Origin of the sequence: Chitinophaga sp. YR627 (assembly GCF_900114995.1) — a bacterium.
Classification (GTDB): Bacteria; Bacteroidota; Bacteroidia; order Chitinophagales; family Chitinophagaceae; genus Chitinophaga.
The window spans coordinates 57,672-115,342 of the sequence record NZ_FOUX01000008.1 but is presented as its reverse complement, the minus strand read 5'-3'; the positions used below and the strand labels follow the sequence as shown (position 1 = coordinate 115,342).

Below are 57,671 nucleotides of genomic sequence, written 5' to 3'. Positions count from 1 at the left end.
GCCGTACATCCGGAGACAGCCGCATTTATTTCCGCTCACCTCCATGATGCTTTACAACCCGCTGAGATCAGTCAGATCTTTGATCAATACTTTTTAAAGACATTGGCAAAAGCAGATTTCGATGAAGATCCCAGACTATATAACGCACTGGCCCTGATCCTGGATAACTACGGTGTTGTAGATATAGAGAAAGACCTGAACACGGGTATCAGCGCAAGACAACTACGCCGCTTATTCGAATTCTATATCGGTGACTCTGCAAAGACTTTCAGCAAGGTGGTCCGTTTCCAGAACATCCTGAAAGCAAAGCCATCTGCACAAAGTCTGCGGCAGAATAAACTATTCTTCGATAGCGGCTATTACGACCAGGCTCATTTCATCAAAGAATTCAGGAACTTCTACGGCGTCACTCCATCCAAAGCCTTCGGCAGATAAGTTGTCCGATTTTTACAATGTTCTGCAGCGCTGATTCCTGAATTTTACAGGACTAAATCAGCACAGATGAAACACTTATTCACAGTATTGGCATGCCTGTTACTGGCAACAGGGACTTATGCACAAAAACTCACTAAAACCAAACATACGATGAAACTGAATGCAGGCATTATCACAAACAAACTCGCAGCCAGCAAAACATTCTATACAGAAGTACTCGGCTTCGGCGTCACTTTTGAAAATGAATTCTACCTGCTGATGCACACACCGGATAAAAGCACAGAGATCAGCTTTCTGCTACCGGAACATCCTTCACAGCAGCCCTTATTTCAAAAGCCCTTCCAGGGACAAGGCATGTACCTGACCATAGAAGTAGAAGACGTGGACAGCCTGTATGCCACCATCAAAAAGAAAGGTATTCCTGTTAAAATAGAGATCAGAAACGAACCCTGGGGCGACCGGCACTTTGCCATCGAAGACCCGAATGGTGTAGGAATAGACATCGTACACTACCAGACACCCGAAAAATAAAAAAGCACACCTGTCCTGGTAACTTTTAGGTTTCCTCAGCCGTTGAATATTTTTTATTATTTTAAGCCCGTTCCTGTCAACGGCAGGGGGAAATCAACCAACATCTATATCCAAGACACCGTGTGGTAATGAAGTATCTAAAACACCTGGTAATAACAGGCATCCTGTTATGTACTGTACTTACATCCTATTCCAGCAGCCGCTCCTATTGCGATTCGCTCATCCAGCGGGGCATTGACTCCATGATGTCAAAGAAATTTGTCTCCGCTATCACCCTGCTGACAGAAGCACAGCATCAGTCCGCTGATAATCACTGGCCCAGACAATTATTCCTGGCTACCAACAACATCGGTCTGACCTACTATTTTATGCTCGACTACGGGGAAGCCCTGCGCAACTACCTCGACGCCTATAAAATAGCCATGGAAGAGAAAGATGCGACCCTGGAAATGACCGTCCTGAATAACATCGCTATTCTCTACTCCAAAGAGAAAAATTATGATCAGGCGCGGGAGTATTTCCTGAAAGCCTATACCATCGCAAAAGAGAAAAATGATAAGATAAGAATAGGCAACTACGCCCTCAACCTTGGTATCGTACACACGGAGATCAGGCAACTGGAAAAGGCAAGGGAATACCTGCGCGAATCAGCCAGCTATCTGCAAAACGAACCCAGACGACTGATCAGCGCCCGCTACGCCTATGCCCAGAATCAGTTCCAGGAAGATAATATCACCGAAGCCGACCGCCTGAGTCTTGAACTACTCAAAATAGCGCGCGACTCCGGTTACAGAGACGAGCGCATCTCCCTGCTGACCCTGATCAGCTCCATCAAACTAAAACAGAACAATAGTACCCAGGCCCTCCAATACGCCAATGAAGCCTTATCCCTCTCCCCTAACCTGGAGGAACGGATAGAGCTTTTCCAGACCTTGTCCGCCATCCACCTGAAAGACCATGCTTATGCACAGGCTATGGCCAGCAAGGACTCCGTGGTATATTACCGCGACTCTATCAATACCGTTAAAAACGGACAGCAGTTCGAAACCGGTAAACTGAAGTTCGAACTCCTTAATTCACAACACACCCTCTCCCTCAATAACGCACAACTCACCAACCAACGCCGCCTCTTATACATCGCCCTGGCGTTTATCGCCATTATCGTCACCTTCTTTATCTGGCTGATGCGGATCAAAGCAGCCGAAAACAAACAAAAAGCCATCCTCGCCGAGCGAAGCCATCAGATCATGGCCCTGGAAATCGAAAATGAAAAAAGCCAGAAACTCCTGCTGGAGGAACAGCTAAAGGAAAAAGAAACAGCCGCCCTCCTCGAACAGGAACGCCTGAAAAATGAGATCGAAATACGGAACCGGAAGCTCTCCGCAAAAGCCCTCTACCTTTCCGGCAGAAATGAACTGATTGACGATATCATTACCGCCATGTCAAAAATTCCGGATCTGAATAAAGACGGCGTCGTCGTGAAACACATCTCACAACTCAAAAGCTATCTCCGGACCGATAGCGAATGGGACGACTTCAGTACCCATTTCCAGGAAGTCAACCAGGGATTCCTGAATGCACTCCGTGACAATCATCCCAACCTGACCTCCAACGATGTCCGGTTCCTCTCCTACATATACATGAACTTAAATACAAAGGAGATCGCCTCCCTGTTAAATATCACACCGGAAGGTTGCCGGAAAAGAAAGGAACGCATCACCAAAAAGATGCAGCTGGCCGAAAACACTTCCCTTTTTGAGTATTTATCAGGACTTTAAGGGAAATGTCACACTTTGTCCGGCCACTGTCCTGTTAATTACATAGGCGCTTTAAGAGAAGGGGGGTACTTTCACACAGCACCCAATCGACCAAAATTCATGAGAAAAATTTTACTCGTTCATCTCCTTCTCCTACTGTTTTTTTCAGCCAGTGCGCAACTCTCTTTTGAGTCAACCGGTGACTTCGGCCGACTCTGGGATGTTACACCCGACCCGTCCGTACCCGACAGGATCTACGCGCGTACGCTGAATAACCATATCCTGGTTTCAGATGACCGTGGTAAAACATGGACCATCTTCTATTCCTTTGAGAATAGCGCAACCGCCATTTCGCAATTCAAATTCCTGCCCGGCCATAAAGCCTTCTCCCTGATAGCGACCGCACCCGAGATCAATAACAATGGCCTGTATGTGATAGACATTGAAAGCAAAGCGGTTGTCAGACATTTTGTCACACCCGACCAGGAAATGAAAGCATTCGTAGTAAGCTATGATATCGCTGATGAGAAAGCAGATAAGGTGGTAATTAACACTGCCTACAGAGATCCGGATACCTGGGCACAGTTCACAGAAGTATACTTTACCAAAGATGGTGGTAAGCACTTCAGCACTATCTACTACAGTACCGAACATGACGGCGTGCATATCCTTAACAGCTTCTTTCATCCGGATGACCAGAAAAAGATCTACCTCGCAAGAGGTCTGGGCGCCCTGGGCGTAAACGGAGGTTTATACATCTCTGCTGATGAAGGACAACACTGGCGCGAAGTACTCGCCGGTAAAGGCGCTCTGAATGCCGTTGTCTTCCATCCTAAAAATCACAATGACTTCTTCCTCTGTAGCTTCATCAACTTCGGCGAAGCAGCAGAAGCCGTATACCATACACAGGACAGTGGCCATACCTTCAGCCAGGTACCGGTTACCTTTACTGACCAGACACTCAACAACATTATTACCATTCAGTACGATCCGGGCAATCCGCAGCATATGTGGATGCTGGAAGAAAACGAGATCCTGAAAAGTAGCGATGGTGGACAACACTGGACATCCACCGTATTTGAATCCAGATCCCAGACATATGCCAGCGGCGTTTCTCTGGTGATCAACCCTAAAAACAGTAATGATATCCTCGTCTTCTCAGATGCCTGGCCGCAACACTCCGGTGATGGTGGAAAGACATTCGAAAAACTAAAGACTCCTTCCTACCTGGTAAAAAGTACAGGACTGGCAGGCAATGGTACAGATCAACGGCTGTACTATTCCACCCAGGGAGGCTATATCTCCAGAAACCTGCACAGCGGAGCGGCCATCATGCATGATACCTTACCCGTATACTCCTTTACGTACGAGAATTACTATGTGATACCCGACACCGCCATACAGGGCCGCGTGTTCTTCTTTAGACCCTGCGACGATTTCCTGAATCCATCAGAGCTATATTTCAGTGATGATTATGGCGCTACCGTAAAGCGACTACCTTCTGATGACTATGCCACAGGCCTGGACGCCATCAAACGCGATCCTAATCATAAAGACCGCTACTGGGTATCCTACTCTTATTATAATGCGTTTTCCGCCCTTTTTAAACTGGACTTTGCTGATCGTACCCAACCCGAACAAACACCGGTCGCAGCATCCGGTAACAGCCTGATCACAGATGTTTACATCCCGGAAGGAGACGGACAAACCCTCTTCATCACCAGTGGTCATCGTGTGTATACATCGACGGATGGGGGGATTACCTGGGGTGAAAAAGGCAAAGGACTGGAAGACCTGACAGAAGGCATCGATATGATATGGGATATGGATACCAATCCTTTTGATAAAAAAGAAATGGTGATTGTCACGACGCAGGGTATCTATCAGACAACGGACAGTGCTGAGAACTGGACCCGTACCCTGGAAACAACCGGTTTGAAAAAAATCTCCTTTTCCAATGCCGTTGACGGACATCTTTTAGGCGCATCAGCTACTGATATTTTCGGTGATACCAGATTAGTATTCAGTACCAACAAAGGGGCTAAATGGTCAGGCGTTCCAGCCTCCGCACTCGATTATATTGCGTGTAACGCTTCTATGGATTTTCGATTCTTTGCAGATCATGCAGATATCTATTTCGCCACTGCTGACCTGGGGGTAGTGAAATATCAGCTGACAAACCTGCTCACACCACAGCTGGTCTTCCTGAATTCCTTTACAGGCCGTCTCCAGGGACGCAACGCCTTCCTGGAATGGAGAACACAAAATGAAGAAGGATTATTACACTACGAACTGGAAAGAAGCACCAATAACAAAGACTTCTCCCTGATCAACACACAACAGGCCACTAATAGTAATGGCCGCTTTTACTATAACCACGAAGACCTGGATTTCTATGATCTCGCAGCAAAATCAGGCAATGTTTACTACCGCCTGAAACTGGTTAGCCAGGATAATTCCTTTGCTTATTCAGATACCGTAAAACTGAACGCACGTGACATGTACATCTATCCGGTACCAGCTGCGGATATGATCAACCTGCGTGTACAGGGTGTAACGGAAGCCGCGAAATTCAGGGTATTAATTGTGGATGTTTCCGGCAGACAATATTCCATCCAGCAATATAACATCCCAAGCGGCCAGACAACGATCAACATGCCTATCAGCCGGTTGGCTGCTGGTGTTTACTTCATGCTGGTAGAAACCAAACCGGGAGGAGAAGTAAAGAAATTTAAGTTTATCAAATTATAGCTGTCCTGTTTTAATCCTGTCCTGCAACACAAAGCGTCTCGCTCCCAGCGGACGCTTTGTTATTTAAAACCATATTCATCATATAGGAACAAAACCGTATTTTCTCATTACCTTTTTCACTTTCACCGGATCTCCGAATACATACCGCATAGTAGGATCACCAGTGATGACCCGCGTAAAACGTTTTTTAGAGCCGGAATATGCAGATATCTTCGCCAGCAAACCATTGATCGCATTGATATTGAAATACCGGCTGCAATCCTTAAAAGTGGCTACAAAACCATATTGCTTATAACAGATACTGATCGTATACTTACAGGTCTTTTCATTGCACTCACTCATCACGGTCATATCTTTTAATACCCCTCCGCTATTCCTGGCAAACGCCTTAAACAGGTTGGTAAACTGTACAGGGAAATCGCCGATCTTACCCTCAAACCAGACTTCAGTAGGTGAATAGCAAAACAATTCATCAATAAACGCTTCCCGGTCGTGTTCTGATGTTCCCTTTGGGAAATAGATCTCATTGTACTTCGGACGTTTATGCAGTATACCTGCTGCCAGGAACTCATTGACGATGGTATCAAAAGGATGTGACGTAATACCGGTACGGGGTTTCTCGCGAAAGCTATATAATCTGACGCCTCTGCCCCACTCTGCTTCAGGACTGTCCCACTTGCCCTTTACAATCTTCGCATTGGCAGCCCTGATCTTATTGCGTAATGCAGCTACCTCCAGACTATCAGTAATCACCCTGATTACCGGCGGCGCATCATCATTATAAGATATAGCAGCGGTATCCATTGATGCAGATACAATTATCTTTTCTTTTGCTGTTGCAGTTCTTTCGTTGGATGGTAAACAGGTGAGTATGCTCACCAGAATGGTGTTTAAAATAAACATAGGTGTATAGGGTACATAGCTTCCATGTACAGGGGATTTTCTCCTGCTAAACTATTAAAAAATTTACCATATCATATATTAAACCTTCTTAGATCGCATCGCCTTCACCTGCTTCAGCGATCTGTCTTTTGCAAACTGCTGATACTCGTCCGATTCGACCGCATAGATCGCCATCCGGCCATCTGCATCAAAGTGAGCTCCCCAGCCATAGCGCTTGGTTAAAGGAGATGAACGGAAACAAGCCTGCCCCTTAGAAAAGAACTGTTCTCTTTCTACGTCAAACTCCTGCGTTCTCAACTGACGCTTGGCAGCGTGTACATGAAAAAGTACATCATCTGAAGTAAACTCATACGGGTTATCAACCAACAGCTCAAATTCTATGTTGGCAATCGTCTTTTCTCCTCTGACAGGGGGCACTTCAGCTGCTTTAACGGGGCAATCATCAGCCACTTCAATAAAAGTGTTGTAGTAGTTGGTGGTCTTCATTTCATAAACTGTTTACAGGTCCCTTTGATATTATATTACCTAAAATATAAAAAATCCTGGTAACTTTTGTTACCAGGATCAGAAACTCTCTACAGAAAGTACATATTAGTTATTTATCGCTCATTTTACTTACACAGCCAGTCAGCTATATACTTTTTCGAGTTCTCCATTAATAAAACCTATCTCATCTGTAGTCAGTTGTACGTTCATAGCAGCCGCATTCTGTATGGCCTGTGCTGCATTTCTTGCACCCGCCAGCACGATGGTGATACCTGGCTGTAAGGTCGTCCAGCGTAATACCAGCTGCGCCAGTGAAGCCTTCTTACTTTCTGCCAGTGGCGTGATGCTATCCAGGAATGCTTTTACCTTATCAGCAGCGAACTGACCGAAATAACCATTGCGATGGTCGTCTGCCTTCAGTGCGGCATCGCGGAAATACTTACCGGTCAGCAGCCCTCTTTCCAGCGGACTATAAGCAATAATACCAATCTGCTGTTCGATCGTATACGGTACCAGCTCCTGTTCGATACCTCTGTTCAGCATGCTGTAAGGCACCTGATTGGAAGCCAGTTGTATTGTCTTCGCAGCTTCCTCCATCTGTGCAAGATTATAGTTACTCACACCCGCAGCGCGGATTTTGCCCTGACGGATCAGGGTATCCAGTGCTTCCATGGTTTCATCGATAGGCGTAGTCGCATCCGGCCAGTGCAATTGTAACAGATCAACATAATCAGTACCCAGTCTTTTCAGACTCTCTTCCAGTTCTTTGATGATATTCGCTTTGGAAGCATACTTATACACAGGAATATTCTTTCCGTCGGCAGACGCATCAAAGAAATATTCACCTTTTCCCTGGTTGCTGCCATCCCATACCAGCCCAAATTTGGTCAGTAACTGTATCTTACTTCTGTCCTTTCCTTTTATCGCTTCTCCAATCAGTTCTTCACTCAGACCAAATCCATAAAAAGGAGCGGTGTCAATGGTGGTCACACCCTGATCCAGTGATGCATGTACCGCCGCGATTGAATCCTGTTTTTCATTTCCGCCCCACATGTTACCACCAATAGCAAATGCGCCATAGGTAATTGTGGATAACTGCAGGTTCGTATTGCCTAATTTTCTGTATTCCATATCAGTCTAACTTAATTCAGGTTTGTAAATACATTTTCCAGATGAGCGGTATACACGCCCAGATCCCTTGGGATATCCGCATTCTTTTCTATGTCATGAAAGTGCATACCCGGTAACGGTTTCATACCGATAAATGCATTCATGCGGTGGAAGCCAAACAGGATCCCGTCGTCCACACTGGTCTGCTGAAAGAACTCATCCGGTAATGTAAACGCTTCTTTTGGCGCATTCCAGGAAGTAGTGACCATATATTGCTTACCATGCAGCATCCCTCCTGTACCATAGTTGATGGTAGGATTGGCAGAAGAACGGCCATCGCTTTTATAAATACCCGTACCATGCCCTTCTGTAAATACCTTGTCTATATATGCTTTAAAGCCATGTGGCAATTGAAACCACCAGATCGGTGTATGATAGATCACGACGTCTGCCCATTTATACTTTTCCACTTCTTCCTTCAGATCGTATGCGTGATTGATATTGGTGGTTTTCACCTCAAAGCCCGGTCTGTTTGTAAAGAATTCCGCGGTAGCTGCCGAAACAGTCTCATTGAAACGGCCGCCGGAATGGCCGAACTGCTGACCTCCATTGATGATAAATACCTTTGTCATATTGTGTGTTTTTCTTTTGACAACACAAAAGTAGATCGACTAACGGTATTATTAAAACAAGTTAATTCATACCTTTGTATCAGAATTATAATAGCTATTGTTATGGTAAATCTGGAATGGTACAGAACATTTAAAGCAATATATAAGACCGGCACCCTTACCGGCGCTGCCGAAAGCCTTTTTATTTCGCAGCCGGGTGTTAGTCTGCACTTAAGTTCGCTGGAGAACTATGTCGGATATAAACTCTTCGAAAGAACAGGCCGGAAAATGATCCCCACGGAGAAAGGAAAGGTCTTCTATAACTTCATCATAGAACCACTGAATAAACTGGAAGATGCTGAAAAGAACTTTCAGAAAAGTACAGAGATACATACACCTACCATCAGTGTAGGTATGTGTTTCGAAACGTTTCAGATCACATTGGAACAGTATATATCCACACTTCCCTTTAATGTCATCATCCGTTTCGGAGAATATCCGGAGATGCTGGATAACCTTGACAAAGGTATTCTGGACCTCATCATTACACCACACAGAGGCACTTCCGGCAACATAGAGCATGAAGCCTTTTCCTCTGAAACCATCGTACTGGTAGCAGGAAATGAAGTAGACAGCAAGGCCTTTAACAAACTGGCGAAAGGAAAAGATATGCAGGTGATCGAAGACTGGCTGAAACAGGAAAAATGGTACGGTACAACAGGAGATATGGAGCACCTGTTCCGCTTCTGGAAACTGAACTTCAATCATCATCCTGACTTCCGCCCTAATTACATCGTACCGAATCTCAATTCCATCGTACGCTGTCTGAAAAGCGGAAAAGGGATCGCTGTGATCCCTGATTTCCTTTGCAGAAAAGAAATTGACGCCGGTGAAATTAAACTGTTGTGGGAAGGGAAAACAAAACTCAAAAACACTTTACACTTCGGTACCCGCAAGAAGACCATGTATGCAGAAGAGATTGGTCTGATCAAAGACTTATTCAGAAAAGTGATGTTGCCGGTATGATACTAAACAACAGCGGGTGTATCCACAATAAGATACACCCGCTGCCTATTTGAGCACCTGTTAGAGACAGGTAGTTATTTAACGCGATCCTGGGATAGCTGTTTATTTCCTCTACACCCTCAGCTGTAGTTTATAAATGACGTTTCCTGTTCAGCGCATAAGAGATTTTAAATTCCGCCGCCGGATAAACCCTTCCTCCTGACGGAGCAATCGAATTTATCGCATTATACCCCCATCCTATACCTGCATGTCCATTGATCGTCCACTTCCTGCCAATCGGCCGCTGCATGCCCCAATGTACATTAACCAGTACCGCATCACTCATAGAACCATCACCGGTAACTTCAGGTGAAGTATACTTTAAACGCACCCCAAAATAGTCCCCTGCATTCAGCAACAAACTCTTTCTTTTTGCCGCCCTTCTGTCACGGTTATAATAGTAACGACCATTTACAGAAAAATATGCACATGGATTGAGCAGCCCCCAGTCATAGCTGAAGCTACTATCAGACACCTCATATCCGCCCCCCAAACCACCGGAAAACTCAATAGTATATTTCCTCCCGACAGGTACTTCAAGAGAAATACCGAGTCCCTGCAAGCCCAGGTCAATTCTGGTCACTGTGCGCAATGGCGGCGCTTCTTTACGTGTACTATCAGCAATAGTTGCAGTTGCTGCCACTGTTGTATCCTTTGGATAAACCACCGTTTTATGAGCAGCGAGACTGATATGTTTATCAGGTGCAGGCATCTCATGCGCAGGCATCTTAAGTAACTCCCCTTTACCCAATACCTCGCTCAGCACAGTTGACAAGGACGTCTCACTCTTCGCGTCACCCTTATTCTTTGAAGCAGCAGTCCGGTCTCTATCAATAGATGCAATAGCTTGTTCCCGATCTCCTTTTCCATTCACTGCTTCGTTCTCACGATCGCGAGCTTGTTTATCACTTTTATTACCGGCAATAATCTGATCATGTTTTGCCGTTTCTTTTTCTGTGGATAATGCGTCAGCAGGTAGATCGCCTGTTCCAGCACCACGTGTGTTGCTCCCATTATCCTTTATACCCTGCGCAGCTGAAGTCTTAGCTGCTATTACATTATTCCCTGCTTTCTTACTATCAACAACTTTGGCCACATCACCCTTTGAAAGATTCCATCTCTTCGCAGCAGCATTACCAGCCATTGTATTATTCTCTGCCTTCTTACCATCAAGAGCTTTTACGGTATTGCTTTTATTCACCGCAAGCGATGCATTATCCGATTCCACACTATTTACAGCAGGTGGCATATCCTGTAGTATAATATGATCCCCCTTCACTCTCACATGAATCCCTGTCGACTTCTCCAGTTCTTTCAACCACGCCGACAAGGTCTGTTCATGATGTGCGACGACTATCATCTTTGATGGACTCAGTTTCTTTGAATTAAAAGAAAACTCCAGATCAGTTTCCCGGGCAAAGATCCCGAGCAGATCAGCAACACGGATAGTATTACTATTAATAACGATACGCTTTTCACTTTTCTCTTTAGTTAGCTGGGCTTTGGAGATAACAGGGAGCTGCGCCATTCCGATCAGGAATGGAAGACAGATTACGCGTTTCAGCATAGTACAGAATTATAGGTTAATTACAGCCGTTTCCGCTGACATGAATGATATTATTGTTGATGGTGTATTCAATGTCTAAAGTCGCAGACAGGATATCCATGATATAGGTAAGCGATCTGTCTTTGAAATGCGCCGACATACGGCATTGAGCCAACTGCTCATTATTCAGTATGATCTTAACACCAAATGTATTTTCAAGATGACGACAGATCTCAGGTAGTGGCATATCCTGGAAAGAAAAATCACCGGTAGCATAACTAAGACTGTTGGCATCTATGTTATTACTCAGCAGCAATTCCTCTGTACCCTTTACGTAGGTGCCTGTTTGTCCGGCAGCTACGATCAGTTCATGTTTTGCCGTGTACAGTTTTACTTTCCCGGTAGTAACGGCTACAACAGTGTTTACACTATCTTCCTTTACATTGAAAGAAGTACCCAGGACCTGTATTTTCAACGTACCACTGTGTACAATAAAGGGCCGGTCCTTATCCGCCACAACATCAAAGTAACCTTCCCCCTGCAGTAATACTTTCCGGTCGTCTTCATTATAGTCTGCTGCATATTGCAGGGTACTGTTTCTGTTGATAACAATGCCGGAGCCATCTGGCAACAGGCCTTTCCGTACACTGCCGGCTGCTTCCGCAACCGCATGCTGCCATACTGGTATACGGTACTGAAGATAGGTATACAGTCCTGCACCGAACAAAACCCCAACTATCAAAGCGGCCACTGCATAGCGTATTACCAGCCGTAGCTTATTACCATGCTTTTTTTCTGCATATAAGGCCACCTCCAGCGCCGCCCATTCCCGGTTTTCATTGGGCGCTTCATAGGCAACGCCACCATAAATGAGTTGCCATGACTGTTGCATATGTTCCAACTCCGTTGCATGGCTATCGTCTTTCAACCAGTCATCTATTGCCATCGCTTCGTCCGGCGTCGCTTCACCGGCCAGGTACCTGGTCAGCAGAGTGGTATCTATTTCTATTTTCTGATGTGAACTCATGATGAAGCGCTATTTGAAATATGCAATGAGAATAATGGATATTGTGATGATATCAGCCAGCTGTTCCCGCATGATCTTCAGGGCCTTGCCCATCTGTACCTCCACTGTTTTGACTGATATATTTAGTGCTGCGGCAATCTCTGCGTATTTCTTCTCCTCAAAACGACTCTTACGGAATATCTCCCTGCATTTCGGCGGTAAAGCGTCCATGGCAGCACTGATCCTGTTACTGAGCTCCCGGTTTTCCAGCTGATGATCAGTATACTCTTCCTGATGCGTAGCCAGGATTGCGTCTTTATAATGCCGCCTGACCTTATTATGCCTGAAAATGTTAATACACTGTCGCTGTACTGTCGTATACAGGTAGGCCCTGCCCGCCAGTTCCAGGTTGATCTCGTCCCGCTTCTGCCAGAGTTTGATAAAAGCCTGCTGCACAACGTCTCTGGCTTCCTCATTATCCTGTAACAGTGTAAAGGCATAACGGTGCAGGCGTTCAAAATTATCTTGAAAGCACTGCCTGTAAATATCCTTTGCACTTTGTGGGTTGATCAGTTTATTCAATGTGTACAGCTTTAAGCATGACCGGTTATATAGAAGACACGCCAGCAGATCAATACCCTTATGCAGACAGAAAATATTTTATTTTTTATAATGGCACAGTTTGTCCCTCCGCTAACCCGCTGATTAGGTTATTTTTGCATCCTGTTCAATCATTCCCTGAACAGTATACGCCATGCCAGTAACTATAAGAAACATCAGCCCGGCTGATAACGCCGCATTAGCAGCGATCATCCGTAACACGTTCGACGAATTTGATACCGTACCAAAAACCGGCACCGTTTATTCTGACCCGGAAACTGATCACCTGTCCGACCTTTTCCAGGCGCCCGGTAGCGCCTATTATATAGCGGAAGAGGACGGCATTATCCTGGGTGGCTGCGGATTATTCCCTACCGCCGGCTTACCTGATGGATGCGTAGAATTAGTCAAATACTACCTGAGCAGTGCTGCCAGGGGAAAAGGATTAGGCAGAACACTCATGGAACAGACCTTCGAAGGCGCCAGAGAATTAGGCTACAAAGAGATCTACCTGGAATCGTTCCCAGACTTTACCAAAGCGATCAGCATTTATGAAAAAGCCGGTTTCCAGTACCTGGACAAGCCACTGGGCAATTCCGGTCACTTCGCCTGCACCGTCTGGATGCTGAAACCACTCTGATTTGCATTAATTCCTTCGATTATACCACCATTACTCCGCTACTACGCCGTTACCCCTTCGCTCAGCAGCGGAGAGATAACGGCGTAGTAGCGGAGTATCTACGCTCTAAAGCGGAGAACAAACACATATCCACTTAACAACCAATGCATTAACCCTGATTTAAGCGAAGAACTACTTCCGCCTCCCCACTTTCGGGGATTTTATAGTCCGCCGAAAATTCCCACCTTGCTCTTCATCAAAACGAACAACCGATACTAAACCAATAAAAGACACAAACGGAACCATATCCATATCCTGATAAAAAACACGATTTGCTTAATTTCCACGTGAGAGGACAGACCTCCACCTCACCGTGGAGGTCTTTTTTACCACATTATCTATAAATGCATCAATTCTTTAGATATCCCTGCTATGGATATTTATTTAACTTTATGGCATGCATATGGCTAACATATTAAACATAGATATCAACCCTGCGCTGAAGGACTCCTTTTCAATCACCGCCATGGACGGACGTCTCTTTGAAAATGACTTCCTCCGACGCATCTCCTTCAACGAACTGATATTTGTGCAGGATGGTCACGGTACCATCACCATTGATGGAAAAGCCCATGCTATTGCCCCCCATAGCCTTTTTATTATCGCCAGGGGACAGATCTACGCAGTAAGCGACGATAGTCATATCAGCGGATATGTACTGCGCTTCGGAGACTGTTTCTGGGAGAAAGCACCAGCCAGCGCGGCTAACTGTAAAGCGGTATTATACAACGATCCTTCAGGTCACCAGCAGATGCAGTTAAACGCAGCAGACGAACTGGCTATCGACAGCCTGCTTGCCACCACACTGGAAGAGTTCAACAGTCCTGATTATGTGAATAAAGGCGATGCACTGGCCGCCTATCTTAAGATCATCATGATCAAAGTAGCCAATATCAATAGTCTGCTGCACGCAGGACACAGCACCACCGAAAACAAGGTATACCGCCAGTATGTAGAACTGGTCAGCAGGGAATACCGGAATACACATGAAGTGAATGATTACGCCGGCAAACTGGGGATCAGTTACCGGCAACTGGCGGACCTCTGCAAACGCTGCGGTGGCAGAAACGCAAAAGATATCATCAACGGACAACTCGTTGCAGAAGCCAAACGTATGTTACAGTTTTCCACAAAACCGGTAAAAGAGATCTCTTACATACTCAATTTTGCCACCCCTTATCAGTTCAGCAACTTCTTCAAAAAAGAAACACATATTTCTCCTGTGGAATACAGATCCCAGTTTGTAAAAATTGGTATCTGAATCGGTGATTTTAGCATTTACTCCGCCTCCCTTTCCAGGTAATTTTGTGGTATAAATTTAAAAATTATGCCAGTAACCAGATTATCAAAATTAGCAGGAGTCGACATTCCGGACAGTCAGGTAGCGAAGCAGGCCACAGAGTTGCTGCTGGAACATGGTACAGAATTTCTCTATAACCACTCGCTCAGGGTATTCCTCTTTTCTTCCCTGAATGCAAAACGCAACAACATAAAACACGATACGGAATTACTGTATATCAGTTCCATATTTCACGACCTCGGACTGGTACCACATTACAGCAGTGCGGATAAACGCTTCGAAGTAGATGGCGCCAACGCAGCAAGAGATTTTCTGAAAAGTCATGGCTATCCGGAACAGTCATTACAGCGTGTCTGGGACACCATTGCCCTGCATACTACGATCGGTATTGCCGAATATAAAGAACCGGAAGTAGCACTGATGTATTCAGGTGTAGGGCTGGATGTAATGGGCGAAGGATATGAACACCTGAGCACAGAAAACAGGGACGCGATCATTAAAGCATTCCCAAGAACCGACTTCAAGAAAAAGATCATCCCTGCCTTCTTCGAGGGCTTCAAACATAAAACAGATACAACCTTTGGGAATATCAAAGCAGACGTGTGTGCATTTATGATTCCTAATTTCGAGCGCAAGAACTTCTGTGATTGCATTCTGCACTCAGCATGGAGTGAATAAAACACAGTTAAAGATCAGGCATTGTATAGTTGCTTATCAAATACCTTAAATCTATATCAAAAGAGAATGGCGCTTCATTGATGAAGCGCCATTCTCTTTTATCGTTGACTTTTACTTAAAAAAAATCATAGAAGAATTACAACATCCACACAACGACCCGCTGCATTTCAACTCTTAATTCTTAATTTTTAATTCTTAATTTCTCTCAATTACTTCTCCTCCTGCGTCCCTTTCTCTAAAAACTCCCCCAACGCATCCAGACGATGCTCCCAAAACGACCTAAACTGCGCCGTCCATTCCGACACCTCCTGTAATTTCTGTGGATCGGCACGGCAATACCGCTCCCTGCCCTGCTGCGTGATCATCAGTAATCCGCATTCGGTCAATATCCTGATATGTTTGGATACAGCGGGTCTGCTGATATCAAACCTATCTGCGATCGCATTCAGATTGAGGGTCTGATGCGCCAGTAAATTGATGATCTCTCTCCGGGTAGGATCTGCTATAGCCTGAAAAACATCCCTTCTCATGGTGTGAACAGCTGATTTTAAGCAACCGTTTGGTTACAAAATTACGGAAAGCAAGGCTTGTTTCCATCGCTAAATGCCTCTTCCGGACATGGAAAATTTTCGTTAACTTCAGAGAAAGCACCTTTGTAACCCTTGCTGAAGTTTATCCTTAATAATGAAGATGTTGGTACCACCCTGCCCCCTGGTATGCCGCTGCTGGATTTCATCAGATATCATCAGCACCTGACCGGTACAAAAACCGGTTGCAATGAAGGTGATTGCGGCGCCTGCACCATACTCGCGGGAGAGCTGAAACAGGGCGTATTGGTATATCGCGCGTGGACTTCCTGTCTGACGCCGCTGGGTAATGCCCACGGCAAACATATTGTCACCATAGAAGGTGTCAATATGTTGCCGGCACTCAATCCCATACAGCAGGCAATGGCTGATAACTGCGCCACACAGTGCGGTTTCTGTACACCGGGATTTGTCATGTCGCTGGCAGGTTTCTGTCTCGACAGGAAAACCCCTGATACCGAAAATGCCATTGCAGCAATTGATGGGAATATCTGCAGATGTACAGGTTATAAGTCCATCGAAAGAGCAGCCGGCACAGTGGCCGGACTACTGACTGGCAGAAATGGCGAAGAACCGGCCTTATTTGCCACCGGACAACAAATACTCCCTGAATACTTCGCAGGCATAAAAGAGCGCTTAAAGAGCCTTATTATGTCCTTAAACGGTGAATTAAATCCTCCTCCCGACAGTCATCCCAGATTTGTCGGTGGAGGTACTGACCTGTATGTACAACAACCAGAAACCATACAGGAACAGCCCATCCGCTTCCTCCTTGCACAGGAATTACTCAAAGGTATTACCAGAGAAGACAACCATTGTGTATTAGGCGCTTCCGTCACCGTAAGTGACATCCTGGAATCGGCTGTTATGCGCACCTGGTTTCCGGCACTTGGTAATTACCTCAAACTGGTATCTTCCACACCTATCAGGAACATGGCGACCATCGCCGGGAACTTTGTCAATGCCTCCCCTATCGGAGATATGACCATCTTCTTTCTGGCACTGGATACCACCCTGGAACTGAGCGATGGACAACATGTAAGAACATTACCGCTGCGCGATTTCTATAAAGGATATAAACAGCTGAACAAGACCCCCGAAGAATATATCACCCGCTGCTGGTTCGAATTACCGGGAGACAGCACCGGCTTCCATTTCGAAAAGGTCAGTAAGCGCACGCACCTGGATATCGCCAGTGTCAACAGCGCCATCAGTATCACGATGAACGCAAATCTGATCAGCGATATACGGATCTCCGCTGGCGGTGTTGGTCCGGTACCACTCCTGCTCACAGATACCGCCGCCTTCCTGAAAGGGAAAGCACCGGGTACGGCAATGATCAGACAGGCCTGTGCTATTGCGCAACTGGAAATCACCCCTATCAGCGATACAAGGGGTACAGCAGCATATAAAAGACTATTACTCGAACAACTGATAAAAGCACATTTCATCACCCTGTTTCCCACCCTCCAGGTGGAACTGTTATTATAGTGCTGTATGAAGAATATTGATTCCAACACCCATGTCAGCGGTACTTCTGTGTACCTGGACGATGTGCCCGTATTGAACGGTACATTATTCGGAGCCGCATATGGTTCCCCCTGTGCACATGGCGTGATCAGGGAATTGATACTGGAGGAAGCCCTACAGATGCCCGGTGTGGTACGCATCTTTACAGCTGCTGATATCCCGGGACACAACGAGATAGGCGGCATCATCAAAGACGAACCTTTACTGGCAGATAAACATGTACACTTCTGTGGCATGCCGGTTGCCTTCGTCGTAGCGCGTACCAGAGAAGCGGCACGCGCTGCTGTCAGAAAGATCCGGGTAAAAACAGATCCGCTGCCAGTGATAACCGATCCGCGGGAAGCACAGGCAAAAGGTGAACTCATCATACCACCGCGCACCTTCCAGCTGGGAGATACTGACAATACCTGGTCACAATGCGCGTATGTCATAGACGGTACTGCCGATATCAACGGACAGGAACATCTCTACATCGAAACCCAGGGTGCATACGCCGTTCCGCAGGAGAATAACAGTCTGCGGATCTATTCTTCCACACAAGGTCCGACAGCGGTACAACGCGCCGTATCCGGTATCATCGGAGCGCCTATGCATCGTTTCGAAGTCATTGTAACCCGACTCGGTGGCGGATTTGGTGGCAAGGAAGACCAGGCCAATACCTGGGCAGCCCTCTGCTCACTGGCAGCCTGGTTGCTGAAGAAACCTGTTAAATATGCCCTGCACCGTATGGAAGATATGGCCATGACCGGGAAACGGCATCCATATGCGGCGGACTTTAAAATAGGCCTCAATAGAGACCTGCAGATTCTCGCTTATGAAGCGTCCTTCTTTCAGAATGCCGGTGCTGCTGCCGACCTTTCTCCCGCAGTACTGGCCAGAACATTATTTCACTGTACCAACGCCTACTATATTCCCAACGTAAAAGCAACAGCCTGGAGCTGCAGAACACACCTGCCACCGAATACCGCCTTCAGAGGTTTCGGTGGTCCACAGGGCATGTTTGTGATAGAAGCCGCTATCGCCAAAGCAGCACGCGTGTTGAAAGTAGACGCAGCGATCATTCAGAAAAGAAACCTGATCCGTACAGGGCAGGAATTTCCCTACGGACAAACAGCTGAAAGTGAAGCACTGAATTGCTGGGAGAAAGCAGAAAAACTGTATGATGTTATCGATCAGCAGAGAAGGATACAGCAGTTCAATGCCGACAACAAACTATTCAAAAAAGGACTGGCATTTATGCCCATCTGTTTTGGTATTTCCTTTACCAATACTATGATGAACAATGCGCGCTCACTCGTACATGTTTATTCCGACGGTAGTGTCGGTATCAGTACCGGCGCTGTTGAAATGGGACAAGGTGTCAATACTAAAATATTACAGGTAGCCGCACAAACCTTTTCTATTCCGCCGGAAAAGATCAAACTCAATCATACCAGTACCTATACCATCGCCAATACCTCCCCTTCTGCCGCCAGTGCCACCGCCGATCTGAATGGGAAGGCCACACTTATTGCCTGTACCACTATACTGGACAGGTTGAAAAGACTGGCTGCGGAAGCCTTTCAGGTAAGTACAGATCAGATCACATTGTCCAACGGACAGGTATTTGTAAATGAACTGCCTTCTCACTGGGACTGGCAGGAACTGATCACTACCGCCTTTGCAAGACGTATCAGCCTGTCTGAACACGGGCATTACGCTACACCGGAAATTCACTATGACGCAGTAAAAGAGAAAGGACATCCTTTTGCCTATCATGTGTATGGTACAGCCATCCTTGAAGCAACGGTGGATTGTCTGCGGGGTACTTATACCATGGACACCGTAAAAGTCGTACACGACTTTGGCAACAGTATGAATACAGACATTGACCGCGGACAGATAGAAGGAGGTATTGTACAGGGCATCGGCTGGATGACCATGGAAGAAGTGGTATACGATAAAGAAGGTAAACTACGGTCTAATGCATTATCTACCTACAAAGTGCCTGATATCTATTCCGTACCGAAAACAATTGATATAGCTGCTTTGCAGACCAACAGGGATAACCTCGCCATATTCCGGTCAAAAGCGGTCGGAGAACCACCACTGATGTATGGTATCGGCGCCTGGTTTGCCCTGCACAATGCCATACAGGCATTCCATCCGAATGCTGATATCCCGTTTATCACTCCTATGACACCTGAAAAAGTGCTGTTGGCCTTATATTCTAAAACCAATCCGGAAAAGAATCAACAACATGCAGAAACAGTTAGTCACCTGGGAATTGATCAGTAAAAGCCTGCGGCAGAACATTCCCGTTATGCTCCTCTATGTACTGGAAAGTAATGGCAGCAGCCCTGGCAGAAGAGGCTTCTTTATGGCCGTGAATCAGTCGGGAGAAATGGCAGGTTCCATCGGCGGCGGGATCATGGAGCATAAATTTGCAGAAATGGCCAAAGAACAACTGGGCCATTTTGCTACCTCCTACTCTATTCATGAGCAGTATCACGATAAAACTGTTCCCAAAAACCAGAGCGGTATGATCTGCTCAGGCGATCAGAAGATACTACTGTATAAACTGACACCGGAAAGTATTACGCCTGTCAATAAGATCATTGCCTGTCTCACACAACATCATCAGGGTATCCTGCACCTGTCACCCTTAGGCCTGCAGTTCAATACCGACATAAAAGGTAAACCTGATCAGGTGTTTCATATGCAGTCAGAACTGGACTGGTACTACCAGGAAAAGATCGGCTACAGGGATTACCTGTATATTATCGGTGGTGGTCATTGTTCACTGGCGCTCTCAGAACTGATGCGCAAGCTGGATTTTTACGTGCATGTATTTGAGGATCGTCCGCAGGTACACACCCTGCTCGAAAACAATACAGCCCACGAAAAGACCATCGTACGTGATTATAGTCAGCTGAAAATAATGATCCCCGACGGAGCACACCGCTATGTAGTGATCATGACGGTTGGGTATCGTACAGATGATATTGTCCTCCGTGCTTTAATGCACAAATCCTTTACCTATTGCGGCGTCCTTGGCAGTGCCGCTAAAATTGACAAAATGCTGGAGACTTACCGGGCAGAAGGTGTCGATGAAAAGAGCTTAAGCAGACTGCATGCACCTGTCGGCATAGACATCGGCAGTCAGACACCGGAAGAGATAGCTGTCAGTATTGCCGCACAGATCATACAGGTCAGACACCTGGCTACTCCCGCACCACCGTTGCCGCAATCAGACCATAAGGCTCATCCGTCGCAATAAATATTTCGTTTTCATGCGGGATATTGAATTGTTCCAGGTTGAATGGAATATGATGTTTATTAGGCATCTCCAGAGAGATCTCTTTTACACCTGCATGCGCCTCCAGTACAGCTTTGCCCATGGCGAACAGCGTCTGCTGCACAGACAGGCTTTTATGTCCGGCAAACGTGCGTAATAACACCTCCCGGATACTATCGAACTGCTGGCTGTAATCGGCCGGTAATTTATCATACACCCAGCTCACGGTACATTTGGTGGCCAGTATCCGGTCACTGGTTTCTTTCAGGGTAGTATACTGGTCTTTGATATACTTTTCGAAGGCAGAGTCAGTGGTCTTCAGGATCAGCAGCTCACTGATACCTGAACTGACGCTGATACTGGCCGCATCCTTTCTGACCAGCGTGGTGTGTTTTTCCTGACCACCGCTGATGTACGCATGCGGATGTTCTGTACCATCCAGTAAGAGGCGATGATATGCATGTTCTGCTATTTCAACGGTCGCCTCCGTTACCTGTGGCTGAGTGGTAACAAAGTGATGCGCCAGATGCAGGGCAAAGTCTTCTATGGATGTTTTGAAATGGTCCTTCGCCAGCGCATACACGGTATTTTTCTGTGTATCTGTTGGCAATATCTTTGCATTATCACCCAATGTATGCGCCTCCTCAAAATCGCCTTTCAGCGATATGTTCACTGTTATTTGTCTGAATTCATGATAAGCGGGATGACGTATAATTTTTGACAGCTGTACCGCGTTTTTTCCATAGCAGTTTTCTCCGAGTCTGATTTTCATTTTGAGGCATTTTATTTGGTGGTCACATACCCTAATATAAAGAATTAATTGCCTATTTTTACTTAGAAGCCCCCATATATGTCTGACCTCATTATAAAAGGAAATAATATACTCACACCTGATGGTTTAAGACCTGCGGTGGTAGTAGTGAAAGATGGTTCTATCTACTCAGTGAGTGAGACGCTGCCTGAAAATGCTGTTACCATTGTCGACATTGGCAACAGCATCCTGATGCCGGGTATTATCGATCCCCATGTACATATCAACGAACCCGGCAGAACAGACTGGGAAGGCTTCGAAACAGCCACAAAGGCTGCCGTGGCAGGAGGTGTCACCACCCTGATTGACATGCCGCTGAATGCGTCTCCTGTCACCACCAGCGTAAAGGCATTTGAAGAAAAAATACAGGCAGCCACACCACAGTTACATTGCAACTGTGGTTACTGGGGCGGCATTATACCAGGGAATACACACGAAATCGAAGGACTCGTACATAAAGGCGTTACGGGTTTTAAAGCCTTCCTCACCCACTCCGGTATTGAGGATTTCCCCAATGTTACAGCAGCCGATCTGGAAATGGCCATGCCGATCATTGCCAGACATCAGCTGCCCCTGCTGGTACATTGTGAACTGATGCCCGATCTGCAATACCCCTTACAGGACAATAAGCGTTCTTACCGCCAGTACATGGCTTCCCGTCCACCTTTATGGGAACAGGCTGCCATTGCACTGATGATTCATTTCTGCGAATTATATCAGTGCCAGGTACATATCGTACACCTCTCTGCTGCGGCAGCCATAGAAACGATCACGATTGCCAGGCAGAAAGGTCTGCCGCTCACCGTTGAAACGGCCCAGCACTATCTCTATTTTAACGCAGAAGAGATCCCGGATGGTAATACCAGTTTTAAATGCGCTCCGCCGATCCGGGAGCGGGAGAATAACGCCCAGCTGTGGGATGCCCTAAAAGCCGGTATTATTGATTTTGTCGCGACAGATCACTCTCCATGTCCACCGGAACTAAAACAGCTGGAAACAGGCGATTTTACCCAGGCATGGGGAGGTATTGCTTCCCTTCAACTCGCATTGCCTGCATTATGGACAGCGGGAAAAGACAGGGGCATTACCATTCCACAGATAGCCCGCTGGCTCTGTGAAAATCCCGCTATACTGACAGGACTCCAGCATAAAAAAGGAAAGATCGCTGAAGGATATGATGCTGACCTGGTTGTCTGGGACCCGGAAAAATCATTTACGGTCAATGCGGAAGATCTGTACCATAAACACAAACTGACGCCTTACCTGAATGAAAGATTATTTGGTGTAGTAGAGCAGACGTACCTGAAAGGAGTAAAGGTATTCGATCAGGGAAATTTCCCCCATACCCATCAGGGGAAAAACATTTTCAGACAATCGAACGTATAGAATAAATACTGCCGTATGGAAAACTACCTGCACCGCGCAAACAGTATCCTTGCCAGGGTTCATGAACTGGCAGGTATCAGCGAGGACACAACCTGTATCACCCGCACATTTGGCTCTCCCGCGTTTATCAGCGGTTGCAGTAAGGTACTGTCATGGATGCAGGAAGCAGGATTGACAGCCAGAATAGACAATATCGGTAATGTCAGAGGCAGATGGAACAGCCAGGAGCCCGGTGCACGCACACTGGTGATCGCCTCCCATATCGATACTGTAAGAAATGCCGGCCGCTTTGACGGTCCGCTGGGCGTCATCATGGGCATAGACCTGATCCATTATCTGCAACAGGAAAATATACACTTACCCTTTAACATAGAACTGATCGCTTTCAGTGACGAAGAAGGCGTACGTTTTCATACCGCCTATCTGGGCAGCACAACCGTAGCCGGTTCTTTTGATATTGAGCTGCTGAATAAAACAGACAGCGACGGTATCACGCTCCGCGATGCGATCAGAACCATTGGCGGAGACCCGGCCTTATTAGCCGATGATGCAATTCCCGCTGAAGAATGGCTCGGTTATTATGAAATACATATTGAACAGGGGCCGGTATTGTATGAAGAGAAACTGCCGGTAGCGGTTGTACAGAGTATTGCCGGACAACAACGCATCCGTGTAAAGTTCAATGGCGTATCTGGTCACGCAGGAACCGTACCGATGGAGATGCGGCATGACGCCTTATGTGCAACAGCTGAATTCATACTGGCAGCAGAACACTATGCATCCACCCAGAAAGAGGCATTGCTGGCCACAATAGGTACCCTGCATATTGCAGACCAGGCCAGTAATGTGATCCCGGGAGAAGTGACCTGTACACTGGACCTGAGAAGCAGTGATGGTAATATCCTCAAAAAAGCCAGAAGGTCATTGAAAGATATTGCCTCACAGATCTGTCATGAAAGACGGTTGACCGCTGACTGGGACCTTATACAAAAACATAAACCTGTGGAGTGTGATACAGCTTTAAGCCATCTGCTCGCACAGGCCGTTACGGCAGCAGGATATGACCTGAAGAACCTGCATAGTGGCGCAGGACATGACGCCGTAACCATTGCAACAGTAGCACCCGTATGCATGCTGTTTGTCAGGTGTTACAAAGGCATCAGTCACCAGCCACTGGAAAATGTGGAAGTACCCGACATTGCCGCTGCCATCAAAGTATCCGATCATTTTATTCATCGCCTCACAGAGGTCTATAAAAAGCGGTAATATGAAAATATCAGCATTGACGAGATCAGTAGTAACACGTAGCCATGCATTGATAAGTCAGGATGGACATGTCAACAGTGTAGTACCCGGATGGACCAATTGCCGCGTGAATGTGCTCATCAATGAGCAGATGGGCGCACGCCTCGGACAGACATTGATCACCGCAGAAATAGGCACTGTTATTTCCGGCAATACGGAATCAGCACAGATCTTTTTTTATGTCATCTCCGGCCAATGCACCGCAAAGGTGGATGAGCAGGATAAGACACTGCTCGGCGGACATTTTGTATATGTACCTGCCGGACACTCTTACCACCTGGATGAATTCACATCAGGCACACAGATCGTTACTTTTCACAAAGTATACGAACCGCTCAAAGGATATGACCGTCCGCCGTTTATCTTCGGCAATGCCGAAAATGTAGACGGTCCAGCCTTCCTGGGCGATCCTGCCCTGCGCTTACAGGTGTTGTTACCGGAAAACCTTTCTTTTGATATGGCAGTGAATATCTTCACCTACGATCCCGGCGGACATCTGCCTTTCGTAGAGACCCATATCATGGAACACGGACTGCTCTACCTCCAGGGACAGGGTATCTATATGCTGGACCACGAATGGTATCCGGTTAAAAAAGGCGACGCTATCTGGATGGCGCCTTATTGCCAGCAATGGTTTACTGCTATGGGAAAAGAACCTGCCGTTTACATCTACTACAAGAATGTAAACAGGTTCCCCACTACTCTATAATAAATTCCACCCAATGACTTTGACAGCACTTAATGCACTACCACCAGAACAATTGAATGAAGCGCTCGGTAAATGTTGTGGCGCTACCGCATGGATTCAGAAAATGACCAATGAATTTCCTGTAAAAGATGAAGACAGTCTGCTGGCAGCCGCAGCCCGTAACTGGCAATCCTGTACAGAAAGCGACTGGAAAGAAGCGTTTGACCATCACCCGAAGATCGGCGACCTGCACTCCCTGCAACACAAATTTGCAGCTACAGGACAATGGGCAGCCGGAGAACAATCGGGTACGGTAGATGCCTCTACCGTAATATTACAGGCCTTTGCAAAAGGGAATAAACTGTATGAGGATAAATTCGGCTACATCTTCATCGTATGCGCCACCGGTAAATCGGCGCCTGAAATGTTATCACTCCTGACTGAGCGGCTGAAAAATGACGAAAGAGAAGAGATAAAGATCGCAATGGGTGAACAGGAAAAGATCACCGCTATCAGACTAAAAAAGCTGCTGAGCGCATGAGCCAGATCACCACTCACATACTGGATACTTCCGCAGGCATTCCTGCACAGGGCGTGGCCGTTCATCTTTTCCGGCAACAGGAAGAAGACTGGACGGCCATCGCTTCCGGTCATACCAATCAGGATGGCAGGGTGACCGATCTGCTGCACAATGAAGAAATATTGCCTGCCGGTGTATATAAACTCAGGTTTGCAACACAAGCCTGGTTCGACACCCGTGGCGTCAACAGCTTCTACCCTTTCGTAGAAGTTGTTTTCTTTATCCGCGATGCACAGCATTACCATGTTCCCCTTTTGTTAAATCCATTTGGTTACTCCACCTACCGTGGTACCTAAAACACCCCCTGACTATGCAACTGGCTATAGCTGAAAATGAAAAAGAGCAACTGCTCCGGGAACTGCAAAAAGCAAATCTCAGATTCCAGCAGATCTACCCCGGCGATAAACCTGACAGACAACCCGTACATACCGTCTATGGGGGCGCCAATCTCTTTAAAGCCGATACCTGCACCCGTATGGGAGAGATTGCCTTAAAACACCTCCAGACGTATGCACCCGACTTTGTGACACTGGCCAAAGCATTGCAGCTGGAAGGATATCAGCAACTGCCCCATAAAACGGCAGACATTGCATTGTTACAGCAAAGACTGGAACAGCTATCAGAAAAAGACCGTAAGCAGGAACCTGCCTGGTTGTATTATACTGTCTATAATAAGATCGTACGTAAGTTATCCACAGAAGCCGTGGAAGACTTCCGTATCGATTTCGAAGATGGTTTTGGGAATCGTCCGGATGCAGAAGAAGATGCTACCGCTGTTACAGCAGCAAAAGAACTCGCATTGGGGATGCAGCAAAAGACGATCTCCCCCTTTATCGGTATACGGATCAAACCGTTTACAGAAGACCTCAAATATCGTAGCGTAAGGACCCTGGATCTGTTCCTCACAACGCTCCTGCAGGAGACGAAAGGAGTATTACCAGCAAACTTTGTGGTGATGCTGCCAAAGGTGACTATCCCCGAACAGGCCACCACACTGGTCAGACTCTTCGAAATACTGGAAAAGGCCCACGGATTGCCGGCAGGCGCATTGAAGATGGAAACCATGGTAGAAGCTACACAGATCATTATGGACGATGAAGGCAGAAATCCGCTGATGCGCATTATCCGCGCCAGCGAGGGACGTTGCATTGCTGCCCATTTTGGCACCTATGATTATACCGCCTCCTGTGGGATTACCGCAAAATATCAGACCATGGCACATCCTGTCTGCGACTTTGCACATCATATGACGAAAGTCGCATTGGGTGGTACGGGGATCTTTCTTTCGGATGGAGCCACCAATGTGATCCCTGTTGCACCTTATAAAGGTGAACAGCTGAGTCTTGCACAGTTACAGGAAAATGCAGAAAGCGTACACCACGCCTGGCGCACAGGTTATGGTCACAGCCAGCATTCACTGATCAATGGATTTTACCAGGGATGGGACCTGAATCCGGCACAACTACCGATGCGATATGCAGCTACCTATCTGTTCTTTCTGAGCAACTATGAAGATGCGCTATTCCGGTTGAAGACATTTGTGGAACGTGCGGCGATATCCACGTTGACGAAAGACATTTTTGATGATGCTGCTACCGGACAGGGACTGCTGAACTTCTTTCTGAAAGCGATCAATTGCGGAGCGATCACTGAAGAAGAAGTACTGGCTACCGGACTGACACTGGAAGAAGTCAGGAGCCGTTCTTTCTACCGGATACTCGAAGGCAGAAGAAAACAGCACTGACCGGTATACCGCTGACGCTGCCAGGACTGGCGCGGCAATTGTACACAGATCAGTGATGCCGTCATCTGTTGTATATAGAATGCATTATGACCAGGAAACAGCGACGCTGCGGGTCATCTTCGTTTCGGGTTTAGTCTATGACTACAAGAACGTACCGGAGGAAGTATATCAGGCGATGAAGACCTCCGGGTCAAAAGGCACCTATCTAAATAAACACATCAAGGGACATTATGCCTATGAGAAAGTAAGCTGATTAACGACCGCCCAGCCAGAACAATGCATCCAGGATAAAGCGGCTTTGTAGCTTATTGTCGAAAGTATGGGAAAGGTCCTTGTTGGTATGGTGTTCATAATCAATATCGTTATGCCCCATATTCATATAGATCATCTTATAATGTTTGTTTGTCCACACTACAGGGTAATATCCGCTATGCCAGATCTCATGGGGTTTAGGACCGGTACCCAGCGGAAAACTCGCAGGATCAATAGATAAGAGAATCTCAATATCCTTATTTGCTTTCAGGTCATTGGACCATCTGTACCATTCATTGGGCGATGCTTTAAAAGTAGCCGGCAGATGTTTCATGGCAGGATGTTCCGGATGTTCTACACGCAGAATGGCGGAAGTAGGCCGCCAGGTATTGCTGCCATAGGAGCCTGAACCCAGGAATTCGTTATGGTACCAGTCCCAGTTCTGCGGATAATCAGAAGGCGTCAGCGCAAAAGCGGAGAAATGAAAACCCATCCAGGCGCCTCCATTTTCCATGTACTTTCTGAAGGCCTCCCGCTGAGCAGGCGTATCTGGTCTGGTGTCAAGGAAAAGGACGACCTGATATTGTGCCAGTACGTCCGTATTTAGCTTATTCCAGTCATTAGTGGAATCATAGGTGAAGTGATACCGTCTTGCCATGTCTGCAAACCAGCGATTGGCTTCATGTACAAAACTGATATGCGCCTGGTCATGTAAAGCTGTGTAAAAACCGAGTACTTTAAAGGATTTGTTATTTTGCGCCTGTACGGAGAGGAGGGTCAGGGAACAGATACAGATCAATATTCCCTGCAATAATCTTTTCATGATACGTGAATTTATATAATCCCAAAATATAACATTATCTTTAGGTTCACAACATAGCCCAGCCGTCTTCCCAAATTACAATACACATGAAAAAATTGCTTTGCCTCGGGCTTATCCTCGGCTCATTGCACAATGTATTTGCACAGGACACTACTGCCAAACTGGACTCACTGGTCAGCGCTTACAGCAGATTACACAAATTCAATGGTACCGTACTGGTTACACAGAAAGGTAATATCCTGCTGGATAAAGCCTATGGTTATCAGCGTACGGCTGACAGCATCCGCAACGAAACCGGCACTATTTTCCAATTGGGATCTGTTACCAAGCAATTCACCGCTACGGTCATCCTCAGGCTGGCCGAAGAGCATAAACTCAGTATACAGGATAAACTGTCTAAGTACTTTCCGGACTATCCCAAAGGGGACAGTATTACCATAGAAAATCTGCTGACGCATACTTCTGGTATTTTCAACTATACCAATGACAAAGACTTTATGGATAAGGAAGTGAGTAATCCGGCCAGCAGGGAAAAGATCATGGCCCTGTTCAAAGATAAACCGCTGAACTTCTCCCCCGGCACTAAATGGGATTATTCCAATTCAGGCTATTCCATGCTGGGTTATATCATCGAAAAGGTGACCGGCAAACCTTACGAACAGGTAGTAAGGAAATACATCTTTACGCCCTTACATATGGACCATACCGGCTTTGACTTCAAAAACCTGAAGGATAGTAAAAAGTCCACCGGTTACTTCAATATCAATGATTCCAGCAGTACGCCTGCGCCCGGTGTAGATTCCAGTGTATCCTTTGCAGCAGGCGCCATGTACAGTACTACTGCAGACCTTTATAAATGGCACCAGGCCGCGCAGCAGTATAAGATCATTTCGAAAGCTGACTGGGAAAAAGCGTATACCCCATTTATGAACCATTACGGTTACGGATGGGAATCTGACTCTATTGCAGGAAAACGTAAAGTGTCACATGGTGGTGGTATCCATGGATATATCACCAGTATTATGAGAGTACCGGAAGACGACGTTTGTGTGATCGTACTGGATAATGCTTCCGACAGAGACGTCAGTAAGATAGCTTCCTCACTGCTGGCCGTACTATATAATCAACCGTACGTTATACCAAAAGAGCGGATCGCGATCAAACTACCGGAAACGACATTACAACAATATGTAGGGGAGTATAACCTGCGTCCCGGATTTAACATCGTAATGAGCGTAAAAGATGGTATGCTGATGGGACAGCCTACCGGTCAAAAGGAATCACCATTATTTGCAGAAAAAGAGGATTTCTTTTTCCTGAAAATAGTAGATGCGCAGGTTGGATTTACCAGGAACGAGCAACATGAAGTGACAGGTATGATCCTGTACCAGAATGACAGGGAACTGCCTGGTAAAAAGATAAAATAACGCTTACTGAAGATATACACTGGCTTCCGGAATGATATTCCGGAAGCTTTTTTTATTCTCTCTGACCATTAAACAATTTATATATTTTTAACATTTGTTTGCCTTAACTTTGCAACCTTCATTAATTCATATTGACCTATGAAACTTGTTAAACGCAGTAATGTACTACTGATCGTGGTTACACTCACATTGTTTTTTTCCTGTAAAAAAGAGGACAAACCCGTTGAGCCGGTAGTAGACCCGGGTAAGCCAGCGGAGACAATGCCCGATGATATGCTACTAAGAAAGGCGGTGACCTATGACTATTATTCATCTGGTCCAAAACGTACCTTGTTGACTGACACACTAATTTACAATGACCATAACCAGGTTGTAAAAATTGAACACCTGGCTCAGTCATCAACCTTCGTATTCACATTCTCTTACAATGAAGATGGTACTCTGTCAACTGTAGATTGGAAAATGTCAAGAGATGCTAAAGACACGGCTCACTACGCGTTAAAGTATACGAATGGCCAGCTTGACAGTATAGTTGCAACGAAAATTTTTTATGATCACAGCGCCACAACATACTTTAAAAAGAACAGTCAAGGAAGAGCGATAATGGCTGCAAACATCATTTTTATTAAACCGGATACTTTAGGTACAGCTCAATTTAATTTCTCCTGGGACCCGACCGGCATTCTTGAAGCAACACACGCTACAGTCTATGACTATGGCGGCATTGATTACCAGTGTACGATGTTTCCATCCAGGCAAAGTAATCCGGCCAGCATCGGTTTAAAGAGACTACCATCCGCCTATTTATTTGTGTTGGCACACCGTGAAAACGGTTATATGTCTTACTTCGGCGGTCGTACTTCTACTCATCTGTTCACAAGTAACTTATTTACATCTGCCAATACTATTTTCAATAATGGTTCAATGAGATTTTACAGTTATGACATTAAGGAGAAAAAAGAAATAACAAACTATATTGACTATGAGAACAGGGCTACATTTGATGAGAATGGCATGTTAAAAACATATAAATACTTTGAAAACACGCTAGACCTTTACGGGGCTGAGTTCTTTTATGAACAAAAGAAATAATCAGTTATAAATAAAGAATGGCTTCCATTACTGGAGGCCATTCTTTATTTATAACCATCTCCATCAGTATCACTGTTTCACGATCTTTCCTTTGAACTGCTTTTTGCCATCTCTCAGCTGCACGATGTACATTCCCTTCGCAAAACCACCTATTACGGCATTTAAACCATTATTTAACTCTGTGACACTACCAGTACGCCTAAACACCACACGGCCGTCTCCTGCGCTTATAACAACGATTAAACGGGTATTCTCACTTTTGTAGTCAAGATAAGCTGCATTATCCACCGGATTAGGACGAATGGCCAGTGTATTAGCGTCAGGTATTATATCTGCGGCTTGCTCCGCTGTGCGTAGGGCCGGACTATTGGGAATATAGATATTCGGTTGCGGGGGTGTGCTCATACCGGTACCCAGGTAATAATCGGGATAGGGCGGCTGATTATAGGCCGTATTCTGCCAGGCAATAGCTGTGCGATACTGCGGATTATGCATCAGGGTATACAAGCGGTAACTGGTAGGCGTTGTCGTGGTGAATAACAACAGACTGCTGTTATCAGTGCTTCTCAGCAGGATCTCTTCCCGCCAGTCGCCTAAGAGGTCTGCTGTCAGGCAGGGATTGGCCTTTGTACTGTTATTGGAAGTAGCACCATAGTCAGACAAGGTCAGTATGCGGTTCAGTGCTTTTGACGTATAGTTCCATTTATCCAGTTTTACGCCATCCAGCAGTTCCCGACACAGATCACCATCCCACCAGATACCAAAGTTATTACTGGGTTTCGCAGTACCAATGGAAACGCCTTTACAGGTATACAGTTCGCCGGCGGAAGCCCATACTTCATATCCCAGGTAAGTCGGATCAACATCACCAGCCATGGCTCTGCCAATATCGCCGGAAACACCCTGGGAAGGACCTCTGCCCCATATCGGTGTACCACTGCCTGCATCTCTGAACTCAATACCATAATTGCCATATTGGGACTGTGTCTCATGACATTGCCATAACTCCTGTCCGGGTCTCTCAGGATCGAGATCGGTCATATGCATGGCATCCCCATGTCCTAATCCGTTGGCATAAAGTCCGCTGCCGTTATCATTAATAGCGCTGGAGCCATTGATCAGTTCCTGTTTACCATCGTTATCCACATCTCCGACGGTAACCTGGTGATTTCCCTGTCCGGCGTAAGCACTATTACCGGAGGCATTACTATCAAAGGTCCAGCGTTGTGTCAGCTGACCATTACGCCAGTCCCATGCTACCCTGACCAGACGTGTATAGTAACCACGTCCCATGATCAGTGAAGGACGGGCGCCATCGAGATAGGCGACCGCATTGACAAACCTGTCCACGCGATTCCCATAGTTATCACCCCAGGAGGAAACGGTACCACGGGCAGGCAGGTAATTGGTGGTAGCCATTGCAGCGCCGGTTTGTCCGTTGAAGATGGTCAGGAATTCAGGACCACTTAACACATACCCGCTACTATTCCTGTAATCGGCACTGGCAGAACCGATCACAGTACCGACACCATCTATGGTGGCATCTGCCGTTTTCATGGCTACTTCTGCTTTTCCATCACCGTCCAGGTCATACACCATAAACTGCGTATAATGTGCCCCTGCACGGATATTACGCCCCAGATCGACACGCCACATACGGGTACCATTCATTCTGTAGGCATCGATATAGACATTGCCCGTATAGCCGCTCTGACTGTTGTCTTTCGCATTAGTAGGATCCCATTTCAGGATGATCTCATATTCACCATCACCATCCAGGTCACCAACACTGCAATCATTTGCAGTATAGGTATACGCCTCCCCTGCAGGCGTAGTGCCTCCCGGAGGGACCTGTAAAGGGATGGTTTTGTAAATGCTCGTCCACACACTGACAGCAGCTGTCGGGGCCTGTTCAGTGCCATTGATAACAGGGCGTATGGTGTAAGTACCATTGGTGGTAACATTATCTACATAATTCGTGGAATTGGTAATAGGAGTTGCATTCAGTTTTACACCATTCCTGTACACATTGAAACTGATAGCAGCAGGGTCAGTCCCCAGCATACGCCAGCTGACAAAAACAGCGCTGCTGCTTTGCCGGACGGCGACAGGGGCTCTCGAAAGGAATTCCATTTGTTTGGACTGTGCCGATGCGGCAAAAGAAAAGAACAGGAGACTTAAAAAAAGCAGGAAATTTGTAATAAGCTTTTTCATACGGGAAGTTTTAGGGTGACCGGATATTTAAAACAATTACGAATCAGGAATGATTAGCTGTAAGTTAAAAACAGCAGATCATTTTTATAAATGTCTAACAGACCATTAACACCAACCAAACCCTTTACTTAAAGGGCATCCCCAATTCGTAATTTAAATAAACGATTTTCCCCGCAGCCTCCCTTACAGGCGGTGGATATTTTCTACAACGGCGTGCTCCAGCGCTTTTCCTTCAAATGTCCGGATGACATTTCTGGCTGCTATGGCCGCCATTGCGTTACGCGTATCAACAGTAGCAGAACCAATATGCGGTAACACAGCTACATTATGCATGTTCAGCAGTGGGTTATCTGCTGCCATTGGTTCAGGATTCGTGACGTCCAGTCCTGCGCCCCAGATGGTACCGTTCTCCAGTGCAGCGATAAGGTCGGCTTCATTGTGGATCCCTCCTCTGGCAGTATTGACGAAGATGGCGTTGGGTTTCATTTTACTGAACGCCTCCTTATTGAAGAGCTCTTTTGTCTCAGGTGTCAGAGCAGTATGTACGGAAACCACATCACTCTGCTGTAGCAGTTCATCGAAAGATACGCGGACAGCGCCCAGTTCCCTTTCTGCTTCTTCATTTGTACCACGGTTGTGATAAATGAGTTTCATACCATATGCACCGATACATCGTTGTGCCAGTTCAAACCCTATCCTGCCCAAACCAACTATTCCCAGTGTTTTACCTTTCAACTCCAGACCAAGATTCGCCGTAGGGTCCCAGAAATTCCAGTTTCCCCTTATGATCTCCTTGTGCATATGAAAAGCTTTGCGGGAAGCGGCCAGCATCAGCAAAAATGCCGTATCAGCGGTAGCGCCGCTCAGTACGCCCGGTGTGTTACCTACTGCAATACCCAGTTCTTTTGCAGCTGCAACATCCACGTTATCATATCCTACTGACATCATAGAGACAATCCGGAGATGGCTGCATGCTTCGAGAAAGGCCCGGTTTACCTTCAGCGGACCGGACACTATCATAGCGTCGTAATCCTTCAGCACAGGAATGAGCTCTTCTTCATCCTGATGACGTCTTTCCGTCCATACCGTATAATCGATGCCATTCGTTTTTAAATGTTGCAACGCAATCTCAGGAACTGTTCTTGTTATGTACACTCTCTTTCGCATAGCTATATTAAATTTCAGTTTATCCATACACAAAATACATAAATGACGGTTTTCAGGGATATTTTCAATAAAGTCTTTCAGATAATTTTGCACCCGAACAAAATTTACCTTTTCCCTCGTACCCATTAAGAGCAGGTCAATTTGGTTAAAGCGTTAGTTTTATTGTTTTATTTTAGTCTAGTCTGATAAGCCTCTCAGGATTTACCTGGGAGGCTTATTTATTGCACCCGATCCTCCTATATTTGTACGGTAAACCCACTATCTATCCTTCTCTCTCCCGGTCAGTAAACCCTAAGATAGATGTATGAGTAACTACCAAATCTGTAAACACAATGAAAAGACTATGTTTGCTATTGCTTTGTGGCACCATTCTACTGTCAGCCTGCTCTAAAAATGATAAACCTGCCGCAACAGACAACAACACGCCGGAAGAGCAACCCGCGACCCTCGGAAAACGTTGCGCTTCGATGGAAGTATTACAGGAACAATTAAGAAAAGACCCTTCACTGGCCGCCAGAATGGCACGTATTGAACATATGGATAGTAGGCGCTATGAGCGGCGGTGTGATCGGTTATGCACAATTCCCTGGTGGTGCTGCCGCTACTGATGGCGTAGTGATCGCAGATGATTGCTTCGGCAACACCGGTACAGCTACTTCGCCTTTCAACAAAGGCAGAACTGCCACACATGAAATAGGCCATTGGCTCAACCTCCGTCATATCTGGGGTGATGCCACCTGCGGTAATGACTTCGTAGGTGATACCCCTACGCAAAATGCGCCTAATTATGGTTGTCCGGGCTATCCACACCTGAGCACCTGCGCAGGCAATCCGATAGAAATGACCATGAACTACATGGATTATACCGATGACAGGTGTATGTACATGTTTACTGCCGGACAAAAAACCAGAATGCTGGCTACCTTCCTGACCGGTGGTGGCCGTACCGGTTTTGCCCAGTAAATAAAAGTCCCGGGAGAGAGCTTTTTATGTAATTGGATGTTATTAAGACGATTATTAATTCATCTTCTTTTCCAGTGTTATTAAAGTCAAAATTTCTTTCGTTACACGTTGTTAAAATTGACGAATAATAATATCTTGCAGCAGGGCGAAACGCCCGCCCCTACTGGATTAACAATTCATTTAAGATCGTAACAATTCATTTAAGATTCGTCATTATGCGGATGTTCCTGATAGCTCTGGTTGTCATCCTTACGAGTGGTAAAATACTATACGCACAACAGACAAAAACTGAAAGCGAAATTCTTTCTCCGGCTGTCACCGAAAAGACTTTCGATGATGCAGTAAAGAATACCTGGTTTCAAAACCTGCCTGTACAGCGTGCCTATCGCTACAAAGATGTTTCAGGGACCTATTATCTGGCACTTTGTGAAAGCCGGGACGAGATCAAAGGGGACGATACCGTGAATTATAAGATCAAAGCTATATTTCTGCAACAGGCCACTACAAAGGAATTTGCCAAAACGGGGGAACTGAATGATTTCAGGAATAGTCATGATCCAAAAGAAGGATTAGAAACTACGATCTGGTTCTGGACAAAATTCTGCGAACTGAAAGACCTTGACAACGATGGTACCATCGATCCATTACTCGTATACGGTACCAATGGCATGAACGGATATGATGATGGAAGAGTAAAGATCATCCTGTACTATAAAGGACAAAAGACGGCCATCAGGTGTCAGAATTCCGTGATGGATGAGGGACGTAATATCCAGGTAGATGCCGCCTTTTACACCTTACCGCAGCCTGTTCAGCTGCATATCAGGAAACTGATGCGCACATTGGCAGAAAAGGATCTGATCATCTATCCGACAGACTACGAGAAAGCAATGAATAAAAAACAATCACAGATATTTTAAGCAACCAGAATCGAGGTATGAAACTACATTTTTATAAATCAGCAGCCCTGCTGGGCGCACTATGCCTTCCGCTTTGCCTGTCAGCCCAGAAACAGGCGCAGGATACAGGTCATGTAGTGAGTAAAGAAGATGCTCATGAAATTATCGGGAAAATCAGCAGACAACTGGAAGAAGGTTATCCGTTTCCGGAGATCTCCAGGAAATATATTGCTACCCTGAAAAGCCAGGAATCCAAAAAGGCTTATCAGGACCTTACACCAGCGAAACTGGCCTGGAAGATCACAACGGATCTGCGTGAAACGCATAAAGATGTGCATCTCACCATCTTCCACAGCAAAGACTATTATGAACAACTGACGAGATCATATTCCAATACCAGTACGCCTGAAGACCAGCGCCTGGAACTGGAAAGAAAACGTCAGAACAACTATGGTTTTGATGCAGTGGAACTGAATAAAAAAACATCTACTGCCTATATCAAGATATCCGGTGGTTTCCATGGTGAACAGGAAGCATTCGAAATGGCGGCCAACGCTATGAACATGGCTGCCTATTCCAAAAACATTATCATTGACATCAGAGACAATGGTGGTGGAACAGGTATGATGGGCCGCTTCCTCGCAGGTTATTTCTTCAATGCAGGTGACGAACGTTATTACCTCCATGGCTATCATAAAGACCGTACAAAAGATATCCAGGAATGGACATATCCTTTCGTACCTGGTAAAAGAATGCCAGACAGCAAAGTATATATCCTTGTCAATAAACATACCGCCTCTGCTACAGAGGGTTTCGCTTTTGCATTACAACAGATGCACCGCGCTACGATCGTAGGTGATACCACAGCAGGTGCTGGTATCGCAGGTTCCATGATCCCGCTGAAAGAAAACCTGGTCGTGTTTATGCCTGTGAAAATGGTCGCTGCTCCTGGTTCAGAAGAAGGCTGGGAAGGAAAAGGTGTTATTCCTGATGTGGCCGTGAAAGGTGAAGACGCCAGAACAGAAGCTGAAAAACTGATCAAGAAAGAACAGGATGATATCGCTGCGGCGAAAACCAAATAGTACTTTCATTTACACTGAGATAATAAACGAGGGTGTGTCATTGATACACCCTCGTTTTATTTGGGTACCTGTCAGCAACAGATAGTTATTCAGGTGATCATGGATGTTGTGAATAACCCACGATAGAAGCTTTAGCCAGCACGTTCTGATTCAGCAATACACCAACAAATGCAGCAGGTGTAGTCTTATCCGGGCTTATTTTTGTTTTTAGTGCAAATACGGTGATGATATACTGATGAGGTAATCCGGGCAGCGGACCAGGTCCCAGGTATCCGGGCATACCCGCATCATTGATACCGTGGGCCGCACCTGCGGGCAATAATTTACGCTCAGGCGTACCCGCGCCAGCTGGCAGTTCATGTACATCCGCCGGAATGTTATACAATACCCAATGCCAGAAACCACTTCCGGAAGGAGCATCCACATCATACATTGTTACGGCAAAACACTGCGTACCGGCAGGCGCATGCTCCCATGACAGTTGTGGAGAAACATTCCCCCCATTATATCCCATCATTCCATTCAGTAACTGGCTATTGACAAACTGGCCACCAAGATCATTACTCTTTAGTGTAAATGTCTGCGCGACGGCAGAACAGGCGAAGACCATCAACGCCAGAAATGTGTACATTCTTTTCATAGTACTTCGATTTAAAGTACTGCAAAGCTACTATGCGTCTCAGGGGGAGTTGTAGGGCTAACAGTTCAGAAGCTGTCGTTAAACGGTCAGTTTCTGTTGCTGATATTCACTGGGCGTCAGGCCATAGACCTGTTTAAAGGATTGCGTAAAACTGGAATGGTTTTCATAACCCAGTTTATGATAGATCTCACTGGGTTTCTCCCGCTGCACCAGTAACATACCTACCGCCTGTTCCATCCTTTTCTGCAGGAACCAGCGCGTGGGGGAAGCGCCATATATTTTCTGAAACTTCCGCTTATAGGTAGACAGACTCATATTGCACAAAAAAGCCAGTTCCTCGATGGTTACGTTATTATACAGGTTATTCTCCGCTGATCTTCTGATCACCACATCTTCATGATTGCCAGCTAAATTTGCCCGCAAATTCAATAATTGCTGTGGATAACAGTCTGCCATATACAACAGTAATTCCTCAAATTTGAGGAGCCGCAGGTCCATTGACAGCGTTTTACTACCCGCTGTCATCAGGCACAGGGAATGCACAAAATTCTGCAGGAAACTATCAGTATCGAAAACCAGAAAAGGCTCCCCGGTTTTGTCGCTATACTCTTTTGCTGTTACGATATGTGGATATTTCAGAAAGAACCTGGTTAATACAGCAGGTGCGAAGGAAATCATGACACTCTTGTAGAAGCCATCATCAGATATCCTCTTTTCGCTCATAATACAATTCCCTGAGGACAACAATACAAACTGTGTATTACTGATCACAGCGTGTTTTTCCGCATAGTACACCCGCTTCTCTCCTTCCAGCAGAAAGCTGAAAAGGTTTTGTTCCAGTGTGACCCTGCTCTTTACGGTTTCATCAGTGGACTGATACGCTACTATGTGAATATCTTCTACACCGGCGCCATCCGGTAATACAAAGGAGGGCACCGAATAAGATTGCTGCTTTACCATACCTCCGCAAAGATAAACAATATTACAGGGACACCCCTGTATACACCGCATCACCATCACTACAGCAGCCTCAATTCCTAATTTCTAATTCTACCTGCCTCTGTACTGATAAAAGATCCCCTTATCAAAAGGCGTCCATAAACAGGCTTTTTGTCCGCCGCTTTTCAAACCGCTATTGGCCCAAGTATTGCAGGTATGAAACAGGCTATAACTACCTTTCGCTTCATAGAACGCATCTGTTTTACCGTAGTTGGCATCCGTAACAATATGCATAATATGTCCCTGCTCATCACGGTCAAAGCTAGCCTGTATATAACTGACTAATTTTGCGTAATGCGCACTATCTGTACTCAGTTTTATACAATCGCTGCCTGCTGACATGCTGAAATAATAAGTCGCGTGGATAGCGGAAGTACTCAGACCTGTAGCTGCCTTAAATGCAGTGCTGAACTTCAGATCTGCCCAGGTAGGTGTTTCCAGGTAAAAGCCTTTATCACCCCAACCGAAAGCGATCCACTGTGCGGAAGTATCCTTGCCTTTTGTGTTGGAAAACAGGACCTCTTTGCTCCAGTCGATCTGTGCATTTCTGACAGGCATCACCAGGTCGGTATGCACACCATTTGTGAGGATGAACAGGGTGATATCATTTCCGGAAGGTTCCTCTTTATCAACCGAAATGCGTGAAAATACATAAGCTGCTGACAGGTACAGGGCTACGAGTAATACAGGGGTCAGGATGGTCCACCCAAGGATCTTGATAATTTTCTTCAATGCTGTTTTATTTACCGGAAGTCATGCTTCCATCTCCTAAAATTAGTATTCTGGCAGTAGATTATCAACTAATCCCCGGAAGGAGTTCTTTAAAAAATCGTAAACACTTTGTTTCATAAGCATATTATTATACATTACGGGAATTAAAATACAACTCCAATGAATACCTACGAGGAACACTTCGAGGCTTCCTGCAAATTAAGGGACGAATACTGGAATACCGTTGGCAAACTGGACCCTGATGTGATCGCACATGCGATCAATCCTTCCTTCATGGGTGGTCCGAGATGGCCCTCACTCAGACAGGCATACGCCACTATCCGCCGGCCAGAGCGGACGATCATTGCCAGCGATGGACTAAGTGATCCTTATGATGATATGGAGACGAATAATGCCAATGCGCCTTATAACGGATTCGGGCTGGAAGTTTATGTAGCTTCCGCACCCATTGAGGGACAGGTAAGCAATACCTGGCAGTTCCAGCTGGCCTACCAGGCAGCACAACTAATGGCCAATCATGGAAACGTCATAGGGCTGCTGGAAGAAATGACCTATATTACCAGCGAATTCTACGATGTGGATGTCCCCGCTGAATTTGTGAACGAAGAAGGAAGAGTGGGCGTAATTATGGGACTCCCTGATGAAACTGTGCCCGATACGGTCGACCTTACAATCGAACCGGTTAAAATCGTCAACGTAAAATTACTGACACTGGCAGAACTTGAATATGTGACCCAGCATGGTGCAGAAGGCCGTATGAAACTGGCCGAACTGCTCCTGCAACAGGGAGACGCCCCCCTTTCTGACCTGGACAGACCATCAGTAGTTTAGTACATCATGATCGCGTAGAAACAGCATTGTATACTGCTATAAATGTGAATACCTGTGCACATCCCTATGTACACAGGTATTCATGTATTATATCTTGAGAAACAATCAAAACAAACCCTCTATGCGAAAACCCTCAGCATGGTCTTTAGTGTTCACGTTACTACTGACCATCACACTCCATTCCAACGCGCAGGTAGCGCCTGCAGCACAATCAGTGACCGGTAAACTGATGTGCGGGTACCAGGCCTGGTTCAACTGTTATGGCGACGGCTCGCCGATAGAAAGATGGTCTCACTGGAGCGGCGGCCGTTATCGTTCAGACACACCTAAGCCAGCTCCCGGCCGTATCACCTTTGAAGCCTATCCGGACGTAACGGAATACCCGGCCGCCAACCTGTTCCAGACAGCACTCGGCAACCTGAATGATGGCCGTAATGCCCGCTTATTCACCTCCTGGAAACAAACAACTATCGACCTGCATTTCTCCTGGATGCAGCAAAATGGTATCGACGGCGTAGCGCAACAACGCTTTCTGGGCCCTACAAGAGACGGTGTCTATAAGGCCAGTATGGACAGTCTTGTACTCAGAATAAGACGCAGTGCCGAAAAATACCAGCGTATTTTCTACATCATGTATGATATGAACGCCGATGACACTGCTTTCTTTAAAGCAGACTGGCTGCATATCGAAAACGATCTTCGTCCGCAGGAATCACCCTATTATGCACATCAGAACGGTAAACCTGTTATCTGTATATGGGGCTTCGGACTGAATGAACGCAGCAATCAACCAGCTAACAGTCTCGCTATTATCAACTGGCTGAAAGGCAAGGGATATTATGTGATTGGTGGCGTACCTGCCGGATGGCGTACTGGTACCCGTGACTCCTATGCCGGTTATGAGAATGTATACAAAGCATTCAATATGCTGTCTCCCTGGGCAGTTGGCCGGTTTGCCAGTATCGCAGGTGCAGATAATTTCAAAAATGAGAACCTGGCACCTGACCTGGCCTATTGTAATGCCAACGGACTGGATTACCAGCCGGTTATATTTCCCGGCTTTGCCTGGAGTAACTGGAATGGTGGCACCAGGAACCAGATCTCCCGTGCGAAAGGGGAGTTCTTCTGGAGACAACTGTACAATATCAAAAGCCTGGGCATGAACACAGCCTATATCGCCATGTTTGATGAGTACGATGAAGGCACTGTGATCGCAAAAATGGCGGACAGCTACTTTGCCGTACCTAACAATCAATATTTCCTGACCACCAGTGCGGATGGCACCTATATCGGGGCTGACTTTTATCTGCGACTGGCAGGACAGGCTACGAAAGTATTGAAAGGTACCGCTCCGCTGACCACCAACGTGACCATCCCCTATTCTACCGCGCCGCTCTGGTTCCGTACCAGTATGGAAGCACAGTATGACGCTACCCTTAGCTGGACAGATACGCCAGACCAGAGTGTCATACCTACAAACGTGACCGGTGACAATGGTACCGGAACACCCATCTGTGGTATTGTACAGAATGAGATCAGCCGTACAGGACCTTCTGCTATCCGCTTTGCGGGAAGAGCTACATCTGCTGCTGCGAATGCCTACTGTGCGTATAAAGTGTTTGACGTGAATATTCCTGTTACCGCCAGTACCGGACTTAGTTTCTGGCTGCATCCCACCAATAACATTTCGCGTTATGTAACCGTGGACCTGATCATGACAGACGGCACCTCCCTCCGGGATGCAGGCGCTGTTGACCAGCATGGTGTATCCATGCATCCGGGTGCAGGACATGGTACTGTGAACACCTGGTCGCAGGTAAGCTGTAACATCGGCAGATGGTTAAGCGGAAAGACAATTGACCGGATTATCGTTGATTATGTGCATGGAAACGAAATCGGCAATTTTAAGACCTATATAGACGATATTATCATCAGTGATACAACTGCGGCGGCTTTTGGTGCAAAGACGGCTGCAGCGCCTAAAACGGCCGCAAATGAAGCTGGTTTCAGTATCTATCCACAGCCAGCCAATAATCATATTACCTTACAGTTTGATAAAGAATGGCAGGGAAAGACTTCGCTATCCATTCTTAACACCGCAGGGCATCTGGTTGAACAAAAGCCTTTACAGATAGCCGGGAACAGTTTACAGTATCCTGTTTCACAGCTAAAAAGCGGCATGTATTATCTAAGATTGAGTAATGGAAAGAAAGTAGTCACAAAAGAAATTGTGGTCGTACACTAACACTGACTATAAATGAAAAGCGCCTGTATCGTCTTTTGATACAGGCGCTTTTTTATCAGGATACCCGACAAGATCAGGTAGTCGTTTTATCACACTTCTTCAGAGTATTTCATCAGCATTTCCCGCTCTTTCTTCGTCAGGCTTTTCATGCCGCGTTTATGGATCTTTTCCAGCAGATAATCAAGGTCCTGCTCCTCACCGGCACGTTCCAGGTGATACCTGTCGTCCATATCATAATCGCCGACATGCGCTTTAAAATACCTGTTATCAATAAACAGAATATGCGGACATGCAGCAATAACGTAAACGAAAAGGGCGCCCGGGAGCAGAATAGACAAGATGGTGCGATAATTTTCCGCAATCACTTCCGGTACCATACACAATGCCACGATCATTCCGATCAACGCACCACCCAGATGCGCTTCATGTCCTACATTGTCTTTTTTGGATTTGATCCCGTAAATGGAGTATAAAACGAATAAAGCCCCATACGCCCATCCGGGGATAGAAAAGGGTATTCCGAAGAAACCGAGCCGCATAGCAGGAAAGACAGCGATCGACGCGAAAATGACCCCGCAAACGGCCCCTGAGGCACCTACAGCGCTATAATCCCCATGGTTACGGTGAATCAGCAGGGACAGCAGGTTTCCTCCCATCAGGCCTGCAAAATATAAAGTCAGGTAAGCCGTAGGCCCCAGCTTTGCTTCCAGGCTATTACTAAACAGAAAAAGAGACAGCATGTTGAAAAACAGGTGCATCCAGCTGACATGCAGGAAACCGGAGGTAATCAGCCGCTTGTAGTCCTTTTCGATCAGGATACGATCCACTTCAAATGAATACTTATTAAAAAAGGAACGATCCTTTAGTCCTTTGTAAGACACTGCAATGTTTACAACAATCAGTAAGAGGTTAATAACACCAATGTATGCCATTCAATGCGGGTTTTAAAATAACTATAGGGAACGTCAGCCAGATATATCCTTATCCAATATTGCGATTAGTACAAATATATCCAATTCTGCCGTCATGAATTCGCGCTTTCACGGAATTTTAATTAATATTAGCAAAAATCGCACCCATGATTTCAAGACCTCAACCTGGCGAATTTGTACCCTACCAGGAAGTGTACATTAACAGTGTCGGTGATGCCGAAGTACCGGCTATTGCAGAAGAACTGAAGGATAGTACGTATGCGTTCTTTTCGAAGATCCCTGAAGAAAAAGGCAGTTATGCATACGCTCCGGGAAAGTGGACGATCAAGGAAACTTTGGGGCATATGATCGATACAGAGCGTGTATTTGCGTACCGGTTGATGTGTTTTGCCCGGGGAGAGCAACAGGGGTTACCCGGCTTTGAGCAGGATGATTACGTCCTGAACTCATTTGCCAATGACCGCTCTTTGCAGGAACTGGCAAATGAATTCAGGGTGGTACGTGAGTCTACTATATACCTCTTACGTAATCTAAAAAAAGAGCAGGAAACAATTATGGGCATTTCCAGCGGGAATCCAATCTCTGTAAGAACACTGGCTTATATCATTCCCGGACATGAACTGCACCATTTACGTATACTGAAAGAGCGGTATTTACCGGGACTTGGCATCCAGATCTAACCAGGTATTGACAGTATTATCAGCTGTTTCCAGTACGATCTTATAAAAGCGGGAAGGCAATTGCGCAACGTTGATCAGTGCATGACGGTCCTGTACGGGTACAGTTGCCAGCAATTTGTACTCGTCAGTACCGCCCGTTTTGAAATTGTTGGTGGTAGTCACCCAGATCTTCACCTTACCTGTATCCTGCAGGGCTGACCATTTCAGGTCAATGTTTTCCTGTATGAAATTGGCGTTTACATTCGCTATCGCCACCTTGCCGATCATCGGAATACCATCTATTTCACGTGCCGTGCTTACCGGAATATCCATATTCAGGTAACGGACAATTGTAGGCATGATATCCACAATACCCGGCTCATAGTAACGGGCATACTCATTGGCAGGTTTATAGCTGCTCACCATCCAGGTACTGCGCTGACGTGTCGACTGTCCGCCGTGATCGCGGCCGGTCTTTTCATCCCGACCATGGTCTGTTGTGATCACCAGCATCCAGTCTTCCTTAAAATGCTGCTGCCTGTAGGTGATTGCCTCCCAGAGACGGCCCATCTGCTTATCCATCAGTTCTACCGCTTTGTAAAACTCCGGACTGTCACCATAGCCATGTCCCATATCATCGGTATACTCCAGGTAAACCCATGACAGGGAAGGCGCGTCTTTTTTGATACCGGCAGTTGCCTCGTCGATCACTTTTTCATCAATCGCATGCATAAAGTCCCTTTTCCTGTCATGCGGAAAGTGAACAGTATCCAGCTCATACCCATCTGCATGCAGATCGATATGCACATTTCCGGCCTGTGCCAGTCCATCTCCAGCCAGTTTGGTACGATTGTCCAGCCAGCTGGAATAGATCGCTACCTTTTTAGCAGGATACTGTGTCTTAAACAGACGGAAAAGGTTATAATAATGATAGTTAGGATCTGTAATGTCGTTATCAGGCACATTGTGTTTGTTCACCCAGGTACCCGTCAGCAGACTGTTATACCCTACCGCCGATATGGTCGGCGTCTGGTTATAGGTGTTCTTATCACCACCTACATGCATACGGGTATACCTGCCCGCATCAGCGATACGGTCAATAGCGGGCGTCTGTAGTTTTTCCAGTACATCTGCCGGAATACCATCTGCAATGACAAACACGACCTTCTTTTCTCTTTGCTGGGCCTGTGCTGCTCCTCCTAAAAGGAGACATAAGCAGGAAGCCAGGTATATTTTCTTCATCATGACTTAAAATTATAAAATACAACTTATTCTGCCTTCAGTAACCACATAATGCCATTAATATTGTCATTACCGGAGAACTGACTTCCGATAGCTGCATTTACATTCGCCTGATTGTTCTGTAATTCAGTTACAGGATACATCCAGCGTTTAGGTACTTTCTTATCATTCAGCACACCACCACCGGATACATCAAATGCAGGTAAACCGGTACGGCGTTGTTCGTAGAAGAAGTGCCAGTCGCTGTTCATGAAAGAAGCGATGTATTTCTGGGTCATGATCGCTTTCAGCTGATCAGCAGCAGGGTACGGATTAGTGGTCAGGTATTCATCAATAGAAGGCTGGGTAATGCCGTAGAACAACATAGAAGCCTGTACACCTTTCTTATAGTAATCAGCTGCACTACCATTGATCCATCCACGTACAACACCTTCTGCCAGAATAAACTGTAATTCAGCATAGCCAACCGCTATACTTGGTTCATTCACCGGATTGTTGAAATAACGGGATTTGATCTTAGATACTTCACCTGCCAGTACTTTCGTACTGTTATCATTCAGCGGATCACTTCCTTTTGCACCAGCATATGCTGCAAAATCATTATCCGGCAGGGATACATATTTAGGCGCTTTCTCTGCAAAACGGAACAGACGCGGGTCTTTCAGTCCTTTCAGCAGGTCAACAAAAGTTGCATCCAGATAGTAAGCCGTTTGCAGATCGTTGTCATTGTAGGTAGGATAACGGGTACCCAATACGTCATGGAACACCAGTTCACCGTTATCAGCATTACCTGTCATCAGTGGATAGGTCTCCGGATTGTTGACGATCTCTGCGAATCTTGCCTTTACGTTCAAAGAAGCACTATTTTCTTTCAGGGAAAGGCTCATAAGTGTACGCAAAGACAGCGTATTGATCAGGCGTTTCCACTGCTCCATGGTACCACCGTAGAGGATATCACCCTGTACTTCCGGCGTTGTATTTGTGATCAGCGCATTGGCTGCCTTCAGATCATCCAGTATGGATACAAAGATGTTCTGCTGTTTGTCATATACAGGAGATAAACCACCGTTCTCTCCTTTCAATGCATCTGAATATGGAATATCGCCGAAGGTATTGGTCAGCTTCAGGAAGTAGTAAGCCTTAAAGAATTTCACCAGCGGAACATATTCCGGCTTATCCATTCTGTTTGCTTCTTCTTCCATTTTAACTACCTGACGCAGGTCATTGTAGGTATCAAAACCTGCACGTGTCCAGCCATAGTATTGCTCATTGGATACGCTGTTCACAAACACCATCTGTCTGGTAGCCAGTGTTGCGCCCAATGTAGTAGACTGAAACGCATCCTGTATCACGGTACTCAGCAACAGATCAGGCGTAGATACTGTCGGCTTGTTAGGATCTGTCTGGAAATCCTCAAATTTCTTACAACCTGTTGCCACGATCAGCAGGGCGGCTGCTATGTTAAATATTTTTCTCATTGTTGCTGACATTAGAATTTAAGGTTAAGGTTCACACCGATGCTTCTTGTAGAAGGCGTCTGTAAGTTATCCACACCTGAATCCGGATCAACGTTCGGCATTTTGGTGAACAACAACAGGTTACGACCTACAGCAGAGATATCTGCGGCACGGAATACACGACCTTTCAGCCATTTGGATGGTACTCTGTAGGTAAGTGTAAGTTCTCTCAGTTTCAGGAAGCTCTGTGAATAGTAGTTGTAATTCACGTCTGCACCATTGCTGGTATTGGTCATGTAGTCGATATAATTCACACCCTGTGTATTTGGCGCAAACGTTCTGTTATCACTAACAATGTTACCATCTGCATCATAGGTAGCCTGACCGGAAGTCACTACCACACCTTTACCTACGAAAGTGGATTTGTTATCATTGGCATCATCCCTGAACTGATTAACAGTACCCGGATGTGTACCACCCCACCACATTTTCTGATTGGTCGTAGAATACATCATTCCACCCAGACGACCATCCACCAGGAAACGCAGCGTGAAATCGCCATAGGAGAAACTGTTCTCCAGACCATAGATCAGGTCCGGATCTGAATTACCTACGAAACGCTGAATGTTATCTTCCAGCGGGAATCCATCCGCTCTGTAAATGATGTTACCGGAAGGGTCCTTCTGATAAACAGTTGCAAAGATCCTGTCTGTTCTGTCGCCTGCTTTCAGATAACCCAGTTTATTACCACCGGTGATCTCTTTCAGGTGACGACGATAGGTGCTCAGGTTCAGCATTACATCCCATCTGAACTTTTCTTTACGGATCGGCGTTGCAGTTGTTACGAGTTCAACACCTCTGCGCTGATACACGTGACCGTTTTCCAGTCTGCTGGCAAAACCACTACCCAGTGATACCGGAATGCTCAGGATGTTGTTATAATCTTTCGTCTGGAAATAGGTCAGTTCGAAGCCCAGTTTATTACCAAAGAACTTGGCATCCACACCAGCCTCCCAGCTATCAGAAGTCTGCGGACGAAGCGAAGTATTTCTGATAACGTCTCTGTATTTCAAACCAGGTACGCCATCCCAGGTAGTACCCTTATCATAGGAAGGCAGGTAACCATAAGTATAGCTGTCATCCAGTGTTCCGCTGGACACACGGGAAACAGCACCTCTTGCTTTCAGGAAGGAGAACCACTCAGGTAAACGTGTCAGCTGAGAGATCACTACCGAACCTGATAAGGAAGGATAGAAGAAACTATTATTCTGAATAGGTAATCTGGAGATCTTGTCATTACGTCCTGTCAGGGAGAGATAGATCGCATTGTACAGTTCTACGTCAACGATACCGTATACACTCGCTGTTCTGCGTTCTTCCAGCCAGTTGGTGGACTGTACAGCATTTGCAGAGTTACCGAGATTGTACAGACCAGGGATGGTCAGACCATCTGTATTGCTGGAATCACCTTTGAAATTACGGTAGTAGTTGGAACCACCTACCTGTGCATGTACTTTAAAATGCTCACTGAAAGTATGGTTATAATCTACGATCAGATCAGATACCACATCGAAGTAGGTGTTGGAAGTAAGCGTGTACTGACCTCTTGATTTATTACCATATCCGATATAGCTCTTAGGTTCGTTATAGTTGCGGTTCAGGCTGTACTGGTTAATACCGGTACGGAATTTTGCACTGAAAGAAGGACTGATCTTATAATCCAGGTCAACGGAACCAAAGGTGTTGTTCTTATCATATCCTCTCAGGTATTCATATGCCTGGAAATAAGGGTTGTTATAATAAGAGATATTGTAGTGGCGCTGCTGGATGCCTTCCTTGCCCGGTACCCAGTAGTTACGCAGGTCGCGTACATCGATATCCGGACCTGTCCACAGGATCAGGTTATACAGGTAGTTGGTAGGACCGTAACCTGTTTCAGGGAAATTGTGGGTATATTCTTTATTGTAGCTGATACGACCGTTGATGCTGAAGTTCTTCGTCATGTGGTAGTTACCTGCCATGTTGAAGGAAGTGTTCTTCAGGTCAGTATTTGGTACGATACCCTGCTGGTAGATATGAGAAGCAGAAGCTCTGAAGCTACCATTCTCGCTTGATTTAGTAAAGCTGATATTGTTGCTGGTGATAACACCTGTTCTGAAGAAATTCTTCACATTATCTTTACCACGGGACAGAAAAGGCAATGGCACCAGTTTGCCGGTAGTAGGATCTACAGGGCTGTTGAACTGTGGTGTTTCATAATAACCACTTGGTGTGGAAGGATCACGCTGATCCAGTTTAGGACCCCATATCCAGCCAAAGCCTTCAGGACCAGAACCGGAACCATCGATATATTGATATTCACCTTTGAAACCGTTACCATAAGTGGTCTGCACTTTAGGGATACGGATAAAGCTGGTCTGGAATTGTGTAGAAGAGTTAAAATCAACGCTCAGATCTTTGGAACCACCTCTTTTGGTCGTGATCATGATAGCACCGTTATAACCGATAGAACCGTATAATGCAGACGCAGAAGCACCTTTCAGTACGGTCATGCTTTCGATATCATCTGCATTGATCTTATAAAGATCGGCTGACTGATCAGGTATACCATCAATCACGATCAATGGCTTTGCACCACGCAGGGAAATACCCGGATCCTGGAAGAGGTCAGTTGTATTTCTGATGGTCAGACCCGCAACGCGGCCGGTCAGGGAACTGATTACGTTCGGCTCACGCGCCTTTACGAGATCAGCACCTTTTACTTCCTGTGCAGAATAACCAACTTTTGCCTTTTCCTTTTTGATACCAAGTGCTGTTACCAGTACTTCAGAGAGTTTCTTCTCATCATCCAGTAAGGTTACCTGATATGTTTCGCCTTTACCAACAGTTAACTGAAAGGGTTGAAAACCTGTGAAAAAGAACTGTAAAACTTCTCCTTCGTTTGCTTTGATCTGGAAGTCACCATTATCGGTAGAGATCGTACCACGTTTGGTACCTTTTACCATGATAGATACACCAGGTAAAGGTTGCTTTTTAGCATCCGTTACTTTACCGGAAATGGTTTTCTCCGCAGGATCTCCCGGGTTGTTAATAACACCTGCTTTTACGATGATGTTATTATCCAGGCATTTGTAGTTGAATGAAACCTGTCCTGCGAGCTGCTGTAATACGTTTTCCAGCGTTGTATTTCTCGCATTCAGATTTACTTTTCTATCCATCAGTCCGGACTGATCCACACAGATGATAGCATAATGCGTTTGTTGTTCGATCAGTTCGAACACTTCTTCCAATGGTTTATTATGTACGGTCAGAGAGCAGGGTACCTTGTGCAGGTCCGCGCGCATCCCTGCCTTTACGGTTGTAAATGGCAATGAAAACACACAGCAAAGCAACAGGCATAAAACTGCCTTACTGCGTGCGATACTCAGATGTTGGTAAAAAGGAAACATAAATTCATGCATTTAGCGTGATTGATAGGCGTTGTTGTTGGTAAATCGGATCTTTTTTCCGTCAATGGTGTAATCAAGATTGTCCGTTGCTTTGATCACGTTCAGAATGTAATTGAGTGGCTTGTCATTAAACTTTGCAAAGAGTTTATAATGCGCCATAGCCGGGTCTGCGAAGGTGATCTCGACATCATACAATTGCTCCAGTCTGCGGGCAACCACTGCCAGTGTTTCGTTGCGGAATACCAGTAAGCGGGACGTCCAACCGGTTACTGATTCCACATCATAAGCCCTGGTGTAGGCATGCTGTGCATGACTGTCATAATATAATTCCTGTCCTGGTTGTAGTTCATACGGTTTGGGCTGAGCGGGAACACTCACCTGTACCTTTCCGTCTACCAGTGACACAGCAGCACTGTCCACACCTTTATAATGTGCGACATTAAAACGCGTTCCCAGTACCTGTACTGACAATTGGCCTACCTGTACGGTAAAAGGATGGTGCGCGTCTTTGCTGACGTCGAAAAATGCCTCACCTTCCAGGATGATCTTCCTGTCACCCTTTCCGAAGTCCTGTGCATAACGGATACTACTTTGTGGCGCGAGATGCACTACTGTACTGTCTGGCATTGTTACTTTCAGTACCTGTCCGGGTAAGCTCTTTTTCTCCATATATGCGATAGCGTTACTACCACTATTATGGCGCAGATAGAGTACACTACCTATTATAATACCTGTTACAGCAGCTGCGGCCGCGATCTGCGTACGGTATCGTTTAATAACAGTGACTATCCGGGATTGCTGACGACTGCTGATACGCTGTTTGACATCGCGCAGTGCTGCATTCACCAATACTTCATCGTGTTGCTGCCGGCTACTCTGCCATATATCTTTCAACACGCTGTAAGTCTGTCTGTTCTCTTCTGTGCTTTCCAGCCATTCAGCCAGGAAATCTTCTTCCCATGGGACGGTCTGTTCGTTAAAATGCCTGGTGATCAGTAAATAAAGCTCCTGCTGTTCCAATATTTTTCCGTTTACAAAGAGAAGGACGTTAAGACGGATCCTGCTCGTGACAGAAAAAAACGAGTTAACATATTGGTAACATTGGATAGGCTGCCTTGAGGAATTTGAGTGCGCGGAACATGTGTGTCTTAACGGAATTCAGCGATATATTTAACAGCCCTGCGATCTCATCATAGCTGAATCCTTCATATCTGTGCATTTTAAATACAAGCCGCATCTGAGGAGGTAACTGAGCGACAAGCGACTGAATATGTGAGGTGATATCCTTATACATTAACTGGTGATCAGGTTGTTGATAACCAGCATCTGCTGTTTCGGCCAACACCTCTTCAGGAAGGTTAAAGATCGTCTTGCGTTTGCGGTAATAGTCAAATACCCTGTTTCTTACAGAGACATATAAATAAGCGCTTAAAGTGGTGGAAATGTCTATCTGGCGACGATTATGCCATAGGGTACAGAACATTTCAGCTACAATATCTTCTGCCTCGTCTGTAGGATATGGCAGGAGTACCTTGGCAAACTGCAATAATCCTTCATAATAACGTTTGAAGATAGCATCAAATGCATCTTCGCTGCCGGAGATGAATAATTGCAGGTAGTGGTTATCATCGAAAGACTGGCGTGCCATTGACGCAAAGCTAAGGGGCGGGCGCGGGTTTTAATGTTAGGTTTTTATTAAGTCTTGGGATATAGTATCAGGGGTTAATTACCAGAATTTCACACATGCTGATAGCTGGAAACGGGAGATACTGCAATGGAGATACTGAGAATTATACTGATAAGGTACTTTTCTATACTTACGCTTCGTTGATGCTGCCTTTTTTACGTAAGACGAACGAAGGGTAACTATCATCAGACTATAGTGTAAATATTGATTGCTGCAATGCTGTTCCTGTTATACGCTATTTCCACATCATTTAAAGATACCAAAAGTTGCTGTATCCCGGTTGCAGGCAATCATTAAAAAACAACTATCAACTGATTTACACTTATTGTATACTACAAAAAAAATGCGCTGTCTGCATGTATCTGCAAACAGCGCATCTGTTATTTCATTCAATTATCAGAAATAGATATCAACATAATCTACTACATTATTCCCTTCACAATTATCCATCTCCTGTAAACGCCAGTATTTTCTTGCACCTTTTGCCAGGAAATGATAAGTACCTGTTTTATCACAGACCTCTCCTTTGTTAATGTTCGCATATCTGGTCTGTATCTTACCGGTGAATGTCATTTCTGCGAAAGTGACAACGGTCAGCGTACCATCGATCGTAACAAAGTCACCATCTTCTCCACGTTGTTCACCCTTCACGGTATAGGTACCATCCTTTTGTTTCTTTATCTGCACCTTTCCGGGTTTATCCCAGCTGATCCATTGCAGCGTAAAATTATGTGTGCCTTCACGTAATTTCTTAGCAGGCTGCTGTGCAAAAATAACTGAGCATACCAGGCTCAGGAAAAATGTCATACTGAGGAAAAGCCTTTTCATATTTAAATCTGTTAGATTTATTATCACCGGAAATACCCCGGTGATTCCATCAACCAAAATAAAACTAAATCGTTAAACAATCATAGACATCCCGTTACTGGTCTAGTTGAATACCATACCAGCTGCAATTTCATTTTCTCTGAAACCTTTACTGGTCTTGCCTTTCAATAGACCAGAGAAAAAAACATCTAAACAGGTTAAAAAAATATCTGACTGAAAAATGTGCTGTTTATATATAATAATATATGTCACAACACGAGGCAATCCATACCACCATGATCCTTCCTGCGCATGCCCCGGTAGTTTTCCGGACTGACGTGCATACTCTTCTTGAACAGTCTTGAAAAATGGTAAGGATCATCATAGCCGATCGCCACTCCGACCTGCTTGATCTTCATATCTGTAGTATACAGTAAAAGACAGGCCTGTTGCAGCTTCAGGTGAATGAAATAGTTCAGTGGCGACATACCGGTCGTCTTTTTAAACAGCGTGGAAAAGTGAGATGGAGACAGCTCCACCAGCTGTGCCAGCTCTTCTACGGTTAGTACAGCAGTGAGATGCTGCTGCATGTAGATGATCGTTTCATTGATCCTGTCACGGCTCTGTTCCCGCTCCCTGGGTGTTTTATCCGGGAACAGGAAAGTGGACAGAAAGTGGTACAGATGCAGGTTTGCTTTGCCCAGGTTATCTTTTCCGAATCCCATTTTCAGGCATTGAAACATCGTATTCCACAGCTGAATTCCTTTTTCATTTCTGTGAATATGCCTTGGTCCGTCATATAAACCAATGCTGAAACCCTGGTTAAATGCGGCCATGTCTTTGCCTGTAAAGTGCACCCAGTAAATAGTCCACGGGTTTTCATCATCGGATCCATAGCGTAAAGGAAGCTCCGTTGCAGGGATGATGACAAATTCGTTCATGCCGACCTTGAATGTCCTGTCGTCTATTGAATACCAGCCTTTACCATGCGTACAGTAGATCAGTATATTATCGATACAGCCCTTCTCTCTGTCTCTGTAATGAAAGGCGGCTTTAGGAAAATAACCGATATGGGTAATATACAGCTGGCCCAATACAGGATTGATTTTGATTGCGTTTTTCCAGACTGCCTCGGGGAGACTTATTAACTGTTCTCCTTCGAAGCCGTCCCTTCTCTTCAAAGTCCCCATAACGTGATTCTTGTTTTGATGTTTCTTGTAACTGAAAAATACTTATTCCCCGCGACATAATCGTGGAATAATTCATCAAAATAGACGAATTAGCTATTTACACCGCAGAGGTGATGAAATAGATTTGCCAGATAATTCCATTTATGAAATAGCATTTTTCACTAACACAATTTCCCAAAAGACTGGTTTATGCCACGTATCCTCTCCATGTCCCGGTTACCCGGGGCGCTAAAACACGTATACCTATTAACGCTGTTTTCCACGTTCTTTGCCTACAACGCATTTGCACAACAGCCGGCCAAAATCACCGTCACAGGTACGATAACCGATTCGTCAGGAGCAAAACTCGAAGGGGTGAACATCGTCGCGGAAAACAAGAAGAACGTCGCCACGTCGACCAACCAGACTGGAAAGTTCATCCTTGATGTCGAACCGGGTACAATGCTCCGGTTTTCCTTCGTGGGTTTTGAACAACAGTTCATCAGCGTTAACGCTTCTACCAAAGTGATCAACCTTGTACTGAAACCAGCCACATTCAAGGCAGAAGAAGTAGTAGTGGTTGCCTACGGCCGCAAACAGCGGAAAGAAGCAGTAGTGGGATCTGTTACATCGATCGATCCCGGTGCATTAAAAATTCCATCCAGCAACCTGACGAATGCGATGGCAGGACAGATTGCAGGGATGGTCGCTTTTCAGCGCGGAGGCCAGCCCGGTCTGGACAACTCCAACTTTTTCATCCGTGGCGTAACCACGTTTGGTTACAGTGCGAGTCCACTTATCCTTGTGGACAACATCGAACTGAGCGCCAATGACCTGGCACGTCTGCAGGTAGATGACATCGCCAGCTTCTCTATCCTGAAAGATGCCAGCGCTGCTGCACTGTACGGAGCAAGAGGCGCCAACGGTGTGATCCTGGTGACCACCAAAGAAGGTAGGGCAGGTAAAGCGAATGTAAATGTCCGTTATGAGCGTTCTATTTCACGTCCTACACAGACCGTGAAACTGGCAGATCCTGTGACTTACATGCGACTGTATAACGAAGCGCTGACCACCAGAAATCCACTGGCAACACCGCTCTACACGCCGAATGACATCATCAACACACAGGCAACCATGGATAAGGCTCCGGGCCACAATCCATATGTATATCCGGCAGTAGACTGGATGAAAACACTATTCAAAGATCAGACAACCACACAACGCGCGAATTTCAGCGTACAGGGGGGAACAGACGCCGCAAGGTATTATATAGCAGGTTCCTATGACAGGGATAATGGGATCCTGCAGGTAAATCCGGTGAACAATTTTAACTCTTCCATGAAGTTTGAGAACTATCAGCTTCGTTCCAATGTGAATGTAAAACTTACAAAAACCACTGAAGCAGTTGTTCGTCTATGGGGTAATTTCAACGAATATACCGGTCCTATTACCGGCGACCGTTCCGGTCTGGCCAGCGATATGTATGACAGAGCGCTGCATACCAGTCCGGTAGCATTTCCTGCCTATTTCCCGGCAGATAGCGCCAACCTGCTGACCAAACATATCCTGTTCGGTAACTCACTGACCACTTCCGGCGGATTGCAATCCAATCCTTATGCTGCGCTTATGTATGGCTATAAAAGCTTTTCAGAATCAAGATTGTCTGCGCAGTTCGAGCTTAATCAGAACTTCAACTTTATCACAGAAGGACTGGCCTTCCATGGCTTATTCAGTACCAACCGTTACGCATATTTTGATCTGACCAGATCTTACCTGCCTTTCTATTACGATGTAGCTAACTACGACCAGCCAAGTAATACTTATTCATTAACATGGTTGAACAATCAGCCAGGTTCCGCACAGGAATTTCTTAGCTACTACCCTGGTAATAAAGATGTAAACACTTTTCTTTACTTACAGGGCTCAATCGATTACGCTCGTGCTTTCGGCAAACACAATATCAGTAGTGCCATCATCGCAACCCGCCAGCAGAAGCTGAATGCGGACGCAAATGATCCGGAAACAAACCAGCCATCATTACAATATTCACTGCCTTACCGTAACCTTGGTCTGGCAGGTAGAGCGACTTATTCCTACGCCACCAAATACTTCCTGGAGTTCAACTTCGGTTATAATGGTTCTGAACGTTTCTCTATGCAGAATCGTTGGGGCTTCTTCCCTACGATCGGTGCGGGTTGGGTAGTGTCCAATGAAAAGTTCTGGAAAGGACCGATCTCCAATATATTGACCAGATTAAAGCTGAGAGGTAGTTATGGTCTTGTCGGCAATGATAATATCGACAACACCCGGTTCTACTATCTGTCCAATGTTAAACCGGATGACGTCAACGGACCTTCTGCGGTATTCGGTACCAACAACAGTGTGAAACTGTATGGTACTACTATCCGTAACTATCCTAATCCCGGTGTAACATGGGAAACGGCCCGGAAAACAAACCTTGCCGCGGAACTGACATTCGTTGATAAACTGAATGTTACTGCAGAGATCTATCATGAATACAGGTACAACATCTTGCAGCAACGCGGTTATATCCCTGTTACCAACGGACTGGAAGCAGCGGTTAAATCTAATGTGGGTACCGCTTATGCGAAGGGCGTTGATCTGAATATCAATTATAAACAGACCATCAACAAGAACTTCTGGGTATCTATACTGGCTAACTTTACCGCTACTGCGAATAAGTACGGCCGTTATGAAGAACCACAATACAAATATGATTATCGCTTCCAGACAGGCCGTCCGATCAACCAGCCATTCGGCTATATCGCTGAGCGACTGTTTGTAGATGACAAAGAAGCTGCGAACTCTCCTACCCAGTTATTCGGTTCTTCTCCATTACCAATCGGAGGCGATATCAAATACAGGGATGTAAATAAAGATGGTATCATCAATCAGGACGATCAGGTACCTATTGGTCTGCCGACCACTCCGCAGATCATCTATGGTTTCGGTTTCTCCTTCGGATACAAAAACTTCGACCTGAATGCTTTCTTCCAGGGTCTTGCCAGAGAATCTTTCTTTATCAATGCAACTTCAGAGGATGACAGATACTGGGGTAAATACGGTACTGCACCATTTATCAACAACGCACAGATCCTGCAGGCTTATGCAGATGACCACTGGTCAGAAGAAAAACAGAACCTCTACGCACTCTGGCCACGTCTTTCTACTACTGACATCCTGAACAACCAGCAGCAAAGCACCTGGTGGCTGAGAGATGGTAGTTTCATGCGACTGAAATCACTGGAGATAGGATATACCATTCCTAAAGACTTCGCGAGAAAAATGCATATCAGAAATATGCGTCTTTACTTCAGCGGTCTGAATCTCTTCACGTTCAGCAGCTTCAAACTGTGGGATCCGGAACAGGCGGGACAAGGATTTGCCTACCCTATCCAGAAGGTGTTCAACTTTGGTATCAATGTCAACTTATAAATGATTGCAGATGCAAACGATCATAAAAATATTTATCAGCTCCGCTTTATCTATCTGCCTGCTATCGTCCTGTAACAAATA

General features: G+C 45.8%; 52 protein-coding genes (2 of these 52 cut by a window edge). 29 read left to right on the top strand and 23 right to left on the bottom strand.

Annotation, left to right across the window (positions count from 1 at the left end):
• The 4 genes from BMZ72_RS34605 to BMZ72_RS34590 form a co-directional block, all read left to right on the top strand.
• Positions 1-435, top strand: partial view of an AraC family transcriptional regulator gene (locus BMZ72_RS34605; protein ID WP_089815852.1) — the 3' portion only. 381 nt of this gene lie to the left of the window's left edge; 435 of the gene's 816 nt are visible here — the last part of the coding sequence; its start codon lies beyond the left edge, outside the window; its stop codon occupies positions 433-435.
• A 66-nt stretch (positions 436-501) separates the two neighbouring features.
• Positions 502-966: a VOC family protein gene (locus BMZ72_RS34600; RefSeq protein ID WP_218155327.1), complete on the top strand. Its 465-nt coding sequence runs from the start codon at positions 502-504 to the stop codon at positions 964-966.
• A gap of 128 nt (positions 967-1,094) precedes the next feature.
• Positions 1,095-2,744 (top strand): tetratricopeptide repeat protein, encoded by a 1,650-nt coding sequence (locus BMZ72_RS34595; protein WP_089815850.1) that lies wholly within the window; start codon positions 1,095-1,097, stop codon positions 2,742-2,744.
• Between the two features lie 99 nt (positions 2,745-2,843).
• Positions 2,844-5,474, top strand: coding sequence for a T9SS type A sorting domain-containing protein (locus BMZ72_RS34590; RefSeq protein ID WP_089815848.1), 2,631 nt, complete (start codon positions 2,844-2,846; stop codon positions 5,472-5,474).
• Between the two features lie 78 nt (positions 5,475-5,552).
• Here BMZ72_RS34590 and BMZ72_RS34585 read toward each other — a convergent pair whose 3' ends face one another.
• The 4 genes from BMZ72_RS34585 to BMZ72_RS34570 form a co-directional block, all read right to left on the bottom strand.
• A complete protein-coding gene (locus BMZ72_RS34585) occupies positions 5,553-6,377 on the bottom strand; it encodes a hypothetical protein (protein WP_143087861.1) in 825 nt (274 codons plus the stop codon).
• A gap of 78 nt (positions 6,378-6,455) precedes the next feature.
• Positions 6,456-6,863 (bottom strand): DUF6157 family protein, encoded by a 408-nt coding sequence (locus BMZ72_RS34580; RefSeq protein WP_089815844.1) that lies wholly within the window; start codon positions 6,861-6,863, stop codon positions 6,456-6,458.
• Positions 6,864-7,004: 141 nt separating this feature from the next.
• Positions 7,005-7,994, bottom strand: a complete 990-nt coding sequence (locus BMZ72_RS34575; RefSeq protein WP_089815843.1) for an aldo/keto reductase — start codon at positions 7,992-7,994, stop codon at positions 7,005-7,007.
• 11 nt (positions 7,995-8,005) lie between these two features.
• Positions 8,006-8,605 carry an NAD(P)H-dependent oxidoreductase gene (locus BMZ72_RS34570; protein WP_089815841.1) on the bottom strand — a complete coding sequence of 200 codons (600 nt, stop codon included), beginning with the start codon at positions 8,603-8,605 and terminating at the stop codon, positions 8,006-8,008.
• Positions 8,606-8,707: 102 nt separating this feature from the next.
• Between BMZ72_RS34570 and BMZ72_RS34565 the strand changes: the two genes are divergently transcribed.
• Entirely contained in the window at positions 8,708-9,610 is a 903-nt protein-coding gene (locus BMZ72_RS34565) for a LysR family transcriptional regulator (RefSeq protein WP_089815839.1), read from the top strand.
• Between the two features lie 130 nt (positions 9,611-9,740).
• On the opposite strand, the gene BMZ72_RS34560 is transcribed toward BMZ72_RS34565, so the two are convergent.
• From BMZ72_RS34560 to BMZ72_RS34550, 3 genes are read right to left on the bottom strand one after another with little or no spacing between them, the layout of a single operon-like run.
• Positions 9,741-11,216: a hypothetical protein gene (locus BMZ72_RS34560; RefSeq protein ID WP_089815837.1), complete on the bottom strand. Its 1,476-nt coding sequence runs from the start codon at positions 11,214-11,216 to the stop codon at positions 9,741-9,743.
• A gap of 16 nt (positions 11,217-11,232) precedes the next feature.
• Positions 11,233-12,222 carry a FecR domain-containing protein gene (locus BMZ72_RS34555; protein ID WP_089815835.1) on the bottom strand — a complete coding sequence of 330 codons (990 nt, stop codon included), beginning with the start codon at positions 12,220-12,222 and terminating at the stop codon, positions 11,233-11,235.
• Positions 12,223-12,231: 9 nt separating this feature from the next.
• Positions 12,232-12,783, bottom strand: coding sequence for an RNA polymerase sigma-70 factor (locus BMZ72_RS34550; RefSeq protein ID WP_177223027.1), 552 nt, complete (start codon positions 12,781-12,783; stop codon positions 12,232-12,234).
• Between the two features lie 172 nt (positions 12,784-12,955).
• Between BMZ72_RS34550 and BMZ72_RS34545 the strand changes: the two genes are divergently transcribed.
• From BMZ72_RS34545 to BMZ72_RS34535, 3 genes are all read left to right on the top strand, one after another.
• Positions 12,956-13,441 carry a GNAT family N-acetyltransferase gene (locus BMZ72_RS34545; RefSeq protein ID WP_089815831.1) on the top strand — a complete coding sequence of 162 codons (486 nt, stop codon included), beginning with the start codon at positions 12,956-12,958 and terminating at the stop codon, positions 13,439-13,441.
• A 442-nt stretch (positions 13,442-13,883) separates the two neighbouring features.
• Positions 13,884-14,741: an AraC family transcriptional regulator gene (locus BMZ72_RS34540; protein ID WP_177223026.1), complete on the top strand. Its 858-nt coding sequence runs from the start codon at positions 13,884-13,886 to the stop codon at positions 14,739-14,741.
• 66 nt (positions 14,742-14,807) lie between these two features.
• Positions 14,808-15,458: an HD domain-containing protein gene (locus tag BMZ72_RS34535; RefSeq protein ID WP_089815827.1), complete on the top strand. Its 651-nt coding sequence runs from the start codon at positions 14,808-14,810 to the stop codon at positions 15,456-15,458.
• Between the two features lie 209 nt (positions 15,459-15,667).
• Here the strand turns inward: BMZ72_RS34535 and BMZ72_RS34530 are convergent, their stop codons facing one another.
• Complete coding sequence (locus BMZ72_RS34530; RefSeq protein ID WP_089815825.1) at positions 15,668-15,988, bottom strand: ArsR/SmtB family transcription factor; 321 nt, start codon at positions 15,986-15,988, stop codon at positions 15,668-15,670.
• 132 nt (positions 15,989-16,120) lie between these two features.
• On the opposite strand from BMZ72_RS34530, the gene BMZ72_RS34525 reads away from it, so the two are divergent.
• Genes BMZ72_RS34525 through BMZ72_RS34515 form a run of 3 tightly spaced genes read left to right on the top strand, consistent with a single transcriptional unit; the run spans position 16,121 to position 20,834 of the window.
• Complete coding sequence (locus BMZ72_RS34525) at positions 16,121-17,536, top strand: FAD binding domain-containing protein (protein ID WP_177223025.1); 1,416 nt, start codon at positions 16,121-16,123, stop codon at positions 17,534-17,536.
• 6 nt (positions 17,537-17,542) lie between these two features.
• Positions 17,543-19,852, top strand: a complete 2,310-nt coding sequence (locus BMZ72_RS34520) for a xanthine dehydrogenase molybdopterin binding subunit (RefSeq protein WP_089815823.1) — start codon at positions 17,543-17,545, stop codon at positions 19,850-19,852.
• Positions 19,815-20,834, top strand: a complete 1,020-nt coding sequence (locus BMZ72_RS34515) for an XdhC family protein (RefSeq protein ID WP_089815821.1) — start codon at positions 19,815-19,817, stop codon at positions 20,832-20,834. The genes BMZ72_RS34520 and BMZ72_RS34515 overlap by 38 nt, the downstream gene beginning before the upstream one ends.
• Here the strand turns inward: BMZ72_RS34515 and pucL are convergent.
• Entirely contained in the window at positions 20,779-21,624 is an 846-nt protein-coding gene (pucL, locus tag BMZ72_RS34510) for a factor-independent urate hydroxylase (RefSeq protein WP_089815819.1), read from the bottom strand. The genes BMZ72_RS34515 and pucL overlap by 56 nt on opposite strands.
• A 78-nt stretch (positions 21,625-21,702) precedes the next feature.
• Here pucL and allB point away from each other — a divergent pair, with 78 nt between their 5' ends.
• The 7 genes from allB to BMZ72_RS34475 are packed head-to-tail and all read left to right on the top strand — an operon-like array spanning position 21,703 to position 27,619.
• The gene (gene allB, locus BMZ72_RS34505) at positions 21,703-23,049 is read left to right on the top strand and encodes an allantoinase AllB (RefSeq protein WP_089815816.1); all 1,347 of its coding nucleotides are present in this window, start codon (positions 21,703-21,705) and stop codon (positions 23,047-23,049) included.
• 15 nt (positions 23,050-23,064) lie between these two features.
• Entirely contained in the window at positions 23,065-24,315 is a 1,251-nt protein-coding gene (locus BMZ72_RS34500; protein WP_089815813.1) for an allantoate amidohydrolase, read from the top strand.
• Position 24,316: 1 nt separating this feature from the next.
• Entirely contained in the window at positions 24,317-25,063 is a 747-nt protein-coding gene (gene allE, locus BMZ72_RS34495; RefSeq protein WP_089815810.1) for a (S)-ureidoglycine aminohydrolase, read from the top strand.
• Positions 25,064-25,076: 13 nt separating this feature from the next.
• A complete protein-coding gene (gene uraD / locus BMZ72_RS34490) occupies positions 25,077-25,583 on the top strand; it encodes a 2-oxo-4-hydroxy-4-carboxy-5-ureidoimidazoline decarboxylase (protein WP_089815808.1) in 507 nt (168 codons plus the stop codon).
• The gene (gene uraH / locus BMZ72_RS34485) at positions 25,580-25,918 is read left to right on the top strand and encodes a hydroxyisourate hydrolase (protein ID WP_089815806.1); all 339 of its coding nucleotides are present in this window, start codon (positions 25,580-25,582) and stop codon (positions 25,916-25,918) included. Before uraD ends, uraH begins: the two co-directional genes overlap by 4 nt.
• 14 nt (positions 25,919-25,932) lie before the next feature.
• Positions 25,933-27,366 carry a DUF6986 family protein gene (locus BMZ72_RS34480; RefSeq protein WP_089815804.1) on the top strand — a complete coding sequence of 478 codons (1,434 nt, stop codon included), beginning with the start codon at positions 25,933-25,935 and terminating at the stop codon, positions 27,364-27,366.
• 55 nt (positions 27,367-27,421) lie between these two features.
• Positions 27,422-27,619, top strand: coding sequence for a KTSC domain-containing protein (locus BMZ72_RS34475; protein ID WP_089815803.1), 198 nt, complete (start codon positions 27,422-27,424; stop codon positions 27,617-27,619).
• On the opposite strand, the gene BMZ72_RS34470 is transcribed toward BMZ72_RS34475, so the two are convergent.
• Positions 27,620-28,441, bottom strand: coding sequence for a ThuA domain-containing protein (locus tag BMZ72_RS34470; RefSeq protein ID WP_089815801.1), 822 nt, complete (start codon positions 28,439-28,441; stop codon positions 27,620-27,622).
• An 86-nt stretch (positions 28,442-28,527) separates the two neighbouring features.
• Between BMZ72_RS34470 and BMZ72_RS34465 the strand changes: the two genes are divergently transcribed.
• Both BMZ72_RS34465 and BMZ72_RS34460 read left to right on the top strand, forming a co-directional pair.
• On the top strand, positions 28,528-29,868 hold the full coding sequence (locus tag BMZ72_RS34465) for a serine hydrolase (protein WP_089815799.1): 1,341 nt from the start codon (positions 28,528-28,530) through the stop codon (positions 29,866-29,868).
• A gap of 138 nt (positions 29,869-30,006) precedes the next feature.
• Positions 30,007-30,960, top strand: coding sequence for a hypothetical protein (locus tag BMZ72_RS34460; RefSeq protein WP_089815797.1), 954 nt, complete (start codon positions 30,007-30,009; stop codon positions 30,958-30,960).
• A 69-nt stretch (positions 30,961-31,029) separates the two neighbouring features.
• Here BMZ72_RS34460 and BMZ72_RS34455 read toward each other — a convergent pair whose 3' ends face one another.
• Positions 31,030-33,174, bottom strand: a complete 2,145-nt coding sequence (locus BMZ72_RS34455) for a rhamnogalacturonan lyase family protein (protein ID WP_089815795.1) — start codon at positions 33,172-33,174, stop codon at positions 31,030-31,032.
• Positions 33,175-33,357: 183 nt separating this feature from the next.
• On the bottom strand, positions 33,358-34,341 hold the full coding sequence (locus BMZ72_RS34450) for a 2-hydroxyacid dehydrogenase (RefSeq protein WP_089816072.1): 984 nt from the start codon (positions 34,339-34,341) through the stop codon (positions 33,358-33,360).
• 332 nt (positions 34,342-34,673) lie between these two features.
• Between BMZ72_RS34450 and BMZ72_RS36755 the strand changes: the two genes are divergently transcribed.
• The 4 genes from BMZ72_RS36755 to BMZ72_RS34435 all read left to right on the top strand — a co-directional run bounded on the left by BMZ72_RS36755 (position 34,674) and on the right by BMZ72_RS34435 (position 37,285).
• The gene (locus BMZ72_RS36755) at positions 34,674-34,949 is read left to right on the top strand and encodes a hypothetical protein (protein WP_177223024.1); all 276 of its coding nucleotides are present in this window, start codon (positions 34,674-34,676) and stop codon (positions 34,947-34,949) included.
• Positions 34,894-35,304, top strand: coding sequence for a M43 family zinc metalloprotease (locus tag BMZ72_RS34445; protein WP_089815793.1), 411 nt, complete (start codon positions 34,894-34,896; stop codon positions 35,302-35,304). Before BMZ72_RS36755 ends, BMZ72_RS34445 begins: the two co-directional genes overlap by 56 nt.
• A gap of 215 nt (positions 35,305-35,519) precedes the next feature.
• Entirely contained in the window at positions 35,520-36,224 is a 705-nt protein-coding gene (locus BMZ72_RS34440; RefSeq protein ID WP_410492823.1) for a M949_RS01915 family surface polysaccharide biosynthesis protein, read from the top strand.
• A gap of 17 nt (positions 36,225-36,241) precedes the next feature.
• Positions 36,242-37,285 (top strand): S41 family peptidase, encoded by a 1,044-nt coding sequence (locus tag BMZ72_RS34435; protein WP_089815789.1) that lies wholly within the window; start codon positions 36,242-36,244, stop codon positions 37,283-37,285.
• A gap of 97 nt (positions 37,286-37,382) precedes the next feature.
• On the opposite strand, the gene BMZ72_RS34430 is transcribed toward BMZ72_RS34435, so the two are convergent.
• The 3 genes from BMZ72_RS34430 to BMZ72_RS34420 form a co-directional block, all read right to left on the bottom strand.
• Positions 37,383-37,925 carry a YbhB/YbcL family Raf kinase inhibitor-like protein gene (locus BMZ72_RS34430; protein ID WP_089815787.1) on the bottom strand — a complete coding sequence of 181 codons (543 nt, stop codon included), beginning with the start codon at positions 37,923-37,925 and terminating at the stop codon, positions 37,383-37,385.
• 78 nt (positions 37,926-38,003) lie between these two features.
• The gene (locus tag BMZ72_RS34425; protein WP_177223023.1) at positions 38,004-38,885 is read right to left on the bottom strand and encodes a helix-turn-helix domain-containing protein; all 882 of its coding nucleotides are present in this window, start codon (positions 38,883-38,885) and stop codon (positions 38,004-38,006) included.
• 90 nt (positions 38,886-38,975) lie between these two features.
• On the bottom strand, positions 38,976-39,656 hold the full coding sequence (locus BMZ72_RS34420; RefSeq protein ID WP_218155325.1) for a TIGR02117 family protein: 681 nt from the start codon (positions 39,654-39,656) through the stop codon (positions 38,976-38,978).
• A 159-nt stretch (positions 39,657-39,815) separates the two neighbouring features.
• On the opposite strand from BMZ72_RS34420, the gene BMZ72_RS34415 reads away from it, so the two are divergent.
• Entirely contained in the window at positions 39,816-40,487 is a 672-nt protein-coding gene (locus tag BMZ72_RS34415) for a suppressor of fused domain protein (RefSeq protein WP_089815782.1), read from the top strand.
• 121 nt (positions 40,488-40,608) lie between these two features.
• Positions 40,609-42,732 carry a T9SS type A sorting domain-containing protein gene (locus BMZ72_RS34410; RefSeq protein WP_089815780.1) on the top strand — a complete coding sequence of 708 codons (2,124 nt, stop codon included), beginning with the start codon at positions 40,609-40,611 and terminating at the stop codon, positions 42,730-42,732.
• Between the two features lie 89 nt (positions 42,733-42,821).
• On the opposite strand, the gene BMZ72_RS34405 is transcribed toward BMZ72_RS34410, so the two are convergent.
• Complete coding sequence (locus BMZ72_RS34405) at positions 42,822-43,664, bottom strand: rhomboid family intramembrane serine protease (protein ID WP_089815778.1); 843 nt, start codon at positions 43,662-43,664, stop codon at positions 42,822-42,824.
• A gap of 146 nt (positions 43,665-43,810) precedes the next feature.
• On the opposite strand from BMZ72_RS34405, the gene BMZ72_RS34400 reads away from it, so the two are divergent.
• Positions 43,811-44,344 carry a DinB family protein gene (locus BMZ72_RS34400; protein ID WP_089815776.1) on the top strand — a complete coding sequence of 178 codons (534 nt, stop codon included), beginning with the start codon at positions 43,811-43,813 and terminating at the stop codon, positions 44,342-44,344.
• Here BMZ72_RS34400 and BMZ72_RS34395 read toward each other — a convergent pair.
• The 7 genes from BMZ72_RS34395 to BMZ72_RS34365 all read right to left on the bottom strand — a co-directional run bounded on the left by BMZ72_RS34395 (position 44,318) and on the right by BMZ72_RS34365 (position 54,155).
• Positions 44,318-45,568: an alkaline phosphatase family protein gene (locus tag BMZ72_RS34395; protein WP_255373370.1), complete on the bottom strand. Its 1,251-nt coding sequence runs from the start codon at positions 45,566-45,568 to the stop codon at positions 44,318-44,320. The two genes, BMZ72_RS34400 and BMZ72_RS34395, sit on opposite strands and share 27 nt — an antisense overlap.
• 23 nt (positions 45,569-45,591) lie before the next feature.
• Positions 45,592-47,043, bottom strand: a complete 1,452-nt coding sequence (locus BMZ72_RS34390) for a SusD/RagB family nutrient-binding outer membrane lipoprotein (RefSeq protein WP_255373369.1) — start codon at positions 47,041-47,043, stop codon at positions 45,592-45,594.
• Positions 47,044-47,054: 11 nt separating this feature from the next.
• Positions 47,055-50,471 (bottom strand): SusC/RagA family TonB-linked outer membrane protein, encoded by a 3,417-nt coding sequence (locus tag BMZ72_RS34385; RefSeq protein WP_089816066.1) that lies wholly within the window; start codon positions 50,469-50,471, stop codon positions 47,055-47,057.
• A gap of 12 nt (positions 50,472-50,483) precedes the next feature.
• The gene (locus BMZ72_RS34380; RefSeq protein WP_089815772.1) at positions 50,484-51,491 is read right to left on the bottom strand and encodes a FecR family protein; all 1,008 of its coding nucleotides are present in this window, start codon (positions 51,489-51,491) and stop codon (positions 50,484-50,486) included.
• Between the two features lie 64 nt (positions 51,492-51,555).
• On the bottom strand, positions 51,556-52,119 hold the full coding sequence (locus BMZ72_RS34375; RefSeq protein ID WP_089815770.1) for an RNA polymerase sigma-70 factor: 564 nt from the start codon (positions 52,117-52,119) through the stop codon (positions 51,556-51,558).
• Between the two features lie 435 nt (positions 52,120-52,554).
• Entirely contained in the window at positions 52,555-52,986 is a 432-nt protein-coding gene (locus BMZ72_RS34370) for a hypothetical protein (RefSeq protein WP_089815768.1), read from the bottom strand.
• A gap of 248 nt (positions 52,987-53,234) precedes the next feature.
• A complete protein-coding gene (locus BMZ72_RS34365; RefSeq protein ID WP_089815766.1) occupies positions 53,235-54,155 on the bottom strand; it encodes an AraC family transcriptional regulator in 921 nt (306 codons plus the stop codon).
• 189 nt (positions 54,156-54,344) lie between these two features.
• Between BMZ72_RS34365 and BMZ72_RS34360 the strand changes: the two genes are divergently transcribed.
• On the top strand, positions 54,345-57,590 hold the full coding sequence (locus BMZ72_RS34360; protein ID WP_089815764.1) for a SusC/RagA family TonB-linked outer membrane protein: 3,246 nt from the start codon (positions 54,345-54,347) through the stop codon (positions 57,588-57,590).
• A 10-nt stretch (positions 57,591-57,600) separates the two neighbouring features.
• Positions 57,601-57,671 carry the start of a RagB/SusD family nutrient uptake outer membrane protein gene (locus BMZ72_RS34355; protein ID WP_089815762.1) on the top strand. Its footprint extends 1,846 nt past the window's final position, so 71 of the gene's 1,917 nt are visible here — the first part of the coding sequence; it begins with the start codon at positions 57,601-57,603; its stop codon lies off the right edge, out of view.

Bases quoted from the DNA above. Each gene is read 5' to 3' on its own strand.
- BMZ72_RS34600 (WP_218155327.1), top strand. From the start codon at position 502: ATGAAACACTTATTCACAGTATTGGCATGCCTGTTACTGGCAACAGGG.
- BMZ72_RS34595 (WP_089815850.1), top strand. From the start codon at position 1,095: ATGAAGTATCTAAAACACCTGGTAATAACAGGCATCCTGTTATGTACT.
- BMZ72_RS34590 (WP_089815848.1), top strand. From the start codon at position 2,844: ATGAGAAAAATTTTACTCGTTCATCTCCTTCTCCTACTGTTTTTTTCA.
- BMZ72_RS34585 (WP_143087861.1), bottom strand. From the start codon at position 6,377: ATGTTTATTTTAAACACCATTCTGGTGAGCATACTCACCTGTTTACCA.
- BMZ72_RS34580 (WP_089815844.1), bottom strand. From the start codon at position 6,863: ATGAAGACCACCAACTACTACAACACTTTTATTGAAGTGGCTGATGAT.
- BMZ72_RS34575 (WP_089815843.1), bottom strand. From the start codon at position 7,994: ATGGAATACAGAAAATTAGGCAATACGAACCTGCAGTTATCCACAATT.
- BMZ72_RS34570 (WP_089815841.1), bottom strand. From the start codon at position 8,605: ATGACAAAGGTATTTATCATCAATGGAGGTCAGCAGTTCGGCCATTCC.
- BMZ72_RS34565 (WP_089815839.1), top strand. From the start codon at position 8,708: ATGGTAAATCTGGAATGGTACAGAACATTTAAAGCAATATATAAGACC.
- BMZ72_RS34560 (WP_089815837.1), bottom strand. From the start codon at position 11,216: ATGCTGAAACGCGTAATCTGTCTTCCATTCCTGATCGGAATGGCGCAG.
- BMZ72_RS34555 (WP_089815835.1), bottom strand. From the start codon at position 12,222: ATGAGTTCACATCAGAAAATAGAAATAGATACCACTCTGCTGACCAGG.
- BMZ72_RS34545 (WP_089815831.1), top strand. From the start codon at position 12,956: ATGCCAGTAACTATAAGAAACATCAGCCCGGCTGATAACGCCGCATTA.
- BMZ72_RS34540 (WP_177223026.1), top strand. From the start codon at position 13,884: ATGGCTAACATATTAAACATAGATATCAACCCTGCGCTGAAGGACTCC.
- BMZ72_RS34535 (WP_089815827.1), top strand. From the start codon at position 14,808: ATGCCAGTAACCAGATTATCAAAATTAGCAGGAGTCGACATTCCGGAC.
- BMZ72_RS34530 (WP_089815825.1), bottom strand. From the start codon at position 15,988: ATGAGAAGGGATGTTTTTCAGGCTATAGCAGATCCTACCCGGAGAGAG.
- BMZ72_RS34520 (WP_089815823.1), top strand. From the start codon at position 17,543: ATGAAGAATATTGATTCCAACACCCATGTCAGCGGTACTTCTGTGTAC.
- BMZ72_RS34515 (WP_089815821.1), top strand. From the start codon at position 19,815: ATGCAGAAACAGTTAGTCACCTGGGAATTGATCAGTAAAAGCCTGCGG.
- pucL (WP_089815819.1), bottom strand. From the start codon at position 21,624: ATGAAAATCAGACTCGGAGAAAACTGCTATGGAAAAAACGCGGTACAG.
- allB (WP_089815816.1), top strand. From the start codon at position 21,703: ATGTCTGACCTCATTATAAAAGGAAATAATATACTCACACCTGATGGT.
- BMZ72_RS34500 (WP_089815813.1), top strand. From the start codon at position 23,065: ATGGAAAACTACCTGCACCGCGCAAACAGTATCCTTGCCAGGGTTCAT.
- allE (WP_089815810.1), top strand. From the start codon at position 24,317: ATGAAAATATCAGCATTGACGAGATCAGTAGTAACACGTAGCCATGCA.
- uraD (WP_089815808.1), top strand. From the start codon at position 25,077: ATGACTTTGACAGCACTTAATGCACTACCACCAGAACAATTGAATGAA.
- uraH (WP_089815806.1), top strand. From the start codon at position 25,580: ATGAGCCAGATCACCACTCACATACTGGATACTTCCGCAGGCATTCCT.
- BMZ72_RS34480 (WP_089815804.1), top strand. From the start codon at position 25,933: ATGCAACTGGCTATAGCTGAAAATGAAAAAGAGCAACTGCTCCGGGAA.
- BMZ72_RS34475 (WP_089815803.1), top strand. From the start codon at position 27,422: ATGCCGTCATCTGTTGTATATAGAATGCATTATGACCAGGAAACAGCG.
- BMZ72_RS34470 (WP_089815801.1), bottom strand. From the start codon at position 28,441: ATGAAAAGATTATTGCAGGGAATATTGATCTGTATCTGTTCCCTGACC.
- BMZ72_RS34465 (WP_089815799.1), top strand. From the start codon at position 28,528: ATGAAAAAATTGCTTTGCCTCGGGCTTATCCTCGGCTCATTGCACAAT.
- BMZ72_RS34460 (WP_089815797.1), top strand. From the start codon at position 30,007: ATGAAACTTGTTAAACGCAGTAATGTACTACTGATCGTGGTTACACTC.
- BMZ72_RS34455 (WP_089815795.1), bottom strand. From the start codon at position 33,174: ATGAAAAAGCTTATTACAAATTTCCTGCTTTTTTTAAGTCTCCTGTTC.
- BMZ72_RS34450 (WP_089816072.1), bottom strand. From the start codon at position 34,341: ATGCGAAAGAGAGTGTACATAACAAGAACAGTTCCTGAGATTGCGTTG.
- BMZ72_RS36755 (WP_177223024.1), top strand. From the start codon at position 34,674: ATGAAAAGACTATGTTTGCTATTGCTTTGTGGCACCATTCTACTGTCA.
- BMZ72_RS34445 (WP_089815793.1), top strand. From the start codon at position 34,894: ATGAGCGGCGGTGTGATCGGTTATGCACAATTCCCTGGTGGTGCTGCC.
- BMZ72_RS34440 (WP_410492823.1), top strand. From the start codon at position 35,520: ATGCGGATGTTCCTGATAGCTCTGGTTGTCATCCTTACGAGTGGTAAA.
- BMZ72_RS34435 (WP_089815789.1), top strand. From the start codon at position 36,242: ATGAAACTACATTTTTATAAATCAGCAGCCCTGCTGGGCGCACTATGC.
- BMZ72_RS34430 (WP_089815787.1), bottom strand. From the start codon at position 37,925: ATGAAAAGAATGTACACATTTCTGGCGTTGATGGTCTTCGCCTGTTCT.
- BMZ72_RS34425 (WP_177223023.1), bottom strand. From the start codon at position 38,885: ATGGTAAAGCAGCAATCTTATTCGGTGCCCTCCTTTGTATTACCGGAT.
- BMZ72_RS34415 (WP_089815782.1), top strand. From the start codon at position 39,816: ATGAATACCTACGAGGAACACTTCGAGGCTTCCTGCAAATTAAGGGAC.
- BMZ72_RS34410 (WP_089815780.1), top strand. From the start codon at position 40,609: ATGCGAAAACCCTCAGCATGGTCTTTAGTGTTCACGTTACTACTGACC.
- BMZ72_RS34405 (WP_089815778.1), bottom strand. From the start codon at position 43,664: ATGGCATACATTGGTGTTATTAACCTCTTACTGATTGTTGTAAACATT.
- BMZ72_RS34400 (WP_089815776.1), top strand. From the start codon at position 43,811: ATGATTTCAAGACCTCAACCTGGCGAATTTGTACCCTACCAGGAAGTG.
- BMZ72_RS34395 (WP_255373370.1), bottom strand. From the start codon at position 45,568: ATGATGAAGAAAATATACCTGGCTTCCTGCTTATGTCTCCTTTTAGGA.
- BMZ72_RS34390 (WP_255373369.1), bottom strand. From the start codon at position 47,043: ATGAGAAAAATATTTAACATAGCAGCCGCCCTGCTGATCGTGGCAACA.
- BMZ72_RS34385 (WP_089816066.1), bottom strand. From the start codon at position 50,471: ATGTTTCCTTTTTACCAACATCTGAGTATCGCACGCAGTAAGGCAGTT.
- BMZ72_RS34375 (WP_089815770.1), bottom strand. From the start codon at position 52,119: ATGGCACGCCAGTCTTTCGATGATAACCACTACCTGCAATTATTCATC.
- BMZ72_RS34370 (WP_089815768.1), bottom strand. From the start codon at position 52,986: ATGAAAAGGCTTTTCCTCAGTATGACATTTTTCCTGAGCCTGGTATGC.
- BMZ72_RS34365 (WP_089815766.1), bottom strand. From the start codon at position 54,155: ATGGGGACTTTGAAGAGAAGGGACGGCTTCGAAGGAGAACAGTTAATA.
- BMZ72_RS34360 (WP_089815764.1), top strand. From the start codon at position 54,345: ATGCCACGTATCCTCTCCATGTCCCGGTTACCCGGGGCGCTAAAACAC.